Genomic DNA, 53,025 nt, shown 5'->3' with positions numbered 1-53,025 from the left:
ATTGTGCGGCCCTTGCGTACCTCCTCGGTGACGAAATCCTCGTAGGCGGTCATCTCCACGGCCTCGTCGGCGACCGCGTCAGCGAGGTGGGCCGGGATCACCGCCACCCCGTCGCCGTCGCCGACGATCACGTCGCCGGGGAAGACGGGCGCGTCGCCGCAGCCGATCGGCACGTTGATGTCGATCGCCTGGTGGACCGTGAGATTCGTCGGCGCCGACGGGCGCGCGTGGTAGCTCGGCATCTCCAGCCGGGCGATCTCGTCGGCATCGCGGAAGCCGCCGTCGGTGACGAGCCCGGCGCAGCCGCGCACCATCAGCCGGGTCGCCAGGATCGAGCCCGCGGAGGCGGCCCGGGCGTCCTTCCGGCTGTCGATCACCATCACGGCGCCGGGCGGGCACTCCTCCACGGCCTTGCGCTGCGGGTGCGCGCGGTCGCGGAACACCGTGATCGGGTTCAGGTCCTCCCGGGCCGGGATGTAGCGCAGGGTGTAGGCCTCGCCGACCATCGTCGGGCCGCCGGCCTTCAGGGGCAGCACGCCCTGGATCATCTGGTTGCGGAAGCCGCGCTTGTAGAGGGCGGTCATCAGCGTGGCCGTGCTGACGGTCTTCAGCTTGGCGCGCGTCTCAGGGGACAACCCGGACATTCGCTTCTCCTCCCCGGGCCTCGGTCTCGGCACCCGCGGACGGTGACAATCACGCGTCGCTTGCGCCGGCCTTGGCTCCCGTCCGCGCTGGGCGCAGACTGATATCCCAGCTCTTGAGTAACACGGGGCGCCGCGCCATTGTCAACCGGCGCGGGTCGCGACCGACCCGAGCGGAGATCGACGGGGAAGCCCTTGGCCGAATTGGACTTTGCGGGCGGCAGCGCCTCGGCGGCGGAGGCGCGCAGGCCGCGCTCGCTCGCCGAGACCGCCTACGATGCCATCGAGCAGATGATCATCAGCCGCCGCCTCGCGCCGGGCGCGATGGTCTCCGAAGGCGAACTCGGCGCGGAGCTGGGCCTCGGCCGGACCCCGGTCCGCGAGGCCCTGGCACGGCTGAAGACGATCGGGTTCGTGGAGGTCCACCCGCGCCGCGGCGTCCTCGTCACCCAGGTCGACATCATCAGGCACCTCGAGCTGCTGGAGGTGCGGCGGCCCCTCGACGAGACCGTGGCCCGCTGCGCCATCGCGCGGGGCACCGAGGACGACATGGCGCGGCTGCTGGATCGCGTCGGCGGGCTGCGCCGCACCGCCGAGGCCCGCGACCGGGAAGCGTATTTCCGGCACAAGCGCGCCCTGCACGAGGGGCTAGTCGGCGCCGCCTACAACCCGACGCTCGCCGGCACCATGGCGGCGCTGCACGCGCAGTCGCGACGGTTCTGGTACACCTACGAGCCGACCGCGAGCTTCCCGGACTGCGCGGCGATCCACGCGGCGATCGTGTCGGGCATCGCGGCGCGCGACGCGGGGGCGGCCCTTGCCGGGATCGGGACGCTGTTCGACTTTCTCGACCGGATGACACGCCGGGCCCTCGACCGGCGCCCCCTGGTCTGACAGGTTGACCGCCCCGAACCCGCCCCTATTCTGAGACTGGGATATCAGACGCATCTCAGCGGCGGGCGGATCCACGGCCGATCCCGGCGCCATGTCCCGGACGCGGCCCGAGCGCCAGGGAGGAACGGCTTGAGCGGATTGCCCCCACGCACCGGCGCGCAGGTGCTCGTCGACCAGCTCCGCGCGCAGGGCGTCGAGCGCGTGACCTGCGTCCCCGGCGAGAGCTATCTCGCGGTGCTCGACGCCCTGCGCGACAGCGGCATCGACGTGCTGGTCTGCCGGCAGGAGGGCGGCGCGGCGATCATGGCCGAGGCCGCCGGCAAGCTCGCGGGCCGCCCTGGCATCTGCTTCGTGACCCGGGGGCCCGGCGCCACCAACGCCTCCGCCGGCGTGCACATTGCCCGCCAGGATTCGACGCCGATGATCCTGTTCGTCGGCCAGATCGCCCGGCGCATGCGCGACCGCGAGGCCTTCCAGGAGGTCGACTACCGCCAGATGTTCGGCGGCGTCGCCAAGTGGGCGGTGGAGATCGACGACGCGGCGCGCATCCCGGAGATCCTCGCCCGGGCCTTCCGGGTCGCGCTGCAGGGCCGCCCGGGCCCCGTCGTGGTCGCCCTGCCGGAGGACATGCTCGACGACGTCGTGGCCGTGCCGGACGCGCCGCGCGTCGTCCCGGCCGCGCCGGCCCCGTCGGGGGACGATCTCGCGCGCCTGCGGGCCATGCTGGCGGAGGCGCGGCGGCCGGTGGTGCTGCTCGGCGGCTCCCGCTGGACGGAAGGCGCCGTCGCCGCCCTGGCCGCCTGGGCCGAGCGCCACGACCTGCCGGTGGCGGTCTCGTTCCGGCGGGCCCAGCTCTTCCCCGCCGACCACCCGAACTTCGCGGGCGAGCTCGGGATCGGGCCGAACCCGGCGCTGCTCGCCCGGATCCGAGAGGCCGACCTGCTGCTGATGGTGGGCGGGCGCCTCTCCGAGATGCCGGCGCAATCCTACGGCCTTCTCGGCATCCCCGATCCCGGCCTGCCGCTGGTCCACGTCCACGCCGACGCGGCGGAACTCGGCCGGGTCTACCAGCCGGCGCTGGCGATCGAGGCGGCGCCCGAGACCTTCTGCGCGGTCCTGCCGGAGTTCGAGGCCACCGGCACCGGCCGCGCCGCCGAGGCCCATGCCGCCTACCGCGCGTGGTCCGAGACGCCTGAGCCGAAGCCCGGCGCGTTCCAGTACGGCGCGGCGATCGCGTGGCTGCGCCAGCGGCTGCCGCCGGACGCGGTGATCTGCAACGGCGCCGGCAACTTCGCCACCTGGGTCCACCGCTATTACCGGTTCCGCGCCTTCGGCACGCAGCTCGCACCGACCTCCGGCTCGATGGGCTACGGCCTGCCCGCCGCCGTGATGGCGAAGCGCAGCCGCCCGGAGCGGATCGTCGTGGCGCTGGCCGGCGACGGCGACGTGATGATGACCGTGCAGGAATTCGCGACCGCGGTTCAGTACGGGATCGCCGTCGTGGTGGTGGTGCTCGACAACGGCATGTACGGCACGATCCGGATGCACCAGGAGCGCGAGTATCCCGGCCGCGTCTCGGCGACCGAGCTGCGCAACCCCGACTTCGCGGCGCTGGCCCGCGCCTTCGGCGGCCACGGCGAACGGGTGGAGCGCACCGAGGAGTTCGCCCCCGCCTTCGAGCGCGGCATCGCCTCCGGGCTGCCGGCCATGATCCACTGCCTCGTCGATCCCGAGGCGCTCACCCCGACCATGACCCTCGCGGCCATCCGCGAGAAGGCCCTGGCGGCGCAGCGGGGCTGACCGCCCGCGCGCGCCGTCCCGGTGCGGCCCGCCCGCACCCCCACCGAGAGGAGCAGCTCATGACCCTGCGCGGCGAGAACCTGATCGGCGCCGAGGCGCGGCGCGGCACCGAGGCGGCCTTCCGGGCCGTCGAGGCGGCCACCGGACAGGCCCTGGAGCCGGATTTCCCGGGCGCGAGCCGGGGCGACCTCGACCGGGCCTGCGCGCTCGCCGAGGCCGCCTTCGACACCTTCCGCGAGACCGACCCGGAGGCGCGGGCCGGCTTCCTGGAAGCGATCGCCGCGAACATCCTGGAGATCGGGGACGACCTCGTCACTCGCTGCATGGCCGAGACGGGGCTGCCCCGGCCGCGGATCGAGGGCGAGCGCGCCCGGACGGTCGGCCAGCTGCGCCTGTTCGCCGGCGTCGTCCGCGAGGGCAGCTACGTCGAGGCGCGGATCGACCCGGCCCTTCCGGACCGCAAGCCGCTGCCCCGTCCGGACCTGCGCCTGCGCCGGATCGCCGTCGGCCCGGTGGCGGTGTTCGGCGCCTCGAACTTCCCGCTGGCCTTCTCGGTGGCGGGGGGCGACACCGCCTCGGCCCTGGCGGCGGGTTGCCCGGTGGTGGTCAAGGCCCATCCCGCCCATCCCGGCACCTCGGAACTGGTCGGCCGCGCCGTCCAGAAGGCGGTTGCGTCCTGCGGCCTGCCGGAGGGGACCTTCTCGCTGCTGTTCGATGCCGGCCAGTCGATCGGGCAGGGGCTGGTGGCCGATCCCCGGATCGCGGCCGTCGGCTTCACGGGCTCGCGCCGGGGCGGCACCGCCCTGATGGCGATCGCGGCCGGGCGCCCGTCGCCGATCCCGGTCTACGCCGAGATGAGCAGCATCAACCCGGTGCTGCTGTTCCCCGGCGCGCTCGCCGCGCGGGGTGCCGCGATCGGCAAGGCCTTCGCGGCCTCGCTGACGCTCGGCGCCGGACAGTTCTGCACCAATCCCGGCCTGATCCTGGCGCTGCCGGGTCCGGGTCTCGACGCCTTCCTCGAGGCGGCCGGCGCGGCCCTGCGCGAGAGCCCGGCCGCGACCATGCTGACGCCCGGCATCCAGCGCGCGTACCGCGAGGCCGTGGCGCGGGTGGCCGGCCACGCCGCCGTCACCCGCATCGCCGAGGGCACGGAGGGCGGGGCGACCCAGGGCCGGGCGACCCTGTTCGCCGCGGACTCGGACGTGTTCCTGGCGGATCCCGAGCTGCAGGAGGAGATGTTCGGCGCCTCGGGGCTCGTGGTGCGCTGCGCGGACTTCGCCGCGATGCGGGCGGTCCTGGAGCGTCTGGAGGGTCAGCTCACGGCCTCGCTGCACCTCGCGCCGGAGGATCACGCGGCCGCCCGGGACCTGCTGCCGCTCTTGGAGCGCCGCGTCGGCCGGATCCTGGTGGACGGGTTCGGAACCGGTGTCGAGGTGGCGCACGCCATGGTGCATGGCGGGCCTTACCCGGCAACCTCGGACGGGCGCACGACCTCGGTGGGCAGCCTCGCAATCGACCGATTCCTGCGGCCTGTCAGCTATCAGGACGTCCCCGACGCCCTGCTGCCGGCGGCGCTCCAGGCCGCCAACCCGCTGGGCCTGCCCCGCCGGATCGACGGCACGCCCGAGCGCCGCTGAGCCGCTTCGGGCAGGGGCCGGACGGCCGCGATCCGCCGCTTGCCAGGGGCGGGCGCGGCGTCTAGACAGCCTCCGCTCACCTTGGGGCGTCGCCAAGTGGTAAGGCAGCGGTTTTTGGTACCGCCATTCCCAGGTTCGAATCCTGGCGCCCCAGCCAAAAACCTGAGGAAAAACAAAGCCCTCAGGACCGGGACATAACGGACACCCCGGAACAGAAGGTGTTTTTCCGGCGCACATACCCCGGCACAAGTTGGCATGCCAGTTCGGCCAGCTCTCGATAGGTGGGTGATGGCAACGATCTATCAGCGCGGACGCACTTGGTGGGGACGGGTGACCGTCAACGGTCGAGAGCACCGAGGATCGCTCGGCACGCATCACGAGGCGATCGCTCGCGAACGGTTCCGGGACTGGGCTTTGTCGGTCGGCTCACGCAGCCATGAGCACGCTGTTCGCGGCAGCCTCGGACCGATGTCTTCCACCCCGAGCAGGCCGCGCGGCTCGATCTACGCCATCGGGTACGGCGATAAGGTCAAGATCGGATGGGCCGTCTCGTCGCCTCTGGAGCGGCTTGCCGCCCTGCAGATTAGGTGTCCAGAAGATCTAACGCTGTTCGGCAGCTGCCCTGGCTCGATCAGCGAGGAGCGCGCCCTCCATCGCAAATTCGCTCAGCATCGCATCAGGGGCGAGTGGTTTTGGATGAGGGACGAAGTCGCCGAGTGGGTCGAGCAGCACCGCACAGCCGGCCTCCGCGCAGCTTGATAGGCACAGTCCCGAATGGCCAAGGAACCGCCGACCGTCTCCGAGCTTCGCAAGGCCGCCGAGGTCACCGACCAGGAGATCGACGCCGCGGTCGACGCGGTGCTCGCGGATCTGTCGACCGAAGCCTACCCGCTCGCGAAGGGCTGGACCCTCGACCTCGTCGAGACGATCCGCACGAACGCCCGCGCGGCCGAGGCGCTGACCACCGACAAGCCGGCCTGGAAGCGCAACATGGTCCGGACCGCGATCTTGCTGGCGCATCCGGTGAAGGGATGAGCGAGGATGAACCCAACTGCTCTCGGATGGATGATCGCGATCCTGGTGGCCGGACTGGCGCTCGGCTTCGAGGCCTTCAGGCTCGGAGCATGGGCTGGGCTTGGCCTGTACATCCTGGCGCTGGTTGTCCTCGTTAACCCGCGCTTCTGGTGGCCGAGCCGGCGTCGCCTCAGTCGGTGAAGGGATGAGCGAGACCGATCCGATCACGAAGGCCGCAGAGGCGCTGATCGCTGCCGGTCACTCGGTCGAGCCGATGGGCGCTGGCTTCGCGTTCTGGATCGTCGATGGCAAGGGATTGAGCGGCAGGGAGCTGCTCGCGATGGCAGCGCGGCTCGGCCTCATCGACTCGCCGAGCGACCGGCAATAGGTCTGCTCGATGTCAGCAGAGACCGATCCCCCGCCGCCGATAGATCCGGTCGAGGCGCTCAAGCACATCAGGGCGCTCATCGAGGGCTCGTGCGAGACGACTTACGGGACACGGGCCGAGCCGATCATCCAGATGATCCAACAAATCGTCGATAAGGCCCTGCCGCCGAAGCGGCGACGCCGGGTGACAAAGCCTTGAGCGACGAAGCCGAGCTTCTACGTCATCAGGCCACTACCCAGCGCATGATGCGCCGGCTCGGCGGGTTCGCCCGTGGGCTCGGCCTCGACGAGGCCGCCACGTGGGAGATCGTCGAGCAGATCGCTGCTGATCTGCCGGACCAGGACGATGGGGACCGGCTCGACGCGGCCCGCCAGCGCATGATCGTAGCATCAGCGTAGCCCAGCCGGTGCCGAAAGCCCCATCGCCTCGAGGCGCCCGGCCTCGTCACGACATTCGCCGTCGCGTCTTGGCGGCGCTGACGTCCGAGCCGTCGACCGCCACCGAACTCGCCGAGCGCGCCGGAATCCCCGGCCGGGAGCGCGCCATGCGCGCCGCTGGCGCACTGGTGCGCCTGGAGGCTGAAGGCCTTGCGGTCAGCGAGTTGCGCCGGAACGTCACGCGGTGGCGCTCCGCGGCGGCCGCTCCCGCCTCTCGATGATCCGCGCTCGATCTCGCAGGGTGACCTCGTGCATCGGCCATTCCAGGCATGCGGCATCGAACGCCGCCTTGGCCATCGACAGCGGGTAGATGGTCGCGAGGTGAAGCTCGACGTTGCCGCCGGTCTCGCGCCAGATCTCGACCGTGTAGGGTACGCCGGGCGGCACCGGCGGGATCTGCTTGGCGGCCGGCGGCAGCGTGATCGCGGCGAGGCAGAGGCGCTCGTACTTCCGCGCGGGTGGCGCCCCGGGCGCGCGCTGGAAGCGGCACGAGGCCGTGAGGTGCCGGAGCAGGTCGAGCGACGAGATGTCTGCCCCGTAGCGATCGATCAGGCTGGCGACGGTGTAGCGGCCCGAGCGCTTGCAGGTCGCGCAGTCGACGTACACCCGACCGGGCCCCGCATCCCCCAGGCGCCCCATTCTGGTGGCCCTCCGCTCGCGAACGAATACGGAACAAGCCCGAGGCGGCGGCGCGCTTCAACCGGCGGCGGCCGAGGCGCACGAGATCATGGTGGAGCGGTGTGGATGACGTTCGGAAAGCCGAGACCGGTCAGGCGCTTCGGCTGACCCGCGCCGCGAACTCCCAGACCGGCGGCCCCCAGGTCTGACCGGGCTTCGTGCGGTAACCGGAGAAGCGGTCGAACACGATCCGGTCCGGCTCGACGCCGACGACCTTGCTGTCGTTGACCATCAGCGCGCCGGCATACTCCACGCGCAGGAAGCCGTGCTGCGGATGGACGCCGAAGAGCTGCGGCGCGGTCCAGCCGAGCCGGTGCGCCTCGGCGCCGTGCTCGTCGATGAAGGCCAGAGCGTTCGCCCGCATCGCCGCCCATCGTGTCGGGGTGAGGTATCGGCACGGCGAGGCGTGCTCGGACAAGCGCTCGATCTGGTCGCGCCAGGAGGCGACGGCGGGCGGGAGGCCAGACATGGCGGGGGCGTAGGCCCGTTGCCTTAACGAGGCGTCACCCTACCGGGCTACGAGCGACGAGGGCGCACGAACAGGCGCTCGACGGCATTGTCGGCAAGCGCATCGCGTATCAGACTGTGAGATGCAAAGAGCTAGTGTTCGGTCGCCCAACGAGCAAGTCGTGCTTTTTGGAAATCTAACCAAGCCTCGATGTCTTTGAGGCTGGCTTGACTAAATCGTTCTGGAAAACTCAGAACTACTTCGCCTTCCGGAATGTTACATATATCGGCGCGTGATCCTGCGGCCGCGACATGCGCGCCCGGTCGCTGCGCCATGTGAGCCTGTTGCGGTTCCTGCATCGCCGCCTCCATTCGTGGGGCTGAGCCGCCTCCGCTTGGCTGAGCCTGATCCCACTCTGCATCTTCGTCGGCCTCGCCTGCCGACCGCGAAGAAACGCTATCAGAAGCAGCTAGGTCGGCAAACAGGAGATTGTCGGAATAGATAGCAAGCAACTCATTTGCTGCATTCTCGGAGTACCCAAAATCGAGCTTGAGCGTGCTCCGCGCGATAGGCTCAGAAGGAGGCTTCGCCTTCCAGTGCGCCCAAAGCGCCGCAAGTGCCTTGGGTTTCAAGGCAAAGTATCGATGCGCTTCTGCGTGCTTCTCCGGGCGCTCATCGAGGAAGTAACGTCTAGTTTCTTCGGTGAGCCTGATCTTTCTCGCCTCGTTTGCGCCAATATCCTGCACAATTCCATAATATTTTAGGGCAGCAACAGTCTGGGACCCGCCACTAGCTTTTGGGCTATAGCCCCAAACGGCAAATGCATCGGTGGTCACTACTGGATGATCGCCAGCCTTATCCCATAGTTGCTTCGCTCGATCCAAAGCTTTCCGCAAGGGAATAAACGGGTAGCGTTCTGGTCCGGCCGCCATCGTTTTTCTCCGTCAGTTCTCCCGCAGGATACCGTCCGCGGGAGAAAGGGCAAGAGAAATAACAGGAGAAGCGATGGAGAAGTGTTGACGGCGGCGCCTTGGGCGTTATCATCAACGGCGGGAGGTCGCGATGACCACACCTGTCTGGCCCCTAGTGCTCCGATCCTCGGTGCGATGGGGCTGAAACGACGAAGGCCGGCCCCGCGCCAACGGGAAACCGGCCTTCTAGAGGACCAGCAACCGGGCGGTCGGCCCGACTCCTAGGTGCTCGTACAGTTCCTAGAGTCGCACGTCGGCCGCCCACCCCGCAAGCCTTTTCAGATGGAAAGGTAACGGCCGTGGTGTGGGTTCAGCCCTACGTCCGCTGGCGGTTCGGTCAGATCGAACACGTCTGCGGCCACTTCCGCTCGCTGCCGCAATAGGCGCAGCACAGCTGCGTGCAGGCGAGCGTGATGCGGTCTGTGAGTAGCACTTGATCACCGTGTGATCCTGGCCGTCGGAATGTCTCCGGCGGTCACACGTGTAGTGGCTCTAGGAATGACTATGGATCTCTCACTCTTGGTGGCGAACGCGCTACCGATCATCTGCATCGTCTGCGCGACGGTGCTCGCACTTCGTACCCGCGAAGGTTGGGGCTGGATGGTGCTCCTCGCCTTCATCACCGCAGCGGTGCCAAAGGCCCCCGATAAGGCGTCGACCTCCGTGCCACACGTGGTCACGCCGGATCAGCCTCCGGCCGCAACTCCGTGAACTGGCAAGGGCGTCTCAGCGAGAACTGGGACGCTCTTTGACTTCGGGCGCAGATCACCCGCTCGGCCCCGCCCCGATCTGCTCAGGGGGCGGGGGAGCGTCCGATCTCACCAGCGTGTGAGCCGAGCCGGTACGCAACTTGGCTGGGCGTCAGGATGGCCGGCAGCGGTTACCGCGCCGTGCGGGCGCCGGCCGCGCGAGCGTCCCGCGCCGGGATTCTGCGCATGAAAAAGCCCGCGCCGGCGGCAGGCCGGGCGGGCGGTGATCGTCGTGGGGCCGGCCTCAGATCAGGTACATGGTGCCGGTGGTCTTGAAGGCCTTCGGGCAGTTGCTTTCGTCGACCAGCTTCTGGGCCTCAGCGAGGGTCAGGTGCCGATCGGCGGCTACTTCAGCCAGAGTCATCCACCTGCTCTGCATCGTGCGCTCCTGCTTTCGCGGTCAACGCGAAGGTCGACGGATCGTTCACCCGCACGAAAAAGCCCGCGCCGGCGAACCGGGCGGGCTGATCCAGATCCAGGCCAGTGGGGGCAAGGGCTTGGATCCAACGCTAGGATGCCGGCCTCAAGTTAACGAAAAAGCCCCGCGTGAAGATCTGCGTCCCATGTCGGTTGCGGTCCGTATGAGAAGCCATTTCGGACTGGTATGCCGGCGGAATGGCAAAGCCGCTTTCGTCTACGCCGCCGCTCCTCTCATTGCGTCCGATCCCCGCGGTTCGGCGGCGCCTTCTCTTCTACTTTCCTGGCTACGACCCCGATGCGGAGCGGCGCTATCGGACGCTTTTTGTGCGCGAGTTTCGGCGGTACGCGAGGCTTTTCAAAGTTGGCCGACCCCACGTCTCTACTGCGAGTTCAAGTATAGATAAGCAGGTGCAAACCTGGACCGTCAGAGTAGGCGAAAGTAAACAGACCGAAACAATCTATGCGGTGATGCTTTGGGACGACATCGTGCGTGCAGACATGGATCGCTCGCTATTCATCAGCGCCCTCTTCAATGCATTTGCGCTCCTGCGCGTCGTTGCCAACGGGACCTTCTTCCGTATCTTCAAGGCAAGTTGGAAGTGCGGGTGCCTCATTCTGTACCCGTTCGTAATGACGCTCCTTCTCGCCGGCGTTGTGCTCCTACTGGCGGCACTGAGTTACCGGGTGCTGACCACCGCTTTCGGCTGGCCTTCATGGATATCACTGGCCCTCGGGGCCGCGGCTGGATTTGCGACACTGCACCGGATGATGCCTTGGCTTGAGCGCGCATTCCTGTGGCAGCTGATGAATGACTGGGTCTTTAATTGGCAGCACGCCAATGGCCGCCGTCCGGACTACACTGCGAGGCTGGAGGCATTCACCGATCACATTCAATCGCAGATTTCCGGAGCTGAAATCGACGAGATCCTGCTGGTCGGTCATTCGACAGGCGCGCTCACGGCTGCGGAAGTTGCGGCGCGCCTCTTGGCTAGAGATAAGCAACTCGGTCGTGATGGGCCAGCTCTGTCTCTTCTAACCCTCGGTTCGAGCTTGCCGATCGTAGCGATGCAGCCAGGCGCACATCCAATACGCGCTGAGATCGAGAGCTTAGTGGCATCCAACTCCCTTGTTTGGGCCGATTACCAAGCGCCGCAGGATTGGATGAATTTTCCTGGTTTCAATCCGTCGAGGGATCTACATCTTCGCGTGTCGCAAGCGGAGGCCGCTAATCCCGTTATACGCTCTGCTGAATTCCGCCGGATCATGTCGCCGCAGGTCTACCGTAGAGTCAACACAAGCCCGTTCAAGACGCACTTTCAGTTTCTTATGGCCAATCATACGCCGGGGATTTACGACGTTTTTGCCTTAACTCTCGGCCCGCTATGCCTCCGCGATCGGGTGCTCGACGAGAACGCGAGCACGCTCGGCAATTCGTATTCCATACAGGGATACATAGATGAAGTAAGCCACACTTCTATCCGCGGCTGGGGTTATGATTCCAGCGCCGGAAGCTCGGGAATAGAAATTGGGATTTTCGTGAATGATTGCCCGGCCCAAATTGCTGTCGCGGACCAATTCCGTCAAGATCTCATGACTGCCAGAATTGGAAATTCACACCATGGGTTTGAGTGTAAATTCGATCCACCCCTAAGCACAGCCGAAGATCAGAACATTTTAGTCCGAAGATTGGCCGACAATTTCGTAATTGGGGCCGTGGTCTTACGTGCGACCGGCTGAAAGTAGGGAGATCGCCCTGACAGAGAAAAACCCCGCGCGGCGGTGCCGGCGGGGCTAAAACGACGAAAGGCGCCCTGGCCGAAGCCAGGGCGCCACGTCGAGATGATCGGCGCGCTCTGCGCCGGTGTTGCAAAACTCAGCGCCGAGCGGGAGCCCGTGCATCCCGCTCCAGCTCGTCGATCCGGCGCTGCATGCCCTGGATGGTGTCGCGCGGTGTGTTGAGGTCGTAGAGCCCCTGCCGGTTCTGGTCGGACTGGCGCTGCAAATCCGCATCGCGGGCGCGTTGGGCGGCCCACATCTGCTCGTGCTCGCCGCGCGGGACAAGCTGCTTGGTGATCGTGTCGAGGTCGCGCTCAACCCGCTCGACCCGGGCATCGGTCAGGCGCTGGAGATCGTCCCGGCGCTGCGACACCACGGCGAAGCGGGTGTCGAGGTCCTGGCGCGGCACGTAAGCCTCGGTACGCGCCTCCACCTTGGCGATCGCGCCCTCGAGGCGGCCGTTGTTCGAATTGACCCAAGTGAAGAACATGCCGCCGGCGACTGTGCACACGGCGAGCATGATGTTCACCGGCGCCCAGTTGATCGAGCTGCGGGTCTTCAGATCGCTCCGGATGTCCTGCATCACCGAGCGGATGTCGGAGACGGCAGTCTCCAGGATGCCGAGCCGCGTATCCGTGTCCCGCGGCTGCATCTGCATCTGCTGGGTCTGCTGGAGCTGCTGCGTCATGATCCTGGCCCCCAAGGCCGGAGTGCCGCGCGCCGGTGCTCCGGTCGTGCGGAGAGAGGCTTGTCCCGCGAGCGCGAGGGGCCGGATGTCGGGTGGGGAAGCCCGTGAAACTTTCACGGGCTTGAAGGGCTACGGCGCGGCTGTTTCCGGCGCTGGCGCGGGATGCTTCATCGCGTCGGCGAGCGTTCCGTACCGGTCCGCGGCATCGGCGAGGCCGTCCGCGTTGGCGTCGCCGTAGTCCAGGGCGCGGCGCGCGTAGAGACGCGCATCCTCGCCGCGTTTCGGCACCGGCCGCGGCGTCGGCGCCGGGACGATGTCAGCGACCGGGGGCAGCGTGCGAACGCCGGGCGCCGCGCTGGACAGCCCACGCGTTGTCCCGCAGGCGGCCGATGTCAGCGTCAGACAGCCCGCAAGCGCCCATCGGGCCGAGCGAGCGCAGAAGCTTCGCGTATTCAACATTGCGTTTCTCCGCCGCCGCCTGGGCGCTCGCGTTGCGGGCCTCGCCGGCCCGGGCGGCCTGTTCGGCGGCCCGGGCGGCAGCCGCGTCGACGCGCGCCTCGGCGGCGTCGCGGGCGAGGCGGTTGATCTCGGCCTGCCGGTCGGCTTGCCGGTAGCCGGCCGCCTTGCCGATGAGGAAGGACAGCCCGGCGCTGGGGAGCGAGCCCAGCGTCAGGCCGGAGAGCAGGGCGAAGGCGACGGCGCCGACGCCCAGGAGGGCGGCCCCGCGCTCGGCGAGGCCCTTGATGCGATCCAGGAGGGCGCGCATGTCAGGCCGCCTCCGACGCGATCGCAGGCGGCGCGGCGGCGGTCACCTCCGGAGCGACGGGATCGTCGACCGCGACCGCGGGCAGGTCCTCGTCGGCGTTCATGTCCACCACCAGGGTGGCGGAACCCGCCTGCACCTTGTCGGCCGCCGTGTGCCCGTACTTCACGATGATGCCGGCGACGCCGGCGACGACCGCGAGTCCGCCGAGGACGTAGGGCATCCACGCGAACCAATCGCGCATCACCTCGAGCTGCTGCCCGAGCTCGGACACGGGTGCGGCGACCGCGGAGGCCGAGGTCACCACCGTGGTCGAGGCCGTCGAGATCAGCGGCCGGGCTATCGTCTCCGGGGACACCACCGCCTTGCGATGGCCGCCGACCTGGTCGACGGCGACCGGCGCGGGCCCGACGCTGCCCGAGGCCCAGCCCTGGCCGATCTTCTGCGCGTTGGCGATCCGGGCCGACCAGCCCTTGCCGTAGGTCCGCCAGGTCTTGAGGCCCCGCAGGGTCCCGAGGCGGGCCGCGCAGTAGCGCGCGATCAGGGCGTCGTTGTCCTCATCCTGGCCGACCGCGTGCAGCGTGACGTCGCCGATCGCGCCGTCGACCGCGCCCGGGTAGCCGACGAGGCTGCGCTGCAGCCAGCGGATCGACTGCCCGACACCGCTGTTCACCCCTCCGTCGAAGACGACGAAGTCGACGCCGGCCGGCAGCTCGTCGCAGGCCGCCTTGTCCCAGTAGAGCGCGCGGTAGATCGCGGCGATCTGCGCGTCGGTCGCGGTCCAGACGTCCGCGTTCGGCAGGCCCTGGCGGCGCAGCCACGCGGTGTAGACGCGCTGCGTGACGCCGCGCGAGGTACGGCCGCCGGGATCTCGCGGATCGTCGACGTTGCCGCCCTCGTAGACGCGCACGCGCGCATAGGCTCGTGCGAAACCGTCCTTCGCCATCGGTCAGGTCCTCAGAAGGGGATGGAGAGGCGCAGGCGCAGCGGCGCGAGCTCGTCGAGCTCAAGGGTGCGCAGACGGCCGGCATCGTGGATGAGCAGGCCGTTCGGCGCGATCGGCGCCGCGGCCAGGAGGCTCGCGGCGCCCGGCCGGGCCGGCAGGTGCGGGCGGGCGGTGGCTGCGGCCGGCACGCCGAAGACTAGGACGGCGGCGATCGCCGCCAGGACCTGAGCCCGCATCAGCGCGCGTCCGCCACGCGCCGTCCGGACGACACGACCTCGACCCGCACCCGGGCGAGGCCGCACGCGCCCAGCGCCCGGCAGGAGCCGGTCGACAGGTCGATCAGCCGGCGGAGCCGACGATGCGGGCCGCGGTCGTTGATCCGGACGACGATGCTCCGGCCGGTCGCGAGGTGCGTCACCCGAAGGCGGGTGTTGAACGGGACGTCCCACATCGCCGCCGTCAGCCCCATCGGCCTGAACCGCTCGCCGTTGGCCGTCAGCCCCTTTGGGTTGATGCGGAAGACCTCGTGCCCGTAGGTCGACGCGATGCCTTCCATGGCTCGGACGTGGCCGGGCACGAGCAGCAGCGCGCAGGCGATCGCCGCCCGCAGCGCGAGGCGCTGGAGGATCATGGTGGTCTCCGGAGATGTGGTGGGACCTGCGGGCGGCCCGTCAGGGGCATCCGGTCCCCGCGCGCGGGGCGGCTCCGATCCGAAAGGGCGGAGGTCGGCGGCCCGCCACCGTTCCCGAAGATTTCGGGAACGGTCGGGGCTCAGTCGCTCTCTTCGGCGGACAGGTGCAGCGTGACGCCTGTGGTCGCGGCCTGGAACGGGTCGTAGTTCGCGAGGCTGCTCAGGAGCGAGATAACCGCCGGCATGGTGCGGGACTCGCGGATCACGCCGGCGATGGCCACCGACTTGTCGGCGTTGAGCGTCAGGGCGGAGCAGCGGAACACGTAATCCCGCGCGCCTGTGGCCTGGATCGTGTGGCGCAGGACCGGAAGCGCCGTGAAGATCCCGGCCGGGATGGTGACCGACACCGCGCCGCCGACGGCGACCGGGACAGCCTTGGCCCAGGTGGCGACGGGCTGTTCGCTCAGCCCGGACGAGCCGAGCCCGAGAGGCTTGCGGCGGGGCATGGCGCCGGCCTCCTCAGGCGCGGACGACCGGGACCTGCGGTGCGAACTGCAGGTGCCCGGCCTGGGTGGCGACGCCGACCTGCTGGAAAGTGCGCCCGGCCGCGGTGGCGCCTGCCGCTGCGACGCCGCCGAGCGCGGTATCGGACAGGAAGGCGAGGCCCGGGCTCAGGCCCTGGACCGCGGTGTTGAGCCCGGACAGGTAGACCGTGGCCTGCCCGCCAGCCGCGACAGCCGCGAGCACGAAGCCGTCGGCCTGCTTGCCGGTGGTCGAGCCGTCGGCGTTCCGCGCGGTCGGCGCGCCGCTGTTCGCATAGACGTTGACCAGGGCGCCGGCCGAGAGCGCCTCGGAGGCGACCATCTGCTCCGTGTCCGGACCGACGCCGGTCGGCATCATGGTCACGTCGAGTTGGCCGGCCGCGTTGAGCGCCACAACCTGGAAGGCGTTGGCGACACCGCCCACGATCACGGGCACGTATTCGACGAGCGACTTCACGCCCTGCGCCAGAAGGCGCTGGACGGCGGTCAGAGCAGCCATGGGGATCTCTCAGGGTGCGAGGAGGACGGCGGGCCCGATCGCGAGCACGAGGCGCGTGGGCGTGACGAAGCGGCCGATCGGCAGAAGCAGGCCGCCCGAGGGCGGCACCTGGGTGATGGTACCGTCGATCCCGAGGAAGGCCGGGCCTGGCTCGAACGCCCAGGACGGCTCCTCGACCGGACCGCGGGTGACGACGTCAACCAGCGCGCCGGCTGCGGCCGCCCCAAGGGTCAGGCCGAGCGTCGCCGCCGCGCCATCGGGATCGTCGCAGGAGGCGTAGGCGACGGAGCCGTCGCCCAACGGGCGCACGAGGCGCTGGCCGCCGAGATCGGTCGCGGCGATCGGCGTCTCGACCGCGTCGCCGGCGGGGCGCTGCGCCAGCGTCCGGACGAGGTAGGCGAGGCAGGAGGCAGCGTCCGCGAAGGTCGTCCCGTCGAGGCCGGCGATCGCCGTGTAGGGCGCGCACACCAATGCCTCACCGGTGGTTGCTCGGGCCACGGTGATCATCGGCCCGGCGGCGGTCGCGACCAGGGCTCGGGGCTGAAACAGCTCCGCGACGCCCTCAACACGAACCCGCGCGAGGATGGCGTCGAAGCCCAGCGCGTTCACGGCGTCCTCGGCACGAAGGTGCTCTGCGGGGCCACCACCACGCTCTCCTTAAAGATCGAGGCCGGGACGTCCGAGGTCAGCATCAGCTTGGCGCCGTTGGCCTGGACGTAGGTCAGCGTCTCGAACTTCACCGTCAGGGTGACCCGCTCATTCACGCCGGCCGGCTTCAGGAGGTCGGCGTTGTCCGACGTGATCGGCCCGAACGGCGAGCCGGCGTCGACCTCGAGGCTGATCGTGCCGCCCGCGCGCTGGGAACGGACGATCAGGTTGACCTGGACCTCGAGGCGGTCTGCCGATGGCCGCCCGACCACCTTGGTGCCGTCCCAGAAGCTCTGCCCGATGAAGGGCGGGTTGAGATGGTCGAGGGTCAGGTTCGGATCCGGCGCGAACACGAGCTGCAGCGGCACGTTCGCGTCGAGCGGGCTGCCCATTACGGCCGGGTCGACGCTGTTCGGGTCGGCCACCTGATGCGAATAGGTGATGACGCCGAGGCCCGTGGTGATGCCGGTCGGACCCGTGGCGCCGGCCGGCCCCGCCGGCCCCGGGATGCCCGGGGTCTCCAGGCGCACGACGCTGGGTGCTGCTGGCGCAGGGATCCGGACGATGCTGGGTCCCGTCGAAGGCGCTGGCACGCGCACGACGCTCGGGTAGGCGAGGCCGCCGCTCACGCCGCGCCCCGCACCTTCAGCGGCCCGTAGACCCAGACCTGCGTATGGCCACCGGCGAGGCACCGGAGCGCGTACCGGGCGACGGCGCCGAGCGGGATGCCGGCGCTCTGGTCGACCGTGTAGGACCAGGTCACGGTGCCGCTCGGCTGATCGACCGCGAGCCCGCCATCCGGCGAGGTCGCGGTGATCGAGCCGTCGGCCGCTAGGCCGGCGAAGGCTGGGCCCGGGCCCAGCACGCGCCAGGTGATCTCCAGACGGAACTCGGCGCCAGCCGGGATCTCGGAGGCACCGATCGCACCGAAGCCCCAAACAAGCGGGGGTGTATCGTCACCGCGCCAGATCGCCTGCGGGACTTGCGCGGGTCCGGACATGGCCGCTCCGATGTGTTTGCGCTTGACGAAGGGGCGCTGGGCTGGCCAGCCGCCCGGCATCGGGTCGGCACCCCGCGGGTGAGATCCGCAGGGCGCCGTGGGCGTCAGGTCAGCGAGGGTCGACCCAGCCGTAGGTCTGGATGCCGAAGGAGGCGGTCGCCGCCCCGCGAGCCCGAACCCGACCGCTCGTGTCGGTTCGGACGCGTGCCTCAACGCCAGCGTTGATCCCGCTCGCGTTCATCAGTGAGATGTTCGGGAACGTGGGAGCCAGATCCGCTTCATCCGGGGACGAGATGACGGTCGCAACCGCGTTGGAAGCGGATCCGACAGATGCCCGGAACGTCGCTTCGACCTGCACGCCAGTCGGAACCGTGAGCGGGATCAGCGCGGCCGTCGTCGTCACCGACCCATTCAGATCCGTAACGCTCGTGCCCCAGATGAACCGGTCACCGAGTTGCTTGAAGGCTCGGACGTTGCTGCTCGCATCTGTGCGGATGGCGCCGATGCGACGGGTCAGAGAGTAGCCGGACGGCAGCGCCGGAGCGGTCGCCGAAGTCGACACGATCACATCGGTCGCCCCGGTCGCCGGGTTGCCGATCAGATAGACGTGATACCACGTCGAGGCGGCGAGCGTGCCCGTGTCGAGAGCGCCGCCGCCCGAGCCCGCCGACCAAGCCGAGCCGACCGACTTGCTCAAGGCAGTCTTGAGAACAATAGGAGCAGCGCCGTTCGACGAGGTCGCGGACCCAGGCGCGATGCCGATGACGCTGGCGGGCGTCGTCGCATCGTTCGACAGCGTCAGCCCGGAGATCGCGCTGGGCGCGACAAGCACGGCACCGGTGGCACCGGCAGGGATCGACCCGCCGCCCGTATTGTTCCCCGCGATCAGCCAGTTCGCCCACGCGCGCCCCGGCGGGTCCGAGATAGCCACGCCCGAAGCCCAGCGGATCAGGTTGTCTTGGACGGAGAAATTGCCGTTGGCCGCACCGATCACGACACCCGCAGTCGGGGTCCCGGGAGAACCGACAGAGGTCATCATATTGCCGTTGACCTGAAAATTACCACCTGATCCGCCAACTGTGACGCCGGCATACAGAATGGTGATCAGGTTGTTCCCGGTGATCGATGCCACGTAATCAGCCGTCGCCGATTGATCGAGCTTGATCCCGTTCAAGGCGCCATTGACGATATTTGCGCTGACCGTTGAGAACTGTGTGTCATACAGAAAAATGCCGGTGTCGTACTGATTGGCCCCAGATTGAGCGATGGCGTTGCCAGTGATGGCGATATTAGGCGACCCCTGCGCGTAGATCGCCGCCGCGCGCGCCACGCCCAGGCTATCGCGAAGCGTGTTTGCGGCAACCGTAACACCACCCGCATTCACGAGACGGATATCGATCGGGGTCGCCCCCTTGCTTCCATCGAAGGTCGCAGAGCCCGTCCGCCAGATCACATTTCCGGTGATTGCACCGTTCGCAACAAACCCCGGAGCGTGCCCATCGTAGTTGATCGCGACGTTCTTTGTGTTGCGAAACACGTTGTTAGCAATCGCCCAGTTGACCGGGCCGGCTCGCCCCGCATAGGCAAACCAACCCATGTTTACGCCATAGCTGCAACCCTCCAGCGTGTTGTTGGCGAAGATCATTGATTGGATCTGATCGGCGTCTCCGCTTCCTCCCTCGGGTCCGGCGCCGAAGCCGAGCGTGCAACGGACGAGCGTATTTCCGACCACGACGCCGCGCGCGCCATTGTTAAAGGCAATGCCTCCATCGCCAGAGTATCCGACGAAGTTAGACGTAACGTGGGCGTACCCGCCATTGAAATTGTACGTGTCGCCGCCCGTGCCCTCGGCATAGTTGCCGGAAACGACGGCCGTCGCGCCGTTCAAAATGAGAGCGTGATTATTGGCCGGATAGACGGCCAGCGCCTTGAAGCGGTTGTTCCGGATCACGACCCGGCCGCCGCCGCCGCCCACCGCCTGCGCGATGGCCGAAGTCGCCGCGTCGCCCGACGCCGTCCCAATGGACGTGTGGTCGAACAGCAATCCCTCGATCAGAACGTTGTCGGCCCCAGCGGCGAGCGACAGGATCGGGCCGACAGCGCCGGCGAGCTTGAACCCGCCGGACTGGACGGCGTCGATCTGAGCGGAACTCGGCACGCTGAGCGTCCGCGTCGAGCATGTCCCGGTGAGCCGCAGCCGCAGGCCAGCCGCCGTCGCACCCGTGATCGCGGCCTGACAGGCGCCCGTGTCGTCGGTGACGCCGTCGCACGCCGCCCCCCACCACTGCGGCCGGGCCGGCGCGTCGAGCCACTTCGCCAGCGTGAGCTTTGCGGAGAGCGTCGGGACATAGGTCAGCGCGCCGGACAGATCGCCGAGCCAATCGGCCAACGACTTGGACTGCGCGCCGCCGCTCGGCGTGACGTGGCCCGGCGAGAAATCGCCGTCCTTTGCCTGCGCCCCGATGTCGTCGAGGCTCAAGGCGCCAACTCTGCCGGCGAGCGTCGTGACGCCGCCCGGCTCGCCCTTCTGCGCGGCGATGAAGTCGGCGAGCTGCTTGCCAGCGTTGCCCGGCAGCGTGAGCCACGCCGAGAACGTGCTCTGCCCAGGTAGGCCGGCCGGTCCGCCGACCGGCACGTAGGCCCGGGCGAGCGAAGAGCTTCGGATCGCCATGGTCTCAGGCTCCCTGTCCGATCTGCGCGGGGACGGCGGTGTGGTGGATGAGGCCATAGAAGGCAGGGACCCGGAGGCCCGTGGCCGGGTCGGTCGCGGTGATGCCGTAGGGGTAGCCCTCGGCCTTCACCGGCAGCCGGGCCATGGTCGCGCGGGCGACTGCCATGGCGATCACGCCGAGCGGTCCGCCATTGGCGATGGCCGGGCTCAGGCCGCCGGAGGTCGCCTGGAGCGCGATCGTCGCCTCACCGACAGACTGGCGGGCATCGAGGTCGAACACGAGGCCGGTGAGGTCGACCGGCTGCGGCACGACCGCGATCGCGAAGCTGTCGCCGACTGCGAAGGCCGTCGCGCCCGGCGTGAGCAGCAGGTTGATGCCGGCCGCGTAGAGCGGCACGCCGACCACGCCCTGCCCGGTGGCGATCCCGTTCGGGTCGGTCGCGCTGATGTACGCGAGACCCCCCGCGACCGCGGTCACCGCGACGACGTGGGCCCCGTAGGTCGTGCCGGCGGCAATGCTCGCCACCGTCAGGGCGCCGTTGCCGATGTTGGCCGCCCCCGCCACCATGCCGCCGAGCCCGGGCGTGCCGATCATCGGCAGGCCGTCGAGCCAGTCGGTCGCCTGGGTCGTGTCGAAATCGACGCGCTGCGGCTGGATCAGGGCGAGGTTCGACATGGCAGCGAGCCTCAGGCGGGCATGAAAAAGCCGCCCGGAGGCGGCGCGGGGCGGTCAGGCGCAGGCGGGCGCGATCAGGCGGCAGCGAGGCTCGCGAACGCGGCGTCGACTTCGGCGAAGCTCGTGATCGTGGGCGGGCTGGCGTTGATGCCGGCATCGCACCCGTCCTCGGCGGCAAAGCACGCCTGGACGTGGGCGAACACGGCGAGCGCGATCGCCTTGATCTGGTCGGCGGAGAGCTCGATCCAGCCCGAGGTCGCCTTGAACTTGACGCTCGCCGCGCCGGACGCCTGCATGCCGGCATAGGCGTTGGCGATCATCGACTGGCTGTCGCGGTCGGTCGCGATCGTCAGGCCGTTGACCGAGAGGCCGCCGGTCTCGACCGCGAAGCGCCGCGCGGCCGCGTAGGCCACGAGCTGCGCCGCGGTGATCGCCGGCTCGGGCGGCGGCGCGAAGTTGCCCGCCGCGTCCTGGACGTAGCCGACCTGGACGCCGGCCACGAACGGCACCAGCGTCTTCGCGAAGGCCTCCGTGAAGATGTGCTCGCCCGGGACGAGGTCGTCCGGCACCTCGACGAGTTCGCGCACGACGGCACCGGCCCCTGTGCCGGTGAGGCTCATGAACTGCTGCATGGCGAACGCCTCAGTAATCGATGATGATCAGGCCGGCCGCACCGGCGCCGCCGTTGGCGTTGGCCGACGAGCCGTTGCCGCCGGAGCCGGGATAGATGCCGGGAATGCCACCGGCCTGGACGTTCGGGCCCGAGTTCGACACGCCGAACGCTGGGGCGCCCAGGCCGCCGCCGAAGCCGCTGCCGACCGGGTACCCGATGCCGGCGCCCGCGATCGGAGCGATGAACCCGCTGAGCGAGGCCGACTGCGTCGCCGGCGACCCGAGACCGGGGTTCGGATTGACACCGCCGTTGGCGGCGTTGCCGCCGCTCGCCCCCGGGCAGGTGACGTAGGAGCCGAAGGCCGTCGTGCCGCCGGGGCCGCCATTCGTCGGGCTCGTGCCGCCGAGTCCGGCCGCACCGGCGGCGCCGATCGTGTAGGCGATCTGCTGGCCCGGCGTGACCGGGATCGCGCCCTCCCAGTAGGCGCCAGGGCCGCCAGCGGCACCAGCGGAACTCGTGCTCGAGGCGCCGCCGCCGCCTCCGCCGCCGCCCCACATCCGCACGCGGCGAAGGAGGTAGACGCCAGCCGGGACAGGCCACAAGCCGGATCCGACCGTGCTGAGGATCTTGGTCTGCGCCGCCGGGATCGCGCCGGTCTGGTTGATGGCCGCGACCGTCTCGCTGGTCACCGGGCCGACCATGCGGAAGGCGTTACCGTCCCACCGGAACTCGAACAGCTGGTTCACCGGCAGGTCGCCGGGCTGCAGGGCGTTGCCGCTTCGGGTCAACAGCGCGGCCTGGACCGATCCGGATGGGAGGCCGATCCCGGTGATCGCGAAGGTCGCGCCCGCCGTGTTCGTGGTCGCGACGAGACCGGTGAAACGCGTCCCGGCCAGGAGCGCAGAGAAGACGACGTTGTTCGGGATCGCGGCCGCCAGCGCGTTGGCCGAACCGGTGAGCTGCCCCAGGAAGATCCCGCGGGCGATCGCCTGGACGAGCTGCGCGAGATCGGTGCCGCTTCGGCTCTGGCCCGAGGCGTCGATCGCCGCGAGGATCTCGGCCTCCGCATCCGTGACGATGGCGTGCCCCGGATAGGAGCCTTGGACGCCGGTCGAGGGCACGCCGTCGAGCCAGGGCAGCTGCCCCGCATCCTCGGCGCCGTTGCTGTTGAGCGGATAGTGCTGGCGCACGGGATCTCTCTCCGGTGGAGGGCCGGTGGGCGGGCCGCGCGAGCGGCCGGTTCGGGGCGGGCGATGGACGAGCGGGGCCGTCAGGCCTGGGTCAGGCGCAGCAGCGGGTCGTGGCCGAAGGAGGAGGCGCCGAAATCGAAGCGGCGCTGGACGAGCGGCGCGGCCGGCGGCGCGTAGTTGAAGAACAGCTGGGTGTGGGCGGGCTTGATGCGCCCGAAGATGCACTCCAGGTCCTCGGCCCGACGGATGTCGAGGAACGGGTCGCGCCCGAAGGACGACACGCCGAACTGGAACCGGGTCAGGCGCCGGTTGGCGACATTGACCGTCCAGCAGTAGCGGAAGCCCGGCGGGTTGAAGCGGCCGTGGCCGCCCCCAAAGGACGAGAGCCCGAACTGGAACGGCACGTACTCGGTGATCGTGATCGCGTAGCCGAGCGAGGCCGCGATCCCGATGAAGAAGGCCCGGGACTGGCCGCCCTGCATGGCGATCTTCTGGGCGAGCCGCTGGCGGCGCTCCGGCAGCGTCTGCACCACGGGCACGCACGGATCCGGCAGGCCGTAGGCCCGCTCCCAGTCCGTGAGCAGCTCCAGGGTGAAGCGCGGATCCGTCTCGATCTCCAGGAGGTCGGCCGCGCGCGGGTCGACCACCGCGCCCCAGATCTCGGCCTGCCCGCGCACGAGCTGCATCAGGGTCGAGGCGGGATCGCGCGACCACGCCTCGCCCGTCGGCAACAGCCGCGCGAAGGCCTCGGCGTAGTCCTCGCCGTCGCGCCGGATGAAGGCGTCGCTCATGTGAACGCGATCCCGCCGTCGAACTGCGGCCGGAGCGACGCGATCGAGCCGGCGTTAGCCATCACGAAGTCCCCGGTGGCGAGGTCGAAGGTCGCGTCGCCGACGGCTTCCGTGATCGCGTCCGAGATCCAGCAGGCGAAGATCGTCTGCCCGGGCGCGGCCTTCTCCAGGAGCATCTGCTGGAGCGCCGCCGCGATCGCGAGCCGGGTCGAGGGCGTGTCGTTCGACAGGTTCAGGATCCGCGGCACGATCCCCTGGGGGATCGCGGCGAGCACGAACAGGTCGGCCACCGTCACAGGCCGGACCGTGTCGAGGTAGGCCTTGGCCAGCGCGCAATCGTCGGGCGTCGGCAGCCCGTCGTTGGAGGCGCGGAGCTGATCGCAGGCGAAGCGCACCGTGACGGTGCCGATGCCCATCTCCATGGGCGCGACCCAGACGCGGGACACGCCGGGCAGGGACAGGGTCCACTGCTCGTAATCGGGGCCGCTCCCGCCCATCGGCGGGTTGCGGATCCGCAGGAGGATGCGGACGCGCAGATCGTCGTCGCTCTCGGTGTCGGCACCGCCGTCGATCAGGACGACGGTCGCCTGCGCGTTGACGCTGGAGACCGCGACCGTGAGCGAAAGCAGCGCGCCCGGGTCGCGGTTGCCGATCGCGCCGGCGGTGAGGCAGGTCACAGCGACCGGCGTGGCGGCGGCCGAGAGGATGACGTCGGCCGCGGTCTGGTACTGGATGCCGTCCGAGGTCGCCAGGATCGAGCCGGCCGGGAGCTTCACCCCTTGCGTGCCGGTGACCGTGATCGTGCCGGAGGCGAAGGTCGCCGCCTTCCGGCCGCCGAACAGGATGTTGGCCCAGCGATCGAGCCAGCCCTTCTCCGCCAAGTCCGGCAGGAAGTTCTTGGCGAGCCACTGGAGGTATTTCAGGTTCAGGAAAGCGCCGCCGGCGTTCTGGTCCGAGAGCACGCGCAGCGCGCTGTTCGGGACGCTCGCGTCGGCGCCCTCCAGGAAGGCGGCCAAGAAATCGCGGTTCTGCCGCCTGACGGTCGGCAGGTCCGGCAGGGCGAAGGGCATGGGACAGCCTCAGGCGCGCCGCGGCGGCGGCTTCCAGCGGGTCGGCTCGGGCGGTGGCGTTGGGCGGACGGTCAGCCGGTCGGCGCGGAGACGACGATCCCGCGCCAGAGGTTGGCGAATTGCAGCGATAGGAGCAGCTCGTCACCGCGGTACATCACGATGCGCGCCTCGATCCGCTCGACGCCGGCGCGCACCACAGTGACGTCGAGGCGGGTCGCGATCTTCCGGTCGAGGAAGGGCTGGAGGGCCTCGCGGATGTAGTCCTCGACCTGGACGGTGGTGGCGCCCTTTCGGGCGGCCGCCCCGGTGATCGTGGTCCGGGACAGGAGCCAGAGCTTCGAGCCGATCGGCCAGCCGTCCCAGATCTCTTCCGCGTCGACGTCGCCCCACCAGCCGCGGCGGTCGGTGTCGCGCGAGTCCGGCAGCGCGTCGTCCGCGCCGGCGAGCGCATCCGTCATCAGGGCCACGACGACGGCCGTGGCCAGCTCGTCCGAGGTGTCGAGCTGGCCCGCCGGCGTGAGCAGCAGATCGAGGTCGACGGCCTGGAAGGGTTGGCCCGCGGGCGACCCGCGCTGTCCGATCCGGACGTCGGTCACGCGCGGCTCTCGCCGACCGCGTATTCGCCGGCGCGGGCGCAGTCGAACTCGTACTCGCCGCAGCGGTCGGTACCAATCACGCCCGGCCAGATCGCAGCCTTCACCTTCTTGCCGTCGGCCGGGCGCGGGGCGTGGCGGCGGCAGGCGCCGAACTCGGCCGGGTGCGGGTTGAGCGCGAAGTGGCGGCAGCTCGCGCACGAGGGCGCGGGCGGGGTGTAGCGCAGGCCCATGGTCGGCTCCGATGTTCTGGGTGTCAGCCCGGGCCGCCGAAGCGCATCGACTTCGTCTGGCCCTGCACGAGCCGCTTCTGCGGCTCCAGGAAGTTCATGGCCGGCCCGGCCTGGTCGGCGAGCTGCTGGAGGCGGCCGCGCAGGTTCGCGATCTGGCCGATCACCGGGTTGGCACCGGTCAGCTGCTCGATCCGGCCGGTCAGTTCGGCGGCCTTCGCGGCGATTGCCGCCTCGGGGCCGCCGCTGGCGTTCAACGCCGCGAGCTCGTCGACGAGGTCGTCCACCATCCCGATCACCGGGTTGTTGGCGATCAGGCCGGCGACCTGCGCCTCGAGGCCCGAGATCAGGCCCTCGAGGTTGCCCGAGAGCAGGCTCGTCATGCCCATCAGCCGGCCCGGGTCCAGGAAGGCCTTCAGGCCGCGCTGGAGCGCGTTCTGGAGGTAGCCGGTGAGCTTTCCCTCCGCGAGCGCCTTCATGGCGTCCAGGCCCGTCGGCGCGCCGCTGAGTGCGTTCGTGACCTGTGTGGTGGCGTTGACCGGGATGAGAGCCGGGACGACCTGCTCTGCGTTCTGGCGGAACTTGGACACCACGTCGAAGAGAGCGTGATGCGAGTCCTCGACCTGTGACAGGCGGGCAGCCAGGCCCTTGAGCTGCTCGTTGAGCTCGAAATTCTCGGTGGCGGGTTTCACCGCCCGGCCAGAGCCGTCGTCTCCGCCCGTAATCGTGACCTTCTTGCCGGTCTGGTTGACGCCGTCCCGGGTCAGGTGCGTGTGCTGGCGCTGATCGTCGTGGTGCGAGCTCTCGCCGGGCTTGAGGTTCTTCGGGCGGTGGCGGCGGTCGGCGGTGGCGATCACGACCGGGTGGTCGGGGTTGCCGCCCACTGCGGCGACCAGGACCTCGGCCTGCCTCTGCTGCTGGTCGGTCGGCTTCAGCGGGACGCTGCTGAAGCCGTATGGGTGCCAGTGCTCGACGTTGGTGTAGAGGTCACCGAACCATGCCCGGACCGTGTGCTCCTGCAGCTTGGTCGAGTCGTCGACTGCAACGAGGGTCCCGCGGGCGATACCGAGGTAGGCGCGGCGATCGTCATCCTCTCCTTCAGCGCGCAAGGTGCTCATGCGGCGCCTCCAGTTATGTGCGCGCCTCGGGCTGCGCCTGCGTCACGGGTTGGTTGTAGAAGCCGTCGGAGGCCTGCCCGTCGGGGTTCTTCTGCTGGAACGCCTTGGCGTTCACGAGCTCGATGGCCGTCGTGGTCTGACCCTCCGGCGTCTGGCCATGGGTGTAGGCCCAGAGCTTCAGGTCCATCTGTGGGTCGGCCAGCGGGAACAGAATGCCCGAGCGGACGGACACGAAGTCGGACAGCGCCCAGAGCTCGCCGTTCGGGTTGAGCCAGCCCTGGTAGGCCAGCGTCACCCGCAGGAGGTCGGCCTCGATCGCCTGCGCCTCCATGTTGGTGCGCAGCTGAAGCTCCTTCTGGCCGAGCGGCATCTCGGCCAGGACCTTGCGAGCAAGGCCGGGCACGCCGTTGCTCATCTGGGCCTTGGCGGAGATCTCCGCGGCTTGGCGCCCGAACAGGCTGTCGGAGCCGGCGACCTGCGAGCGCGCGACGATCTCCTGAACCGACGGCATGTCGATCGAGCAGTTGGCCGAGAGGATGTTGACCCCCTGCTCGAACATCGCCCCTTTGCCGTCCTGGCGCGCGCCGGCGACGAAGTCCCCGTTGGCGTCGGCCCGCAGCCAGAGGCCGCGCTGCCGGCATCCGCGCGAGATCGCGTCGAAGGGCGTCTCGCCGTGCCGGATCGTGAAATTCGGGAACGGGGTGTCCCAACCGTCCGGACCGCCCTCGACCCGAAACTTGAGCCCGTGCGGCTTCAGCAGCCGGTTGGCGATCGCGTCGAGCTTGTAGCCGCGGAACTGCCCCGTGCCGCCGTCGGCCGACGCCTTGCGGGTGAGCTCGGCCTTCGAGAAGCCCGACACCTGGACGCCGTGCCGATTGGCGTCGAAGGCGGTCTGCCGGTTGCCGATGTAGCCCTCTTGGATCACGACCTCGCCCGCGAGCGCGATGTCCACGCGCATGCCGGGCAGGAGGCGCTGGGCCGCGATCTGAGCGGCCTCGCCCCACGAGGAGCCCGAGGTCGTCTGGCGGCGGCTGTTGGGATCCTCCGGCTCGGCGCAGGTGAGGCGGAAGGTGCGCTGCCACGCGGCGTCGAAGGACTGAGACACTTGGACGGTCAGCCAGTCCTGATAGACGCCGCCCTCGGTGCGGACTTCGCAGATCAGGTCGGGGTTGGGCACCGGTCGCTCTCAGCCAGAGAAGGCGTTGCCGGAGGCCGGCATGAACAGGGGATGGACCACGTCGCGGTTCTCCGTGAGCAGCTGCTCGGCGCGGCTCGCATCGCCGAACAGCCGGTTGGCGAGTGTGAGGAGCGGCATGCGGGTGCCGAAGCTATAGGACACGAGCCGCGGCAGCGGCCTGCCCCGGGCGGTGAGATCTCGAACGCAGGCCGCGTGCAACGCGGTGAGCGCGCGCCACGCGGTGTTGTCGAAGCGACCGGCCGCGAAGTCCTCGGCCGGGGCGAACGCGAGGTTCACCCGCGCCAGCGCCGCATCAACGTCCTGCCGGGACGTGAAGACGGTCCCGGCCAGGATGTTCACCATCTCGGTGAGCGCGATGCGCGCCGCGATCTGGGCGACGCGCTGCACCGGCAGATCCGGAGCCGAGACGGCCTGTGCCGTCTGCCGCACCTGATCCATGCCCACGAAGGTGGCGCCGGCCGCGGTGGCGGCCGAGAAGCACGCGCGCAGCGGCGGCCCGAAGGTGCCGGCCTGGACCTGGCCGACGGCGTCGGCTGCGAGCGCACCGCAGAGCTGCCGGAGCGTCGCCCCATCCTGGCTCGCGGCATCGACGCCGGAGACGAGCAGCGCGTCGAGGACGGCCTTCAGCGCCGCGACGGCGACGCGGCGCTGGGCGAAGGTCATCCGGTCCTAGCTCCAGTCGTCGTCGCTGCCGGCGGACAGTTCGGCCGCGGTCGCGTTCTGCGCGGCCGCCGCACGCGCGGCGGCTTGAGTGTTCTCTCGCCCGGACGGGGCGGCGACCCCGACCTGAGAGCGCACGAAGGCCATCTCGAAGCGGGCCAAGCCGCCCTGGTCCTTCGTCTCGATCCGCTGGTAGGTCTCGCAGCGCATCGTCGCCTGTCCCATCGTGGACAGGACGAGGAGGCCCGCACCTTCCCGCTGAAGCGCCGCTTCCAGGTCGTCGGCCTGATCGAGGTAATCCGGGCCGATGACGTAGGCGGAGATCGCCACACGCGTGACGCGGCGCCCGAGGTCCTCGTCCGAGCTGCGCTCGGACTTGGCGAACTCGTAGGTGAAGCCGCGTCGCCCACCGAAGCGGGTGTTCGCCTCGATGTGGAACAGCACGCCGCGGAACGACGGCGGGCGAAGCTCGTCGCGCCAGGACATGCAATTGACCTCGGATTGTCGCTCGGCCCTACGCCCGGCTCACCATGTCCATCTGCCGCGCCTTGGAGACGGTCGTCTCGCGGAACAGGCCGCCCGTATCGGCCCGGTGCGTCATCCCGGGAGGGGCGTTGTCGAACTTGATGTGCAGGGTGCCCTTGGGGTCGACCGGCGCACCCGGCATCTGCATGCCCGGACCGCCGCCCGGGGTGCCCCGCCCGTAAAAACGGTCCATCAAAGCGTCCCCGACCGGGGCCTTCGCAGGGGCGGTGCTCGCCTCCCTGGCTGCGTTGGCCCGATCGAGCGTGCCGTCGCGGTGGGCGCGCCGCACCCAATCGGGTGCATTCGCGGATCGCCCGCCGGCGCCCCACGCCATCGACGGACCGCCGCCAATGTGGATGCCGTGCTCGCCCATGTAGCCCGGGCCCGCCCCGACGCCGGTCGCGCCGTTGCGGACAGTCCCGCGGATGAAGCCTTCCATGACCTTGCGGTCGGCGGGATCGTTCATCGAGAGGTAGCGCCGCTGGCCGTCAGGCCCGGTGGTGTAGAGCCGGACGTCCGCCGAGCGGCCGCCGTCGTGGCGGTGGCTGCCTATCCGATGCCGCCCGTGCTCATCCTGGCCGCCAGAGTAGATCTCCGCGTTCACGGCCGCATCCTTGGCGGCCTTGGCCAGCTGGTCGCGCAACTCGTCCGTGATGGCCTGACGGCGGATGCCGCCACCTTGGCGCTGGTCGACGCCGCCGACACCGTCGACCGGCGCCACGTCCGCACCGCTGCGCGACATCGGGCCAGAGCCCGCCCCGCCGCCGCGGCCGAGCGCAGCCTCGGCCGCCCTCTGCAGCGTGTCGTCCCGGTAGAGCAGGTTCGACGGTCCGTGCTCCTGCCACAGGAGGCCGCGGAGGAACTTCTGCATCTGCGCCGGGTCGCGCAGATCGAGCCTGTCGTTCGGGCCGATCCCCATCGTCTTCGCGATGTTGGCCGGTGCGGTCGGGTGTCCCGGCGTCCAGCCGTTGGCGCCGGCGATGATCTTCTGGAGCGTGTCGGCCCCGCCGTCGAACTTCGATAGGGCGAGGCGGGCCGCGGCGCGCATGCCGGCCTCGGGACTGTTGAACACGATCTGGGGCGAGCCCTGGTCCGTGTTCTGCGACGGCCCGACCATGCCCGGGAAGTTGCGGCGCTGCCAGTCCGAGCCCGAGTACTTCAGGTTCCCGGGGTTGTTGTTGCGCATGCCGGCCGGCAGGCGAGAAACGTCGACGTCCTGCCCGAAGTATTCCTTCGGCTCCTGCGCCTGCGGAGCTTCGCCCATCGGCCCGGTACCGGGCGTGATCGGGCCGCTTCCGCGCTGGATGGCTCCCGTGTGCGGGACGGGAGCGCGTGGCGAGGCCCCGCCTGAGAAGCCGCCGCCCCCAGCGCCGGATCCGCCACCACCGAAACCACCACCTCCGCCGCCGCCGAGACCGCCGCCGAGACCGCCGCCGCCCCAGCTGGCCTTCTGGATCAGCGAGCCGCCGCCGCCCAAGGAGCCACCGAAGCTCGACGGGCTGACGCTCGCCCCGCCGTTCTCCCGGACCTTCTGCAACTCGTCGGCGACGCGCTTCAGCTCCTCGATCATGCGATCGTGCTTGCGCTGGTAGTCCGCCCCTCGCGGGCCGGCCTCCAGGAGCTTGAGTTGGCTCTCGACCTGCGCGCGGCGGCCCTCCAGCTTCTCCCGCGGGGTCGCCTCGGGCCCTCCGAACGGGGAGATCTGATTGCGGAGCGCCTGCTCGCCCTCGTTGCCGCGCAGGCCGTTCTTTTCGGCGTCCTCGATGAGGTCGGCCGTGCCCTTGAGCATCGGGCCCAGGACCTTCAGCTTCAGCCGCTCGGCCGCGGCGCCGATGCGGCCCATGCTCTGCTCGAAGCGGGCCGCGGCCTCCTCGGTCTGCTTGTCGAGGTGCCCGACTTCCTTCTGGACCTGCGCCAGCGCCTCGCTGGCTTTGCCCGATATGGAGCCTACCACCCGCGCGATGTCGTCGGTCCCGAAGAACAATCGGGATACACGGCGGCGCACCTCCGGCTCCGGGATCGCCTGGACGCCGTCGATCGCGCGCTTGAGCGCCTCGTCCATGTTGGGCGCGCCGATGACATCCTCGGCGAGCTTGCCGAGGTTCATCGCCTGGAGGCTGGAGTAGGCCTCGCCCCAGCGCCGACGCAGGTCGAACATCACGGTCGCGAAGGATCCGACCGAGCTCTTCATGCTGTCGGCCGACACGCCGAACCGCTCACCGAGCGCTCCGAACGCGCGCAGCTTGTCGACCGCCACGCCCGTCTCGCGGGACAGCATCGACAGCTGCTGCGTCGAGCCAGAGAAGCCGCGCAGCGCCGAGACCATGCCGGTGATCGACATGGCCGCGCCGAAGCCCGTCACACCGACGGCCGCGAAGATCGGGTCGAAGCCGCGCAGGACGCCCTGGAACTTGGTGGCCTCCTCGCGGACGCCGGCCCAATCCTTCTTCCAGGTCGCCCCCTGCTTGGACGTCTCGTCGCCGACACCCTTCAGCCCCTTCTGGAGCTTGGTCAGCGGCCCCGTGAACTGATCCTCGACGGTGGCGACGATCCTGAGCTTGTCGTCAGCCATCCTGGTCCTCGCGTGGAGCGTGCCGCGGCATCAGCGCCAGGGTGTGGGCCATCAGGTGAGCCACGGTCGCCGGCGGATAGGTGCCGATCGGCCGCGAGAACGGCCACGCGTGGAAAGCGAGGCCTAGGCGGAGGCTGTCGTGGACGGCGCCGGCGGCAGGGCCGCCCACACGAAAAAACGGCTGAGGACGGTCCCCAGCGAGAGGATGTCGCGCGCGCCGATCTTCTTCAGCGTCGACGTCGGCACGCTCGCGAGCTTGCTCACCAGCGGGAAGAACTGGTCGGCCGACAGGCCCTCGAGGAGCCCAAATTCCAGGACCTCCTCACCGGTCGGCTCGCGCAGCACGAGCACCTTGACCATCTCGTCGTGCGCGCGCACCGCTGCCGCCAGCGGGTGCTCGTACGGCCACGTGATCTCGCGCGGGTCCCGTGCCGGGGCCTCGTTGGTCTCAGCCATGATCAGATCTCGTCGCAGGTGAGGCCCATCCAGTTCACCGAAACCTTGCCGGCGCCGGTGTCGATCTCGTGGGCGGACTCGGTCCAAGCGCCCGACAGGACGTAGGTCTTGCCGTTCGCGAGCTCGGCGGTGACGGTGATGTCCGTCATCGCGTCGAGCTCAGCGATGGTCAGGCCGGCCGTGGTCGAGAGGTCGCCCTTGATGAAGGGCACGCGCGGCGTCTCGATGTAGCCGTGCACGCCGTCCTGGCCAGCGACGCCCTCGCGCTTCGACGGCGAGGGCGACACGACGAACGAGCCGCGCAGGTCGTACTGCTTATTGCCGGCCTTCACGAAGGCGGTGCCGGCGATCCTCTGGCCCATGGCCGGTGCTCCAAAGAAAAACCCGCCTCAGAGGGCGGGTTGGATTGCGGAAAGGCGTGGAGGACCGATCAGGTGCCGGAGGCGCTGAGCGGGAACTGCAGGCGGAACTGCGCCAGGATGTTCAGCCGGCGCAGCTGATTGACGATGTCAGGCGGGTCGAGGATCTCGACGGTGTTCGGCTCCGTATTGGAGCGCGTCACCGAGAGGTTCGCGATGTAGAGCGCGGCGTTCTCGACGAGACCGTCGTACTCCATGTCCCGGTACTCCGAGACCATCTCCGCCTTGATCATAAGCGGCGTGACAATCGGCTTGCCGGTGGCGAACTTGGTCCCGTCGTTGGCGAGCGCCATCCGCGGGAAGGCGTTGGTGAGCCGCTGCCGCACCCGGGTGTAACGCTCGTCGAGGGTGGCGAGCGTGGTCACCAGCTCGAAGGCGTTGTCGGCCTGCCCGTAGGCGTTCTTCTGGTAAGAGGTCTGCTCGCGCAGGATGATCGGCTGGTTCGTCGTGCCGCCGTAGAGGTCCGTGCCCTGGATCGCGAGGCCGACCTGCGCGAGGGCGTTCAGCTGGGTCTTGTTCCAGCGGTAGGCCTTCTGCGCCGGCAGCACACCGACCAGCGGCAGCGTCTGCAGCGGCTGGGCCGCGTAGGCGTTGATCGAGAACGCGGCGGCCGCGGTGTAGGCGGCGGCCCACTCCCAGACCGGCGACGGGCTCTGCGGCTCGAAGGCCATCGGAGAGATGACCGGCGAGTTGTTCGACGGGCCCCAGGTGGCCTGATCGGCGTAAGCGCCGCGGCGGGCCGAGAAGATCTGGCCGTAGCTCTGGCGGTACGGACCCCAGCGACCGCTGTCCGTAAAGCCGTACTCGGCGTCCCAGACGCTGTAGGAGCCCGAGTCGTTCACCGGCAGGGCGACGAACTTGTAGGGCGCGTCGCCCAGGCCTGCGATCGCCGAGGTGAAGTCCGGCGTGCCGGTGCCGCCCGAGAGCTGATTGCCGGTCGGGTAGGTGACCGCGAGGCCCGCCGGCAGCTGCTCGCCGCCGTAGCGGCCGAGGTAGCAGTCCTGGACGTTGATGTCGTTGCCGGTCAGCCCCTTCCACTTGGCCGTCAGGGTGACGACGGCGGCCGCCGCGGAGGCGGTGACCGGCAGGTCGGGTGTCGCGGTGATCGCGGCCGCGATCTTGGCAGCGACCGTCGACGTGGTGTCCGCCGAGACGATGGCGATCGGCACGAGCTGGCCCGCGATGTAGAGCGGATAGGTGCCCGCGACGGTCGGGGCAGCCGTCACGGTGATCGCGCCGGTCGCCGCGACGCCGGCGGCTGGCTCCGGCACCGGCAGGCAGTAGATCGGCACGCTGGTGACGCCCTTGAAGAACGTCTTGAACATGCGCGCGAGCATCGAGCCCGGGCCGAACAGGGCGTCGGCGTCCGCGTTCGTGCCGCAGGCGACGACCTGGTTCGGCGTGGCCGAGCCGGCCGACGTCAGGATGCCGGCGAGCAGCGCCCACTTCAGCGAGGTCGGGGTGCCGGCCTGCGAGGGGTCGATCTGGGTGTTGGGGCCCGGGATCTTGTAGTTGTCCGGAACGCGCGTGATGCCCATCGCGGCTTACTCCTGCGAGGCGGCGGCGGGCGCGACGGCGCTCGCGCGGGTGGCGGGCTGGGCGGAGGTCGGCGCGGTGGCGGGGCCGCCGGCGTCGTGCAGATCCTCCAGGAGCTCGATGGCGCCCTCGTCCCGCAGGCGGAACGTGAACTGGTCGGCCGGCCAGCGGGCGGTGCCGTCCGCCTCGAAGCCGGTCTGCGACGGCATGTGCTTGAGCGCGCGATAGCGCTCCTCGGTCACCTTGACGGCGACCGTGGCTGATCCGGCCATAGCGATGTCCTCTGGATGGGAGCGGCGCGGGCCGGCTCAGGTCGTGGGAAGGTCGATCGTGAGCCCGATCGGGGGCGTGCCCGGGCCGGCGCCGGCCGGGCGGGCGGTGATGACGACGTGCTCGAGGACGTCCGGGATCACCGGGTCGTAGTTCGTGCGCGCCAGGAAGGTGATCTCCAGTCGCCCTTCCGCGAAGTAGGTCTCCCCCTCCTGCGGGAAGAGGCGGCCGCGACGGACCTTGCTCACCGCCTCGAACAGCGGGTAGCGCTCCGGATCGTCCTCGTCCTTGGCCGGGTCGACCCCGCGCACGAAGGTCGGGTCGGTCAGGAGATGCGAGCGGATCCGGTCGACGATGTCGTCGAGATCGGCGTCGAGCTGCTCGGGCGGCTGCTGGCCGATCACCACCGAGATACCGACCGTCACCTCGCTGATGAAGCGCGGCGGCCCAGTGTTGGCCTCGTCCTCTGGCGTCTCCAACTCGTCGACGAGGATGACCAGGAGCGCGGGCAGGTTGTTGGGCTGGATCTGCGGCCGCGGCTGCCGGCGAACGGCCTTCACCGGGAGCCAGTCCTGACCCTGGAGGCGCTCGATGATCGCCTCGCGGATCAGCGTCGACGATGACGGCATCACAGCTCCGGCGGCTTCCCGCGCTTCAGGGTCAGGGTGGCACCGCCCTGGCCGTCCGGATCGATGTCGTCGATCCAGAGCGAGCCCTCGTCCGGGTAGAAGCCGGCGGCCGGGATGCGCACGACCGAGAACTGCTCGGGGCGGTACTTCCAGTCCGCAAGGCGGATCCCGAGCGTGAGCACCGTGGTGTTCATGCTCTGGTCGCCCTCGAGCTGGATGCTGGTGTTCTTCACCGTCCAGACGCCGGTGGCAGCGAACGGCAGGCGGACCGGCGACGAGGCCAGCGGCGTCACTGTGACCGGGCGCCCGAATGCGGCGATGCCGGGCCCGAGCGCCAGGGCGGCGAAGTCGATCACAGCCGGCTACTTGGCCTTGCCGTCGCCGGCGGGCGCCTGGATCTCGGGGGCCTTCTTCTCCTCGAAGAGGGTGGCGCGACCGAGCGCGATCAGGGCGTCGGCCTCGTCGGCATCGAGGTCGAGGACGTCGCCGGGGGCGAACTCGACGATCTTGTAGTTCCCGCCGGAGCGGTTCCCCATCGTGTCGAAGTCGTACGGCTTGAAGTCCTTGTGGGGGACATGCAGCGTCGCGCCGGCGACGATCTTCTTAGTGGCCATAGTCGGGCCCTCGCATTCTAGGATTGGCGGAAGCGGCGCCGCGCGGGCGCCGCGGGATCAGCGGCGCGAAGGCGTCAGGCGACGATCGCGGAGAAGGTCGCGTCGACCCAGCCGAGCAGCGGCAGGGGGGCCGACTGCATCATGGAGAACCACGCGGAGGGGTTGTTCTCCTTCCAGACCTTCGGGAAGCGCGCCAGCGGCGCGAGGCCGGCATCGGCGTCCTGCACGGCGCCGTAGGTGCGGATGCCCTGGCAGCCGACCGGGTTGCCCATGATGACCGAGTTGTCGGGCATGAACTGCTGCACGACGCCGTTGTCGTCCATGTACAGCTGCTGGTACTGGAAGACGTCGAACTCGCCGATGTTGCCGAGGTACTTCACTTCCTCGCCCAGTCCGCCGCCGGTGACCTTGCCGGCCAGATCGACGTTGCCTGAGGTCTGGCGGTAGGTGTTCATCACACGGGTGACGCCGGGCGACTGCAGGAACGCGTCGGCGGCCAGCGGATCGAACACGATGGTGCCCGGGTGGAAGCCCGAGTTGCGCTGCACCGTCTTCGCCCAGGTCCGGACGTTCTGGTACGGGTCGACGCCGGTCTGACCCCAGCGCAGGGCGCCGGTCAGCGCGACGGTGTGGTTCGGGTTCCGGTTCAGATCGACCAGCACCGGCGGGTGATCGTCGCCCTGGCAGGTCATGGCACCCGTCAGCAGCAGCTGGGAGGCCATCCACTCCTCACGGCGGGTGATCTGGTCGTCCTCCAGGACCATGTTGTCGAACAGCGCGAGGTTGAAGCGCTGCATCGGGGTCATGGTGCCGAGCAGCTGCTCGCCGACCCGGCGCTTCAGCATCTTCTGCGGCTCGATGCTGTGCATCGGCTTCACGTACGGAGGCCGGAAGCCCATCGTGGTGTAGCCGCGCGAGCGCTGCGGCTTGCCCTCGACGGTCGGCACCACGAAGGGCGCCAGCTTCCGGGCGCGCTGCACGCGGTCGAAGTAGACCTCCTCGGTGTCGAACACCTGCTCCATGGGGAAGAACAGGTTCAGGAGGACGGGCTTGGCCTTGTCGAGGACGCCGAAGGCGCCGAGCAGCTGGGCGGTGGAATTGTAGTCGATCGCCATGATCGCGGGCTCCAAAAGAAAAGGGCCCGCGACGGGGCCCTGCGATCTACCGGGATGGGTGGAAGCCGATCAGCCGAGGGTGCCGACCGAGCGCACGTACAGGTGCGAGTTGGCCTGACGCAGAGCGGCCTGCACGGCGGCGATGCTCCAGGAGGCGTCGATCTGCATGATCTCGCCCGCGAACTCGCCCTCGAAGTAGGCCGGCGTCTTCACGTCGGCCGCGCTTGCATCGGTGTCGGCGGCGAGGATCGCGGCCGGGACCTGCGAGCCGTCCGACGCGGTGGCGACGGACAGGATGTACTTGTCGGTCGCGGTGACGCGTCCGAGGAGCGCTCCGCGCTTCAGCGGCGCGCCGGCGAGGTTGGCGCCGGAGGCCAGCGTGACCACGCGCTGGCGGACCGGGAATGCGCCCGCGAAGAGCGCGGTCGGGTCGTAGGACGCGACGACGTTGTTGGTGCCCATCGTGAGGGAATCCTTGGCTGTGCGCTGCGGCGCCGATTACTTCTTGCCGAGCAGGGCGCGCGCCTCGGCGGCACCCTTCTCGACGTCACGGGCCGGCGGGGTCGCGCCACGGTACTCCTCGCCGACGCCCGCGGTGGACGCCGCTGCGAAGGTGGTGGAGCCGCGCTTGGCCTGGCGCGCGGCGAGGCGCTCGAGGACGAGGTCCTTGAATGCCCGGACCGAGGTCTCGCCGTTGGCGTGGCGCTCGCCGAGGTTCGGGAAGCCGAACTGCTTGGCGATCTCGCGGATCTTGGCGCCGCGGACTCGATCGGCACGCACCGCGGCCTCGGCGGCCCTGCGGACCTCCGCCGGGGTCAGGGCCTTGCGCTTGGCCGGCTTCGGGGCGGCGCGCTCGCCTTCTCCATCGTCCTCGTCGTCGCCGTCACGATCCTCGTCGTCCTCGGCATCGTCGTCGCCGTCACGCTCGTCGTCCGAGCCGACGTCGCCATCCTCGGCATCGTCGCCATCGCGCTCCTCGTCCTGATCCTCGTCGCGCTCGGCGTCGCCATCCGCGTCCTCGTCGGTGTCGGACTCGTCCTCGCGCGCGGCGCGCTGCTCGGCGGCGCGGCGGCGGGCCTCGGCGAGGCGCTTCTTCTCGGCTTCGAGCTCGGCCGGGGACTTGGCGCGCTGGGACTTCGGCTTGGCGGGCTTGGTGGCCATGGGGCTTTCTCCTCGGGCCTTCGGGGACGGCCCGGAGGCCGGGGTGCGGGTGACGACCAGGCAAGCGCGGAGCTTCGGGCCGTCGCCTTCGGCCTGGTCGGAACGGATCTGAGAGGCGGCGTCGGCCGGGATCGGGACCGCCGAGATCTCCAGCGGCTCCCAGTCGACCACGTCCCAGCGGGCGACCGTGCCGTCGTCAGCCTCGGTCTTCTCCACCTTGTGGACCCAGTAGCCCACGCTGACGTTGCGGATGACGCCTTCGCGGATCTTCTGGACCGTGTCGGCGACGCCCGGCGCCTTCGAGAGCTGGATGCGGGCGAGCCCGCGACCGTCCTCGATCTTGGCCGAGCCGGGCACGACCGCGCCGATGACGTTGTCGCAGCCGTAGGAGCAGTGGCTGTCGAGGAAGGGAGCGCCGAGGTTGAGGCGCTCCAGCCGGATCGCCTTAGGGTCGACCGACAGGACCTCGTCGTACTCGGTCCCGTCCCACCAATCGTAGCGCCGGACGCTCGCGCCCGTCGTCCAGACGATCTCGATGGTGTTGCTGTCCGCGTCGAAGCTCTCCGCGCGCACGGCCGCCAGGCGGTCGAACTGCGGGAGTTGCACGACCCCTTCGGCCGCGGGCGGCGCTCCGGTTCGGGCGGGAGAGCTCGGGCTCCTCGCCGCCGTCCTCCTCCTGCTCCGGTTGCTGGACGCCCTTGGCGTTGGTGCGCCGCGGGTCCGAGTCGAGGATGATCTCAAGGTCGTCGACCTTCACGTTGAAGGCGCGGATGCCATCGAGCACGTCGTCGGGGTTGCGCCCCTTCTCGGCCACGACGTCCTGCCAGGTGCGGAAACCGTTGCGGACTTCGAGCGCAGCGGTCTGGGCATCGGCCAGCGGGTCGACCCAAGCGAACTCGGGCGGCGACCACTCGACCGGGATGTACGGGGCGTCGATCACGCCCGCGAGGTAGGCGGCCTCGCACCACCATTCCCAGATCGGCTGGAGGGCCATCTGGATCAGGATCTGCCATTGGATCGTGCCGACGAGGCGCCGGAACTCGACCAAGCCGCCGCGCATCGAGGAGAAGTTCACCTCGGACAGGTCGTTGGAGATCAGCTCGGCCGGCATCCGCCAGCCGGCCGCTATCTCCTGCAGCTTCTTGATCTTGTACTCGCCGTAGCCGCCCACGGCCGAGGGCGCATTGAAACGGACGTCCTTCGCGCCGTGGAGGCGCGGGATCATGCCGGGCTCGAAGCGCTCGACCTCGTTGCCGTCGGCGTCCTGGACCTTGATGCCGACCGAGTCCTCGTCGGCGTTCTCGGCACCGACCACGAAGCCGACGATGCACGCCTCGGTCTTCTTCCGGACGATCTCCGCGAGCTCGTAGTCCGCCTGCAGGTTCGTCGGCTCAATCGCCGGCGTACCCCACGGGACGCCGCGCGTCTGGGTCCGCTGCATCTCGAAGACGTGCAGGACCTCGTCGGCCGGCACCGGCGCCGACACCATCGGCTCGCCGCCGTAGAAGTACGGCAGGTTGCCGGGGTGGTAGGGGTAGAGCCAGTAGGCGCGCCGCTTCTGGCTCGCCATGTCGATCTCGACGCCCTGGATCGTCAGCGCGCCTTCGTTCAGCACGCCGTTGCGCATCGGGTCGAGGAAGTCGGCCTCGAGGAGCTGCAGCTCCAGCGGCACGTCGCCCTTGCCGCGCTTCTTGACGTACCGGCGTCGGATCAGGGCGTCGCCGCCCTCGACCATCTCTCGGAACATCAGCGCCTGAAGGCCGTAGAAATCGAGCCGCCCGGCGTGGTCGCAGCGGAATGACCAGCGCTGGAACGCCTCCCAGATCTTGCGATCCTTCGAGGGAGAGCCGGTCACTGGCCGGGGGACGATGCCTTCGCCGACCACATTCGACACGAGGCTCGCCGTCGCCTTCGCGGCGAAGGGGTTGTTGCGCACGAGCCAGCGCGACTTGTCGCGCAGGGTACGGGCCTCGTTGTAGATCTCCGCGTCTGCCGACCGGACCGGGCCGAGCCAGGCGTCGCCATTCCGGCTGCGCTGGGCCGCTTCGTAGGAGCGCTTGCGCGGTCGAGCGGCGGCGGCCTCCGCGCCCTCGATCTTGACCTCGCCGGCCATCAGCAGCCGTGCCCGCGGCGATGGTAGCCGCGATCGAAGCTCGCCAGGCCGACGGTCGGCACGCGCTGGCCGTTCGCCCGAGCCTGCTGTCGCTCCAGGTAGGCGATGATCTGGATCATCTCTTGGAAGGAGCGATACGAAGCCGATTTTCCCTCATAGGAAACCGACATCACACCCTGCGCGAGGGCAGCCTGCATCGCGGCAATCTGGGCGCTGTAGTCTACAGCCATTTCGATTGCCTCTTTCGGGGTGGCTCCCAATCGGGTGCCTTGGCGGGCTGGGCGCGCGTGGCTACGACCTGGCGCTCGACCGCTTGCGGTTTCGCATCGGCCTCAGAGGCCGCTTGAGCTTCCGAGGGCTCGGCCGGATCGTCGGGCCCATCCTCGCGCTCGGGCAGCTTGCCCAGCGCCACGTATCGGCCGCTCATCGCCTGCAGGCCGCAGACGGCGACGTAGGCGTAGACGAAGCACACGCCGGCCTCGTGGGCCGCCTTGGGTTTCTGCCACTCGGTGAAGCCGAGCCGCTGGTGCACCACCAGCTTCTCGCGGGTGAGCTGCTCGAAGTACTCGGCGTCGATCGAGCGCGATCCGCGGGCCGGCTCGATCGGAAAGCGCACGTGACGTGGGCCCGGGTCGGTGACCGTGAGCGAGCCGTAGGCGAAGTCGCGGGCGGCGTTGCCGCCGATCATGTACCAGGACGCGCCGAGCTTCGAGGACGGCAGCCGCGGCCACACCTTGGTGCGGGAGCCCCGCGCCTCGGACTTACCCTTGATCGCCCAGACCCGCCGCTTCCGGCGCTCGGTGCAGAAGGCATAGGTCTCGGCCGTGTGGTGGCCGCCGGAGTCGATGGCGGCCGCCCTCACGCGCAGCTCGGTCCCGTCGCCCTTCTTGAAGGTGCGCTTCAGCAGGGCGTCGAGGTCGCGCCAGACTTCCGGCTGTGCCGGATCGCCTGGGATGACGAAGTGGCCAATCAGGGCGCATTCGAGCCCGGGTCCCCAACCCCAGACCGCCCCCTCGATGCGGGCGTTGGTGCCGGACTGGACGTCGCCGCCCAGCGTCAGGAAGGACACGAAGTCCGGCACCTCGGCGCCGTACTCCTCGCGCCGCTCCAGGAAGACGCCGGGCTTGATCTCCTGGCCGAAGGTCTGCCGGTGCGGCCGGCCGAGGCGAAGGTTGTTGAACGGCTGAACGAGGTTCGCCGGATCGTCCTGGGCCTCCAGCCACTCCTGAACGATCACCGGCCACGCGGCGTTCGCGTTGAGCGACATGCCGGTCCAGAGATGGAAGCCGGCGTGCCCGGGCGTCTTCGGCGTCGCGGTCGCCCGCCACTCGCCGTGGGCGTCCATCCAGGCCTTGCTGCCCTCGTCAATGATGCAGCCGCAGGTGCCCTGGTACCAGACTGACTTGAGCGAGCGGTCCTCGTTCAGGTCCCACTTCAGACCGTGCGGCGTGTCTTTGCCGCCCCAGTCCAGGTACTGCCAGCCGGCGAGCTCGCCGGCGTGCTCCGAGCATTGCGGGCAAGGCACGAAGTAGCGCCGCTGGTCCGAGGCCAGCCAGAGTTTCCAGACCCGGCTCGTCTCCTCGAGGAGCGGGGTCGAGCCTCGGACCTGCTTGCGGTTGTAGAAAGTCTCGCCGCGGGTCCAGAACAGCTTGAGCTTGTCGCCCTGCGTCTTGGCGCCGGGCGTCCAGCCGTCGCCGTCGATCTCGTCGGCGAACAGGAACCGGGCAGAGTAGCGCCGGAAGGCGTCGTCCGAAGCGGCGCCGACGACGCGCACGAGGGCGCCGTTCGACAGCTGGTAGAAGGTCGCCGAGTCCTGTTTCTCGCCCTTCCGGACGGGCCGCAGCATCTTCGCGAGCACCGGGGTCTCGCGCAGCATCGGCGCGATCTCGGTGGCGCCGAACTCCTCCGCGTCATCCTCGACCGGCTGCGCGACCGCGCAGAGCGTCGGGTCCTGATGGAGGTGGTAGCCGATCGCCAGCGTGGCGAGCCGGGTGTAGCCGACGCGGGCCGCCTTCAGCACCGTCACCAGCGGCAGCGTCGGATCGCACATCGCGTCCATGAGGCCGCGCTGGTACCCGTAGAGGGTCACCGGCCCGCTCTCGGATCCGGTGCTCTTCGGGATCCGGCCGTGCTCTTCGGCCCACTCCGAGCCGGACATGTGCGGCTTGAAGACGAGGGCCTCGTCGAACAGCCGGTCGAGGTCGGTGCGCGTCGCGGCGCGGCCAGCCGGGTACTCACCCTGCCGGTGGGTTCCGATCCGCTCCGCCAGCGTCATGGTCGGGGTCGCGTCCTGCAAACCACCGCTGCGCGATCTCCTCGCGGGCGGCCGTGAAGGCTCGGTTCATCTCGGCCTTGGCCATCGCCTCGATCTCGGGGGCGCTGGTCATCGTCGCCGCCCGTCCGGCGACCTTGGAGGCCATGTTCGACAGCCCGGTCCGGAGGACCTGGCAGAAGGTCGCCATGTCGGCGACGACGTCGTGCCGGGACACGACCGCCTTCAGCGCCTCGTCGGCGTCGATCTCGGCGACGATCGCGTTGGCCACCGCGCGCCGGCAGTCAGCGTCCTCACGCCGGGCCTTGCTGCTGTCTTTGCCGCCTTCGTCGCCGGCGCTCATCGCCACGTTCTCGACGGCGCGCTGGATCTTCCAGTCGATCACGGCGGCCGTGTCGAACTGCCACTCGACGCCATTGCTGCCGCGCTCGACGTAGGGGCAGCCCTTCTCGATCCAGTTCGTGACCGTGTTGACGCTGACGCCGAAGATCCCGGCGAGGTCGGCGCGGTTGACGAGCCGGCCGTCGATGGAGCCGGACATCAACAACAACCCCTGTTCTCAAAATTTCTTAGAGGGTGAACCGATGGGGTCCGAATTCCCCTCACCGGCACCCCCTCCCGGGAAGGACCCTGGATTTGGCCGGGGGGGTGGGGGCCTGGTCGGCCCCGCCCGTGCCCTGCGCGGGCCGCTGGCGGCCTCGGCGCGGTCAGCCCTTCCGGCGCACGTCGTTGACGACGAAGCGCTCCCAGGCCGCCCGGAAATGCTTCCGATAGGCGACCGGCACCACTGTGCGCCCCTTCTCGTAATAGGGGAAGCGCTTGGTGTAGCTCGTCCCCTTCACGAAGATCAGGATCGGTACCGCGGCGCGCCCCTCGCGCAGGTAGACGCCGTCGGGCGCCCGCGTCCCGCGCAGGACGAAGTAGTCCAGGTTGCGCCTGCGGGTCGACCGCTTCGGCCGGCGGATCGTGTTCTGCGCCGCGTCGGACGCGGCCCCGAGGGCGGACAGGATGCGGACGATCTGCCCGCGGTTCATGTTGCCATAACCGTCGAGCTGGGCGCCGCGGCCGGGCACGCAGCACTCGTTCGAGCGCAGGATGCCGGCCCTGGTCAGCGCGATCTCGAAGCGCTTCCGCTTCCGCTCGCCGCCGGCGACCTGGGGCCCGAGGTACTTCCAGGCGGGCGTGCCGCCGAAGCCTTCCTTGAAGCCGAGCTCCGCTTGGAGCCGTTGCTTCGTGGCCGGCCGCACCTGCAGCGCGTTGAGCGTGTAGGGCGTGGGCCGCTCGAACACGGACCGCATGGTCTCGCGTTCGGTCTCCCGGGCATCCTTGATCGCGTTGGTCAGCGCGACGGCCGTGACGAACGGGACCTGCTTGGCGGCGCGCCCGACGGCCTCGGCCTTCAGCCCGAACTCGCTGGCGTCGAGGACCAGCATGGGATCAGCGCCCGACGGTGATGGTCTTCAGCTCGCCCGAGACCGGATCGAGGATCGTCAGCGTCTGCGCGGCCATGGTCAGCGTCCCTTGAACCGGCCGGCCGCATCGCGCGGAGGCTTTACGCCCGAGGCGGCGCTCGGCGGCGCCGGCCGGCCGCGCGGGCAGGTCAGCGATACGCGCCGGGCCGGCTTCGGCTCTCGACAGAGCATCACGAACAGCCAGAGCAGGCCGGCGACGACCGAGACCAGTCCAACCGCGACCAGCTCGGGCCGCGGCAGCAGCGCGTCGGCACAGGCAACTTCGACCGGACGCACGGCGATCGCGCCCATCGCGGCGGCGAGCACCGCGGCCAGCGTCGAACGGAACATCGGATCAGTCCTTCAGCGCGCGGATCAGCGCCCGGGCGAGCCGCACGAAGCCGGCGCGAAACACGTTCAGGCCCTCGACCAGCGCGCCGCCTCGGCGGCCACCGCGAAGGGCCACTGAAGCGCGGCTTCGTGCAAGACCTCGAACGTGCAGCGGTAGACGTCGAGAAGCGCCCAGAGGTCGAGCCGGTGACGCGGCATCACTGCACCTGCTGCGGTTGGGGCAGGGGCCGCGGTGCCTGCTGCTGCATGCGCTCGGCCATCAGGAAGCCTTCCGGCGCTCGCAGCGCACGACGGCGAAGCGGCCATCGCCCGGGAGCCCGGCGTGGGCCGCCGAGGCCTGCCCGGTCATCATGCAGGTGAAGGGCGTCGAGGCCGGCGCGACGACGATGTCGAGCGCGGTCTCGCGGGTGCAGGCGTCGGGCGCGGTGTTCAGCGCGCAGACGAGGACGACGGCGAGCAGCGGATTCATCGGCGCGGGCCCTTGGCCGGCGCCAGCGCGTCGAACGCGAGAACGACGGCCAGGATGCCGAGCGCCATCAGGATCAGCGTCGCGGTGGGCGGCGAGATCAGCACTGGCGCGACGGCGCGTGCGGTCGCGGCGACCTGGGTGTCGATGTCGCCGAGGAACAGCTCGTCCATGTCAGGGAGCCTCCCCGCGAGACAACGGAGCGCCGAGCACGAGCGGCGCGCCGACTAGGACCGGCCGGGCATCGCGCCAAGACGGTGTCGGGGCCGATGCGGCGAGCCGCAGCAGCACGGCGAGGCGCTTCACCACCTGCTTCACAGCCGGAACCTCTGCATGACGGCGCGGCGGATCTCGCGCTCAGCGTCGACGACTTCCTCGGTCGGCGTCGCTTCGAGGATGTCGGCGCGGGCGGCCTGGATGCGTTCGATGAGGCGCTCCGATCGCGCGTCGGCGCGCGGCCGGACAGTGCGCTCGGGCGAAACGGCGCGCGCGGCAGCGATCATGCGGTCAGGTCTCAGCGGGTGACGCGGACGGATTCGGCGAGCTGCTCGGCGTGGACGAGATCCCACGCGGCGCTCGATGTCTCGAAGCGGCTCGCCTCGCCGACGGCATGACCCCAGCAGATGCGGGCGCCGTCGGTGGCGAGGTAAAGAGGCGCATCGTGGGCGCTGGAGTCCAACTCAATGCGCCAGGGTCCGAAGCTGTGCGCCCAGGCGGTCAGGCCCGAGCGGAAAGCGATCGGCGGCGGAACGGAGGTCATCACAGGAAGTCCGCGCCGGCGTTCTTTCGGAACAGGTCGCCGTCCTCGATGTACCCGGCGGTCGTCTCGAGCTTCACGTGGCGCATGTGCTTGGCGGTGAGCCTGAGGTCCGCGCCCTCGTCGCCGGCCGTCGTCGCGAACCCGCGCCGCGGCGAGTGGCCGCCGAACGCATCGGGGTCGAGGCCGGCGGCGGCGCAGCGCGCCTTCAGGATGCGGGCGAACTGGCCAGCGCTCAGCCGCTCGGCCGAGAGCTTGCCGCGGTCGCACCCGCGAAAGAGGGGGCCGTCCGCGATGCCGGCAGCTTCGAGCCAGGCCTGAATGGCGGCGGGGATCTTCAGCTTGCCGTCGAGGACCGCGATGGAGCGGCCTTCGCCTGTCTGGTCGGTCTTCGAGCGCCGGAGCCGGACCATCAGGCCGCGGCGGTGTCGCTCGACATCCGAGACGTCCAGCCCGACCAGTTCGGACCGGCGGAGCGCCGCGCCGAAGCACAGCAGGATCAGAGCCCGATCGCGGACCGCAGCGAGGTCTTTGCCGCGGATCTTGCGGATCACCTGGCCGACGAGGTCGACCGTGAGCGCCTTCTTCTTCGCCGGCGCCCGGCCGAGTGTGGCGCGGATCCCGGCGAGGATCTGCCGGACCTCCTCACGAACGGTGGGGCTGTCATGCCCCGCCGCGCGGTGGATGCAGGCGATCGCGGCGGCGCGCCGGTCGATCGTCGAGACCGACCGGGCGAGGCCGGCGAGATGTGTCAGATAGCGGCCGACCGTGCGGCCCGAGGCCGGCAGGGGCTCGGCGCCCTGTTCCCCGCACCAGGCCGTGAAGTCGCGCCAGTCGGCGGCGTACGCGCGCCGGGTCGCGGTCGATCGGCTCGCGGCAGCGAACCGGGCGGCGGCCGCGTCGAGCGCGTCTGGCTCGGCCAGGACGAGCGCCGTCGTCGGCGCCAGGACGAGGGCGTTATCGTGCATCCGATCCGACCCCGTTCGGGTGCACGGGAAGGGCAGTTATCGTGCGCCCGAAAAGAGCGCTCGGATTTGAGGATCAGGCCGCGCGGGCCGGTTTCGAACGACCTCGGCGAGCGACCGTGAAAGGTACGCCCTTCGTGCTCGTGCCGGAGGTGCCGAACGAGCGCTTCTCGACGGTGCCGAGCTGCGGGCGGAGCTGGCGCACGAGCGCGGCGATGCGCTTGCAGTGCGAGTCCTTCGCCTCGAGGTACTCCGCCTGATCGCGGAAGCGCCGCCGGCAGAAGGCAGCGGCCTCCTGCTCGATCGCGGTCACTGTCGCATGCGCGCTCACGCAGGTGCGCCCGGCTGGATCATCACGGGGACCGATAGTGTCAGAAAACCGTGGCCGTGTCGCGGGTTACAACGAACGGGGCACGAGGGGAGTTCGGGGGGAGGTACGGGCCGGGGCTACAGCTTCAACCACCGTCCGTGAGGACAGCTGTGGGTCTTTCGGGCGTCCTGGCTGGCCGGCTTACTGCGATGCCTTTTTCACGCGCTCGGGCGCGCCGCACCTTCTCGCTCGGGCGGGGCCCGAAACGACGAAGGCCCCGCGCGTTTCCGCCGGGGCCTTCTAAAATTCTGCAGGATCCAAACTACCGCAAGCCGTTCTCCCGGTCAAGCCTGTCGGTGTTAGAGGTGACCGCCTTCTTTAGCCTTATCCTGGAGATCTCGCAGCGCTTCAGCAATGAAGGCTTCCCCTTCCTGCAGCGAAGCCACTGGCATCTCTGCCATAACCGAGCCGTCGTCGTGACGCATGACAACCTTGAAAGGCATATCGCCGCCCGGCGTCGGTATCACTTCACCTGTGGCCATGATCTTGCTCCAGCGTTTCGCCGAACATACGACAGCGGGAGCCGACGCGCGAGTGTGCGGGACGTGATCGCCCAGTGTAATGAGGCGAGCTTAGTTTCCGGCAGAAGACCTACTCAGAGGTGCGCTCAGAGGACTCGGGTACCCCGGCAAAGCCTTCGTTCGTGTAGCCGCCCGGCTGCACGTTCTTGAAGGGGAGCTGTCGGATCGCGTTCTCGCGCACCGTGACGTTGCGGAAGATGGTGCCGAACACCTCGCCATAGGCGGTCGCGCGAGCCGTGGCCGATGCTTCCTTCAGCTCCAGATCGCGCGTCTTCGCCTCGCGGGCAGACATCTCGGCTTCGCGCGCCTTCATGGCGTCGAGCGCCGCCTGGACCTGCGCCTTCTCGTGGCGCAGTCCCCCAATAACCTGATCGCGCTCCTCGACGCGCGCCAGAAGCTCGTCGATCCGCGCATCTTGCTCGATCGCCTTGTCGCGCAGACCCTTAATGGCGCCGAGCGCATCCAGGCCGAATGTGCGCTTCTCGACGAGCTCGTCGATCGCGGTGGCAAGCTTGCTATCCATCAGTCTTCTCTTCGATCGCGGGTCAGGCAGTGCGTTGGCTGGGGGGCGTCCAGTCCCGCGGGTCGATCCTCCGGACCGGCGAGGCCCGCATCGGCGCTGCGCGACGACCGGCCACCCGGCGATCGCTCTCGATGTGGCGGCGGGGCCGTAGGTTCGGCAGCGGGGCGCGGACTTCTTCCGCCGGCTCCAGCCACGGCGCGATCGGCGACTTCGGCGGCAGTACCTCGATGCTGGTCAGGTACTGGAGCGCTGGCACGAGGTAGACCAGCGCAGCGTGCCAGTAGGCGTACCGTAGCTGCTCCTCGACGACCTCGAAGCCCACCCGGGTGTAGTTGAGCTTGCAGAACAGGCCGGTGTCCCGGCTGTCGCCCTTGGACACGGCGACCTCGTCGTGGCTCGTGAACCACGGGGTACCGTCCTCGCCCTGGCCGCAGGGAACCTGCACCGTCCGCCACAGCGTGATCTTGCCGTTCGTCGACTTCACCGGCTCGATCGCGATCCCGTCGCCGACCTCCGGCCGGCTGCGGATGGCGCTGGTCACCAGCCAGGACGGCGTGGCGTCGATCGCGGCGGCGGTCATCACCTCAAGGCTGGCCTTGCCGCGCAGCTCGACCTGGACGGGATAGGGCGAGAGATCGAGCGGGCAGACCGCGGATCCGACGGCCACCCGCTTCAGCGTCTCGCTCAGGACCTGGAGGTGCGCCTCGATCGTGATGGCGTCCGGATGAGGATCGCCCATCGCCGGCGGCATCCCGGGCTCACGCGACCAGTTGTCGACCCGGCCGCCCATGGCGACCATCCGCCAGACCGGGTCGGAAGCACATTGCGGCCCGCGGATCGGCGCGTCGGCGCGGCGCTTCGGGAGCTCATCGCGGATCGCCCAGCGCAGCGCCTCCTCGATCGTCATCTTGCGGCGCTTGGGTGCGCTCTGGGTGGTGCTCTGCGTCGTTGCCGGCACGGTGGGTCCCCAATGCTGTGCCGGTTCGAAACGAAGCAGCAACGCACCGTTGATCCGGCGCCAGTTTTCTCACTGTCAACCCCAATTCTATTTGCGCATGCTGCGCAGGATCGCCGCGTTGATACCGGCGGCGATTTGCCCCGCCGCTTCATCTCGTAGCCGGTACGCTGTTGCTGACTTCCAGCCCATGCCCCGGCAGAACTCCTGGAAGCTCTCGCGCTGGGCACGGCACCGCGCCCAGGCGATGAGCACGTCGCGCTTGGCGGTGAAGTCGGGCGCTGCGATGTTGAGGTAGTCGTTCGGCCAGTTCACGGGCCGGATCTCGGCCGGACCGCGCACACGTGGGTCTGTGTGCATCGCCCGCTTCATCCAGAGCAGCACGTCGCCGCTCGTCCAGCTGGGAGTGTGGCCGAGGGCGGAGTGGAGCGGTGGACCTTCCTGGCGGAGCGGCATCTTACGCGACGAGGCGGTCCAGATCGCCGCTCGTCGTTCGTAGCATGTTCCCTGGTACGGAACCGTGGCAGCTCGGCAATGATGGGCCTGCGTGCTGTCGGATGAAGCGAAGGAAGATCTCAGCTTTGATCCGGCGGCCGTTGGCCCTGCCGACACGCCAAGCGCGCGTCCTTCATCGCGATCAGGCCCTCGAGGAAGCGGATCGTCTCGCGGTGCGTGCGGGCATCCTCGGACCCGGCTCCGTCGTCGATCTTCTGCTGGTGGTAGGCCTTCAGGTCGCCAAGGGCGTTGCGGTAGCCGAGAACGTAGGAGGGCGCGTGGGTGTCGTCGTCATCCATGGATCTTGCCCCTTTGCCATCGTTTCAGGGCGCCACGCGGTGCCGGCAGATGGCCTCACCCCACACCATACCCCACATTCTGCGGCCTAGGCGGATGTCATCGGCCGGCCCCTCGCGCTGTGCCGCCCCGTCAGGTTTGTGGGCGGCGATGTGGAGCGCTGAAGGCTCACATTTCAGCGCTCGCTCGCCATCCAGAGCCGGCTGCTATCGACCCATGCCGCCCGTGCGAACGGCCATCAGTGCTTCCCGAAAGCGTCCATGCGTTGGCCACTCGGCAACCTCGGCCCAGGGTAGATCTTTGACGGTCCGCTGCCAAAAGGGGCGGCAACACTTCAGGAAGGTTTGTTGGCTGTCGCAGACGCCTTACTGCGCGGTACCGATAAGCTTATCCCGCAGGTACCGACGGCCGCGATCGAGGTGGCAAAGCGCTGGTGCAGGGCCGCGTGGGATCCCGATAACTGGACAGGTGCATTTAAATTACTAGACAAATTTCTTATTTAGCGATATGAAATCAGGATTGAATCAAATATACAATACATTAGGGAGTAAGGTTATGAGGAGTATAGACATCGGGGCGCGGGCTTTCGTAGTTTTAGCTATTTCAAATGGTTCAACTTACGCGAATGAACTTTCTTTGTTGAATGAAACTATTCGAGCCGCCGGTCCAGGAGCGGGTATTAGCAATGTAATTGCCGGCCTCGGCGTAGCGTCCTCATTCCCGCCCGATGGAACGCCAGCGTTGCTAGGTTCAGGTTGGGATAGTGTCGGATCGACAGTGATGGGAGATTGCGTCGATAGGAGCGGAAAGACTGAAACAATCCTTCCTCCAGGTACCAACGCAGAAGGTCAGTCAGTTGTTTTCGACGCCGCCTACATAGATAGTGTATCTAAGATGAGAAGCGTACTTAATGTGTCGGCTTCTGCATCATTCTCTTACGGTATTTACTCAGGCGGCGGTCGATATCAATTATTCCAGGATGATACGATAAATTCGTTTAGCAGTTATATGTATGTTTCGGTCACTGTACTAAATCAAACTCAGATACTTTCCCAGAAAAATCTCAATGCTGGGCGAGTAAAACAAATATCAAGCAACAAAGATGATTTTAGGAAAGCCTGTGGAGACCAATTTGTCAGCGCCTTATCCACCGGCGGCACCTTTTCTGCTGTTGTACGGATCGAGTCCATGACCGAGGCGCATCAAAAAGCTGTCTCGGCTGCAATAAACGGCGCGATCGCAGGTTTCGGAAAGGCGTCCGGTTCGGTGGACAGTCAATTCTCTTCTTTGCAAAGCATGGGAAAAGTTACAATCAAGGTGATCAGGAAAGGAGCGACAGGAGATGTTCCGGAACTAAAGGATTTTAATAAGTACGCTGTTTCGTTCCCCGCCAAAGTTTCATCGACAATGGGCAAGCCATGGCCATTTAATGCGATTGTCTCATCATACGATACCGTAGATAATTTGCCAACGAACACCAGTCCATATACATACGATCAGCAGAATATCTACCTTGAAGGTCTAGCATCCCTGCGCGATGTTGCCTTACAAATACGGAATGATCTGCTTTATGCCTATGCAAATCCCGATCAATTTGGGATCGACGATCGATCTGACATCCAGAAAAATCTTGATAATGTCAACTCGCATATCAGTGCGGTGCTTCGCGCTGCGAATTCCTGCAAGGTGGATCCAGTCAGCAAATGCACTGAAGCTTATCCAGAGCTTAAGAAAATCGATGCACCAAAGCGGAAATATTCACCCGCGTCGGAGAAAATAAGGCAGGCACGAGAGCTTTACGAGCTACGAGGCGACCCACTCAAGCTTGATGCAGCCCTCATGATACTTTCGACCATAGACGATGGTACGGCCACCCAGGATGAGCGATACGACGCAGCGCTCTTGACATCCGAAGCCTTGGATTGGAAAGCCGCACGTTCAGGTTTCGCGCCGATAACTTACAAAGATGAAATTCTTCCAACTTACAAGGACGCGCTTGCCAAAGCTGTAGGCCTCGCAGCTGCGATGCCGAACAAGCCCTGCGAAGCCGATTATCTCAAGACAACACTCGATTTCCTCACCGGATCTACGAACTATACGCTTGGAACTGCGGAGAACGTCATGGCATCCTTGTCTGGTCGTTCTACGCGCACCGGTACAACGTGCCAGAAGTACGTCTGGAGTGGCACGAATAGATGGCGTGCCTGGATCCGCATAAGAGAGGCTAATACAAATACGACGCCTCCCGCCGAAAAAGCCCGTCTTCTCAGCGAGGCCGCCCCTTTCGCGGAGGCCGCATATAATGATGAGCCCGATTATTTTCCAAATGTTTATGTATTGATGCTGGTCAATTATGACGATCAAACGAAGTTCTGCAAAATATTCAATGATTTTCTGCAAAGATCCACCCCCGCCAGATTTAGCGGTTTAGAGCCTCTTTATACGTCATTCAAGAACAGTCTCAAGAAAAATGATAATGGACCTATAAAACCTTTCGGTAATTGCACCGCCGGGCTATACAACTGAGATCAACAATGTTTTTAGGTGTAAAATACCAACAGACATAATTCAGACAAGGCACCATCATGGCACTCCATAGATGCCATTTTAAGGAAAGTAATTAGATATGTCTGTGTTTGCACGAGCTCCGTCGAGAGTGCAATCCTGGGCGAGGCAGGTAGCGGTTTCGGAACGCGCGGTGTCGCTGACGCCTGCGATACGCCCTCGTACAGGGGCCTTGTGATGGAGTCGGTGCCTGCCGTAGTGACCTTCCAGCCCCCGCCTCCCCGCGGCCCGGGCAACTCATCCGCGGGCCCGCCCCAACGAGCATGCCATCTTTCCGCGGACAATTCCGGATGTGTAGGCCGCCCGCTCCTGTCGCCGTAATAGGCCGTTAGCCGCTTCGGTTGCTGAGATCCGCTCGCCGGCCTCGCGCCCGAAGAGGTGGCGCAGCGTGCCAGCTCGACTGATGCGCTTGCCCATCCTCGCTCCTGTGTTCGACGGGGTTCCCGACTGCCCTATTCGGCAGGATCGTCGCGGTAGTCGCGTTGTGCTCCGCGACCGGCTGATACTCATCACCATTCGCGAAAATCACGATGCCATCCGCACCGACGTCTGGGCGCGCACGTCTGTCACGGCCGCGGTGGATGAAGCGTGGTCCGCCGAAGATCTGAAAAGCGTTCCAGTATCGGTCGTCTCGGAAGCCGACGTACTGGACTCAGCGGGGTGGGTCGGCCGCCATGGTTGGCTCTAACCTTCCGCACCAGCCGGCGCGTCAGGCCCGTCGGCGTGCCTCCGGCGGCGAGATCCCGGCGGAAGGCGTTGCCCTTGGCCTGCTCGACGATGCCGACCAGCATGGCGCCGTTGACGATGTCGGACAGGCGGATGAAGCGCGGGCTCGGTCGGTATCGAGCCCGGTGATGACTGGTGCGGTAGGCTCTTCAGCGAAAACTTGGCTGCTGATCCGTTCTCTCCGCCCGACCGGTCCGCTCGGGCGGCGCCCCTCACCACGCGGCCTGGAGGCCGGCGGAGAACACCTGCGCGGTGGCGCCTGGACGAACGTCGCCGGTGTAGCTCACCGACAGCTGGACGCCTTCGGCGACCGCCCCCGTCAGGCTCACGCCCAGGACCGCACCGTCCCGGCCCAGCGCGCTCGTGCGGGCCGTGAACGCCGCCCCGAACAGGTTGGACCGGATCACCGCCGCCGTGTCGGCCAGTTCGTGCGCCCAGTACGCCCGGCCCTCCAGGCGCAGGTCCGGAATGCCCGCCACCGCCCAGCTCGTCACCCGCCCGCCGACCAGGCTGCGCGCCGC

Annotated in this window: 70 protein-coding genes and 1 tRNA gene (1 of these 71 only partly in view); 13 read left to right on the top strand and 58 right to left on the bottom strand. The window is 68.6% G+C overall.

Annotated elements, in window-relative coordinates:
• Positions 1-644 carry the 5' portion of a ribonuclease activity regulator RraA gene (locus BM419_RS20270; RefSeq protein WP_012319094.1) on the bottom strand. It extends 76 nt beyond the left edge of the window, so 644 of the gene's 720 nt are visible here — the first part of the coding sequence; it begins with the start codon at positions 642-644; the stop codon falls past the left edge of the window.
• A gap of 192 nt (positions 645-836) precedes the next feature.
• Between BM419_RS20270 and BM419_RS20265 the strand changes: the two genes are divergently transcribed.
• The 10 genes from BM419_RS20265 (at position 837) to BM419_RS20225 (ending at position 6,772) form a co-directional block, all read left to right on the top strand.
• The gene (locus BM419_RS20265; RefSeq protein ID WP_244540811.1) at positions 837-1,535 is read left to right on the top strand and encodes a GntR family transcriptional regulator; all 699 of its coding nucleotides are present in this window, start codon (positions 837-839) and stop codon (positions 1,533-1,535) included.
• 129 nt (positions 1,536-1,664) lie between these two features.
• On the top strand, positions 1,665-3,335 hold the full coding sequence (locus BM419_RS20260; RefSeq protein WP_091927519.1) for a thiamine pyrophosphate-binding protein: 1,671 nt from the start codon (positions 1,665-1,667) through the stop codon (positions 3,333-3,335).
• Between the two features lie 59 nt (positions 3,336-3,394).
• A complete protein-coding gene (locus tag BM419_RS20255) occupies positions 3,395-4,972 on the top strand; it encodes an aldehyde dehydrogenase (NADP(+)) (RefSeq protein ID WP_091927518.1) in 1,578 nt (525 codons plus the stop codon).
• 82 nt (positions 4,973-5,054) lie between these two features.
• Positions 5,055-5,129, top strand: a tRNA-Gln gene (locus BM419_RS20250).
• Positions 5,130-5,260: 131 nt separating this feature from the next.
• The gene (locus BM419_RS20245) at positions 5,261-5,731 is read left to right on the top strand and encodes a GIY-YIG nuclease family protein (RefSeq protein ID WP_175556339.1); all 471 of its coding nucleotides are present in this window, start codon (positions 5,261-5,263) and stop codon (positions 5,729-5,731) included.
• A 15-nt stretch (positions 5,732-5,746) separates the two neighbouring features.
• On the top strand, positions 5,747-6,007 hold the full coding sequence (locus BM419_RS20240) for a hypothetical protein (protein ID WP_091927516.1): 261 nt from the start codon (positions 5,747-5,749) through the stop codon (positions 6,005-6,007).
• A gap of 6 nt (positions 6,008-6,013) precedes the next feature.
• Entirely contained in the window at positions 6,014-6,187 is a 174-nt protein-coding gene (locus BM419_RS32485; protein ID WP_175556338.1) for a hypothetical protein, read from the top strand.
• Between the two features lie 4 nt (positions 6,188-6,191).
• Entirely contained in the window at positions 6,192-6,374 is a 183-nt protein-coding gene (locus BM419_RS20235; protein WP_091927515.1) for a hypothetical protein, read from the top strand.
• A gap of 9 nt (positions 6,375-6,383) precedes the next feature.
• Entirely contained in the window at positions 6,384-6,572 is a 189-nt protein-coding gene (locus BM419_RS20230) for a hypothetical protein (RefSeq protein ID WP_091927514.1), read from the top strand.
• Complete coding sequence (locus BM419_RS20225; RefSeq protein ID WP_091927513.1) at positions 6,569-6,772, top strand: hypothetical protein; 204 nt, start codon at positions 6,569-6,571, stop codon at positions 6,770-6,772. The genes BM419_RS20230 and BM419_RS20225 overlap by 4 nt, the downstream gene beginning before the upstream one ends.
• 216 nt (positions 6,773-6,988) lie before the next feature.
• On the opposite strand, the gene BM419_RS20220 is transcribed toward BM419_RS20225, so the two are convergent.
• The 3 genes from BM419_RS20220 to BM419_RS31995 form a co-directional block, all read right to left on the bottom strand.
• A complete protein-coding gene (locus BM419_RS20220) occupies positions 6,989-7,450 on the bottom strand; it encodes a hypothetical protein (RefSeq protein ID WP_091927512.1) in 462 nt (153 codons plus the stop codon).
• A gap of 130 nt (positions 7,451-7,580) precedes the next feature.
• Entirely contained in the window at positions 7,581-7,853 is a 273-nt protein-coding gene (locus tag BM419_RS20215; protein WP_244540810.1) for a hypothetical protein, read from the bottom strand.
• A gap of 236 nt (positions 7,854-8,089) precedes the next feature.
• Positions 8,090-8,869, bottom strand: coding sequence for a hypothetical protein (locus BM419_RS31995; protein ID WP_139257093.1), 780 nt, complete (start codon positions 8,867-8,869; stop codon positions 8,090-8,092).
• Positions 8,870-9,412: 543 nt separating this feature from the next.
• Here BM419_RS31995 and BM419_RS31990 point away from each other — a divergent pair.
• Positions 9,413-9,619 carry a hypothetical protein gene (locus BM419_RS31990; RefSeq protein WP_139257092.1) on the top strand — a complete coding sequence of 69 codons (207 nt, stop codon included), beginning with the start codon at positions 9,413-9,415 and terminating at the stop codon, positions 9,617-9,619.
• 282 nt (positions 9,620-9,901) lie between these two features.
• Here the strand turns inward: BM419_RS31990 and BM419_RS33260 are convergent, their stop codons facing one another.
• Positions 9,902-10,036, bottom strand: coding sequence for a hypothetical protein (locus BM419_RS33260; protein ID WP_280141968.1), 135 nt, complete (start codon positions 10,034-10,036; stop codon positions 9,902-9,904).
• A gap of 449 nt (positions 10,037-10,485) precedes the next feature.
• Here BM419_RS33260 and BM419_RS20210 point away from each other — a divergent pair, with 449 nt between their 5' ends.
• Entirely contained in the window at positions 10,486-11,814 is a 1,329-nt protein-coding gene (locus BM419_RS20210) for a lipase family protein (protein WP_175556336.1), read from the top strand.
• 136 nt (positions 11,815-11,950) lie between these two features.
• Here the strand turns inward: BM419_RS20210 and BM419_RS20205 are convergent, their stop codons facing one another.
• From BM419_RS20205 to BM419_RS19970, 52 genes are all read right to left on the bottom strand, one after another.
• Entirely contained in the window at positions 11,951-12,511 is a 561-nt protein-coding gene (locus tag BM419_RS20205; protein ID WP_139257091.1) for a hypothetical protein, read from the bottom strand.
• Between the two features lie 159 nt (positions 12,512-12,670).
• Entirely contained in the window at positions 12,671-12,829 is a 159-nt protein-coding gene (locus tag BM419_RS32475; protein WP_175556335.1) for a hypothetical protein, read from the bottom strand.
• Positions 12,830-12,857: 28 nt separating this feature from the next.
• Complete coding sequence (locus tag BM419_RS20200) at positions 12,858-13,307, bottom strand: hypothetical protein (protein WP_091927509.1); 450 nt, start codon at positions 13,305-13,307, stop codon at positions 12,858-12,860.
• Between the two features lies 1 nt (position 13,308).
• Positions 13,309-14,250, bottom strand: a complete 942-nt coding sequence (locus BM419_RS32725) for a glycoside hydrolase family 108 protein (RefSeq protein ID WP_091927508.1) — start codon at positions 14,248-14,250, stop codon at positions 13,309-13,311.
• Between the two features lie 11 nt (positions 14,251-14,261).
• On the bottom strand, positions 14,262-14,486 hold the full coding sequence (locus BM419_RS20190) for a hypothetical protein (protein WP_091927507.1): 225 nt from the start codon (positions 14,484-14,486) through the stop codon (positions 14,262-14,264).
• On the bottom strand, positions 14,486-14,881 hold the full coding sequence (locus BM419_RS20185; RefSeq protein WP_091927506.1) for a septal ring lytic transglycosylase RlpA family protein: 396 nt from the start codon (positions 14,879-14,881) through the stop codon (positions 14,486-14,488). The genes BM419_RS20190 and BM419_RS20185 overlap by 1 nt, the downstream gene beginning before the upstream one ends.
• A 140-nt stretch (positions 14,882-15,021) precedes the next feature.
• Positions 15,022-15,387, bottom strand: coding sequence for a hypothetical protein (locus BM419_RS20180; RefSeq protein WP_091927505.1), 366 nt, complete (start codon positions 15,385-15,387; stop codon positions 15,022-15,024).
• 13 nt (positions 15,388-15,400) lie between these two features.
• On the bottom strand, positions 15,401-15,922 hold the full coding sequence (locus BM419_RS20175; protein ID WP_091927504.1) for a hypothetical protein: 522 nt from the start codon (positions 15,920-15,922) through the stop codon (positions 15,401-15,403).
• A gap of 9 nt (positions 15,923-15,931) precedes the next feature.
• Positions 15,932-16,531: a hypothetical protein gene (locus BM419_RS20170; protein ID WP_091927503.1), complete on the bottom strand. Its 600-nt coding sequence runs from the start codon at positions 16,529-16,531 to the stop codon at positions 15,932-15,934.
• Entirely contained in the window at positions 16,528-17,100 is a 573-nt protein-coding gene (locus tag BM419_RS20165) for a hypothetical protein (RefSeq protein WP_091927502.1), read from the bottom strand. Before BM419_RS20165 ends, BM419_RS20170 begins: the two co-directional genes overlap by 4 nt.
• Positions 17,101-17,195: 95 nt before the next feature.
• The gene (locus BM419_RS20160; RefSeq protein WP_139257090.1) at positions 17,196-17,570 is read right to left on the bottom strand and encodes a hypothetical protein; all 375 of its coding nucleotides are present in this window, start codon (positions 17,568-17,570) and stop codon (positions 17,196-17,198) included.
• A gap of 109 nt (positions 17,571-17,679) precedes the next feature.
• A complete protein-coding gene (locus tag BM419_RS20155) occupies positions 17,680-20,241 on the bottom strand; it encodes a right-handed parallel beta-helix repeat-containing protein (RefSeq protein ID WP_091927500.1) in 2,562 nt (853 codons plus the stop codon).
• 4 nt (positions 20,242-20,245) lie between these two features.
• Complete coding sequence (locus BM419_RS20150) at positions 20,246-20,917, bottom strand: hypothetical protein (RefSeq protein WP_091927499.1); 672 nt, start codon at positions 20,915-20,917, stop codon at positions 20,246-20,248.
• A 74-nt stretch (positions 20,918-20,991) separates the two neighbouring features.
• Complete coding sequence (locus tag BM419_RS20145; protein ID WP_091927498.1) at positions 20,992-21,549, bottom strand: DUF4376 domain-containing protein; 558 nt, start codon at positions 21,547-21,549, stop codon at positions 20,992-20,994.
• Positions 21,550-21,559: 10 nt separating this feature from the next.
• Complete coding sequence (locus BM419_RS20140; protein WP_091927497.1) at positions 21,560-22,720, bottom strand: glycine-rich domain-containing protein; 1,161 nt, start codon at positions 22,718-22,720, stop codon at positions 21,560-21,562.
• 80 nt (positions 22,721-22,800) lie between these two features.
• On the bottom strand, positions 22,801-23,511 hold the full coding sequence (locus tag BM419_RS20135; RefSeq protein WP_091927496.1) for a YmfQ family protein: 711 nt from the start codon (positions 23,509-23,511) through the stop codon (positions 22,801-22,803).
• Entirely contained in the window at positions 23,508-24,581 is a 1,074-nt protein-coding gene (locus tag BM419_RS20130; protein WP_091927495.1) for a baseplate J/gp47 family protein, read from the bottom strand. The genes BM419_RS20135 and BM419_RS20130 overlap by 4 nt, the downstream gene beginning before the upstream one ends.
• A gap of 71 nt (positions 24,582-24,652) precedes the next feature.
• Positions 24,653-25,177 (bottom strand): phage GP46 family protein, encoded by a 525-nt coding sequence (locus BM419_RS20125; protein ID WP_210188179.1) that lies wholly within the window; start codon positions 25,175-25,177, stop codon positions 24,653-24,655.
• Complete coding sequence (locus BM419_RS20120; RefSeq protein ID WP_091927494.1) at positions 25,174-25,407, bottom strand: hypothetical protein; 234 nt, start codon at positions 25,405-25,407, stop codon at positions 25,174-25,176. The genes BM419_RS20125 and BM419_RS20120 overlap by 4 nt, the downstream gene beginning before the upstream one ends.
• A gap of 23 nt (positions 25,408-25,430) precedes the next feature.
• Complete coding sequence (locus BM419_RS20115; protein WP_091927493.1) at positions 25,431-26,522, bottom strand: phage baseplate assembly protein; 1,092 nt, start codon at positions 26,520-26,522, stop codon at positions 25,431-25,433.
• A 13-nt stretch (positions 26,523-26,535) separates the two neighbouring features.
• Positions 26,536-27,699 (bottom strand): phage baseplate assembly protein, encoded by a 1,164-nt coding sequence (locus BM419_RS20110; RefSeq protein WP_091927492.1) that lies wholly within the window; start codon positions 27,697-27,699, stop codon positions 26,536-26,538.
• A gap of 9 nt (positions 27,700-27,708) precedes the next feature.
• On the bottom strand, positions 27,709-28,383 hold the full coding sequence (locus tag BM419_RS20105; RefSeq protein WP_091927491.1) for a hypothetical protein: 675 nt from the start codon (positions 28,381-28,383) through the stop codon (positions 27,709-27,711).
• Between the two features lie 6 nt (positions 28,384-28,389).
• Positions 28,390-28,866 carry a DNA circularization N-terminal domain-containing protein gene (locus BM419_RS20100; protein ID WP_091927490.1) on the bottom strand — a complete coding sequence of 159 codons (477 nt, stop codon included), beginning with the start codon at positions 28,864-28,866 and terminating at the stop codon, positions 28,390-28,392.
• A gap of 28 nt (positions 28,867-28,894) precedes the next feature.
• Complete coding sequence (locus BM419_RS32470; RefSeq protein ID WP_091927489.1) at positions 28,895-31,477, bottom strand: hypothetical protein; 2,583 nt, start codon at positions 31,475-31,477, stop codon at positions 28,895-28,897.
• A gap of 123 nt (positions 31,478-31,600) precedes the next feature.
• Positions 31,601-31,933 (bottom strand): phage tail assembly protein, encoded by a 333-nt coding sequence (locus BM419_RS20090; protein WP_091927488.1) that lies wholly within the window; start codon positions 31,931-31,933, stop codon positions 31,601-31,603.
• Between the two features lie 2 nt (positions 31,934-31,935).
• The gene (locus BM419_RS20085) at positions 31,936-32,295 is read right to left on the bottom strand and encodes a phage tail tube protein (RefSeq protein WP_091927487.1); all 360 of its coding nucleotides are present in this window, start codon (positions 32,293-32,295) and stop codon (positions 31,936-31,938) included.
• 68 nt (positions 32,296-32,363) lie between these two features.
• The gene (locus BM419_RS20080) at positions 32,364-33,890 is read right to left on the bottom strand and encodes a phage tail sheath subtilisin-like domain-containing protein (RefSeq protein ID WP_091927486.1); all 1,527 of its coding nucleotides are present in this window, start codon (positions 33,888-33,890) and stop codon (positions 32,364-32,366) included.
• 6 nt (positions 33,891-33,896) lie between these two features.
• On the bottom strand, positions 33,897-34,160 hold the full coding sequence (locus tag BM419_RS20075) for a hypothetical protein (RefSeq protein WP_091927485.1): 264 nt from the start codon (positions 34,158-34,160) through the stop codon (positions 33,897-33,899).
• 36 nt (positions 34,161-34,196) lie between these two features.
• Positions 34,197-34,787, bottom strand: coding sequence for a hypothetical protein (locus BM419_RS20070; protein WP_091927484.1), 591 nt, complete (start codon positions 34,785-34,787; stop codon positions 34,197-34,199).
• Positions 34,787-35,143: a head-tail joining protein gene (locus tag BM419_RS20065; RefSeq protein ID WP_091927483.1), complete on the bottom strand. Its 357-nt coding sequence runs from the start codon at positions 35,141-35,143 to the stop codon at positions 34,787-34,789. The genes BM419_RS20070 and BM419_RS20065 overlap by 1 nt, the downstream gene beginning before the upstream one ends.
• 6 nt (positions 35,144-35,149) lie before the next feature.
• Positions 35,150-35,401 (bottom strand): hypothetical protein, encoded by a 252-nt coding sequence (locus BM419_RS20060; protein WP_091927482.1) that lies wholly within the window; start codon positions 35,399-35,401, stop codon positions 35,150-35,152.
• 74 nt (positions 35,402-35,475) lie between these two features.
• The gene (locus BM419_RS20055) at positions 35,476-36,516 is read right to left on the bottom strand and encodes a major capsid protein (RefSeq protein WP_091776851.1); all 1,041 of its coding nucleotides are present in this window, start codon (positions 36,514-36,516) and stop codon (positions 35,476-35,478) included.
• A 69-nt stretch (positions 36,517-36,585) separates the two neighbouring features.
• Positions 36,586-36,978: a head decoration protein gene (locus tag BM419_RS20050; RefSeq protein WP_091927480.1), complete on the bottom strand. Its 393-nt coding sequence runs from the start codon at positions 36,976-36,978 to the stop codon at positions 36,586-36,588.
• 36 nt (positions 36,979-37,014) lie between these two features.
• Entirely contained in the window at positions 37,015-38,046 is a 1,032-nt protein-coding gene (locus BM419_RS32465) for an HK97 family phage prohead protease (RefSeq protein ID WP_280141969.1), read from the bottom strand.
• Between the two features lie 76 nt (positions 38,047-38,122).
• Positions 38,123-39,790, bottom strand: coding sequence for a phage portal protein (locus BM419_RS32925; protein WP_091927479.1), 1,668 nt, complete (start codon positions 39,788-39,790; stop codon positions 38,123-38,125).
• Positions 39,790-40,020 carry a phage head-tail joining protein gene (locus BM419_RS20035; protein WP_091927478.1) on the bottom strand — a complete coding sequence of 77 codons (231 nt, stop codon included), beginning with the start codon at positions 40,018-40,020 and terminating at the stop codon, positions 39,790-39,792. Before BM419_RS20035 ends, BM419_RS32925 begins: the two co-directional genes overlap by 1 nt.
• A complete protein-coding gene (locus BM419_RS20030) occupies positions 40,011-42,086 on the bottom strand; it encodes a phage terminase large subunit family protein (RefSeq protein ID WP_210188178.1) in 2,076 nt (691 codons plus the stop codon). Before BM419_RS20030 ends, BM419_RS20035 begins: the two co-directional genes overlap by 10 nt.
• Positions 42,025-42,603: a terminase small subunit gene (locus BM419_RS20025; protein ID WP_091927476.1), complete on the bottom strand. Its 579-nt coding sequence runs from the start codon at positions 42,601-42,603 to the stop codon at positions 42,025-42,027. Before BM419_RS20025 ends, BM419_RS20030 begins: the two co-directional genes overlap by 62 nt.
• Before the next feature lie 166 nt (positions 42,604-42,769).
• Positions 42,770-43,495, bottom strand: a complete 726-nt coding sequence (locus BM419_RS20020) for a hypothetical protein (protein ID WP_091927475.1) — start codon at positions 43,493-43,495, stop codon at positions 42,770-42,772.
• 78 nt (positions 43,496-43,573) lie between these two features.
• The gene (locus BM419_RS20015) at positions 43,574-43,864 is read right to left on the bottom strand and encodes a hypothetical protein (RefSeq protein ID WP_091927474.1); all 291 of its coding nucleotides are present in this window, start codon (positions 43,862-43,864) and stop codon (positions 43,574-43,576) included.
• Between the two features lie 66 nt (positions 43,865-43,930).
• A complete protein-coding gene (locus tag BM419_RS33255; protein WP_280141967.1) occupies positions 43,931-44,062 on the bottom strand; it encodes a hypothetical protein in 132 nt (43 codons plus the stop codon).
• Between the two features lie 61 nt (positions 44,063-44,123).
• On the bottom strand, positions 44,124-44,333 hold the full coding sequence (locus tag BM419_RS20010) for a hypothetical protein (RefSeq protein WP_091927473.1): 210 nt from the start codon (positions 44,331-44,333) through the stop codon (positions 44,124-44,126).
• Positions 44,330-44,503, bottom strand: a complete 174-nt coding sequence (locus BM419_RS32460) for a hypothetical protein (RefSeq protein WP_175556333.1) — start codon at positions 44,501-44,503, stop codon at positions 44,330-44,332. Before BM419_RS32460 ends, BM419_RS20010 begins: the two co-directional genes overlap by 4 nt.
• A gap of 141 nt (positions 44,504-44,644) precedes the next feature.
• Positions 44,645-44,833, bottom strand: coding sequence for a hypothetical protein (locus tag BM419_RS20005; RefSeq protein WP_091927472.1), 189 nt, complete (start codon positions 44,831-44,833; stop codon positions 44,645-44,647).
• Between the two features lie 11 nt (positions 44,834-44,844).
• Positions 44,845-45,090 (bottom strand): hypothetical protein, encoded by a 246-nt coding sequence (locus tag BM419_RS20000; RefSeq protein ID WP_091927471.1) that lies wholly within the window; start codon positions 45,088-45,090, stop codon positions 44,845-44,847.
• Positions 45,090-46,055, bottom strand: a complete 966-nt coding sequence (locus BM419_RS19995) for a site-specific integrase (RefSeq protein ID WP_091927470.1) — start codon at positions 46,053-46,055, stop codon at positions 45,090-45,092. The genes BM419_RS20000 and BM419_RS19995 overlap by 1 nt, the downstream gene beginning before the upstream one ends.
• A 73-nt stretch (positions 46,056-46,128) precedes the next feature.
• On the bottom strand, positions 46,129-46,365 hold the full coding sequence (locus BM419_RS19990) for a hypothetical protein (protein ID WP_244540809.1): 237 nt from the start codon (positions 46,363-46,365) through the stop codon (positions 46,129-46,131).
• A 356-nt stretch (positions 46,366-46,721) separates the two neighbouring features.
• Positions 46,722-46,904: a hypothetical protein gene (locus tag BM419_RS31985; RefSeq protein WP_139257089.1), complete on the bottom strand. Its 183-nt coding sequence runs from the start codon at positions 46,902-46,904 to the stop codon at positions 46,722-46,724.
• Positions 46,905-47,013: 109 nt separating this feature from the next.
• On the bottom strand, positions 47,014-47,466 hold the full coding sequence (locus BM419_RS19985) for a hypothetical protein (RefSeq protein WP_091927468.1): 453 nt from the start codon (positions 47,464-47,466) through the stop codon (positions 47,014-47,016).
• A gap of 22 nt (positions 47,467-47,488) precedes the next feature.
• On the bottom strand, positions 47,489-48,424 hold the full coding sequence (locus BM419_RS19980) for a hypothetical protein (RefSeq protein WP_139257088.1): 936 nt from the start codon (positions 48,422-48,424) through the stop codon (positions 47,489-47,491).
• 87 nt (positions 48,425-48,511) lie between these two features.
• Positions 48,512-48,805: a hypothetical protein gene (locus BM419_RS19975; RefSeq protein ID WP_139257087.1), complete on the bottom strand. Its 294-nt coding sequence runs from the start codon at positions 48,803-48,805 to the stop codon at positions 48,512-48,514.
• Positions 48,806-48,996: 191 nt separating this feature from the next.
• On the bottom strand, positions 48,997-49,215 hold the full coding sequence (locus tag BM419_RS19970) for a hypothetical protein (RefSeq protein ID WP_091927465.1): 219 nt from the start codon (positions 49,213-49,215) through the stop codon (positions 48,997-48,999).
• Between the two features lie 553 nt (positions 49,216-49,768).
• Between BM419_RS19970 and BM419_RS31980 the strand changes: the two genes are divergently transcribed.
• A complete protein-coding gene (locus BM419_RS31980; RefSeq protein WP_139257086.1) occupies positions 49,769-51,739 on the top strand; it encodes a hypothetical protein in 1,971 nt (656 codons plus the stop codon).
• A gap of 977 nt (positions 51,740-52,716) precedes the next feature.
• Here the strand turns inward: BM419_RS31980 and BM419_RS19960 are convergent.
• The coding region (locus tag BM419_RS19960) for an autotransporter domain-containing protein (protein ID WP_139257085.1) at positions 52,717-53,025 on the bottom strand (309 nt) is incomplete at its 5' end.

Source organism: Methylobacterium sp. yr668 (genome assembly GCF_900116245.1).
Taxonomy (GTDB): Bacteria; Pseudomonadota; Alphaproteobacteria; order Rhizobiales; family Beijerinckiaceae; genus Methylobacterium.
The sequence above is the reverse complement of the archived record's forward strand: the minus strand, read 5'-3'. Positions and strand labels throughout refer to the sequence as shown.

What these genes read in the sequence shown, in the direction of transcription:
- BM419_RS20255 (WP_091927518.1), top strand. Translation starts at nt 3,395, where the DNA reads ATGACCCTGCGCGGCGAGAACCTGATCGGCGCCGAGGCGCGGCGCGGC.
- BM419_RS20245 (WP_175556339.1), top strand. Translation starts at nt 5,261, where the DNA reads ATGGCAACGATCTATCAGCGCGGACGCACTTGGTGGGGACGGGTGACC.
- BM419_RS20240 (WP_091927516.1), top strand. Translation starts at nt 5,747, where the DNA reads ATGGCCAAGGAACCGCCGACCGTCTCCGAGCTTCGCAAGGCCGCCGAG.
- BM419_RS32485 (WP_175556338.1), top strand. Translation starts at nt 6,014, where the DNA reads ATGAACCCAACTGCTCTCGGATGGATGATCGCGATCCTGGTGGCCGGA.
- BM419_RS20235 (WP_091927515.1), top strand. Translation starts at nt 6,192, where the DNA reads ATGAGCGAGACCGATCCGATCACGAAGGCCGCAGAGGCGCTGATCGCT.
- BM419_RS20230 (WP_091927514.1), top strand. Translation starts at nt 6,384, where the DNA reads ATGTCAGCAGAGACCGATCCCCCGCCGCCGATAGATCCGGTCGAGGCG.
- BM419_RS20220 (WP_091927512.1), bottom strand. Translation starts at nt 7,450, where the DNA reads ATGGGGCGCCTGGGGGATGCGGGGCCCGGTCGGGTGTACGTCGACTGC.
- BM419_RS20215 (WP_244540810.1), bottom strand. Translation starts at nt 7,853, where the DNA reads ATGCGGGCGAACGCTCTGGCCTTCATCGACGAGCACGGCGCCGAGGCG.
- BM419_RS31995 (WP_139257093.1), bottom strand. Translation starts at nt 8,869, where the DNA reads ATGGCGGCCGGACCAGAACGCTACCCGTTTATTCCCTTGCGGAAAGCT.
- BM419_RS31990 (WP_139257092.1), top strand. Translation starts at nt 9,413, where the DNA reads ATGGATCTCTCACTCTTGGTGGCGAACGCGCTACCGATCATCTGCATC.
- BM419_RS33260 (WP_280141968.1), bottom strand. Translation starts at nt 10,036, where the DNA reads ATGCAGAGCAGGTGGATGACTCTGGCTGAAGTAGCCGCCGATCGGCAC.
- BM419_RS20205 (WP_139257091.1), bottom strand. Translation starts at nt 12,511, where the DNA reads ATGCAGATGCAGCCGCGGGACACGGATACGCGGCTCGGCATCCTGGAG.
- BM419_RS20200 (WP_091927509.1), bottom strand. Translation starts at nt 13,307, where the DNA reads ATGCGCGCCCTCCTGGATCGCATCAAGGGCCTCGCCGAGCGCGGGGCC.
- BM419_RS32725 (WP_091927508.1), bottom strand. Translation starts at nt 14,250, where the DNA reads ATGGCGAAGGACGGTTTCGCACGAGCCTATGCGCGCGTGCGCGTCTAC.
- BM419_RS20190 (WP_091927507.1), bottom strand. Translation starts at nt 14,486, where the DNA reads ATGCGGGCTCAGGTCCTGGCGGCGATCGCCGCCGTCCTAGTCTTCGGC.
- BM419_RS20185 (WP_091927506.1), bottom strand. Translation starts at nt 14,881, where the DNA reads ATGATCCTCCAGCGCCTCGCGCTGCGGGCGGCGATCGCCTGCGCGCTG.
- BM419_RS20180 (WP_091927505.1), bottom strand. Translation starts at nt 15,387, where the DNA reads ATGCCCCGCCGCAAGCCTCTCGGGCTCGGCTCGTCCGGGCTGAGCGAA.
- BM419_RS20175 (WP_091927504.1), bottom strand. Translation starts at nt 15,922, where the DNA reads ATGGCTGCTCTGACCGCCGTCCAGCGCCTTCTGGCGCAGGGCGTGAAG.
- BM419_RS20160 (WP_139257090.1), bottom strand. Translation starts at nt 17,570, where the DNA reads ATGTCCGGACCCGCGCAAGTCCCGCAGGCGATCTGGCGCGGTGACGAT.
- BM419_RS20155 (WP_091927500.1), bottom strand. Translation starts at nt 20,241, where the DNA reads ATGGCGATCCGAAGCTCTTCGCTCGCCCGGGCCTACGTGCCGGTCGGC.
- BM419_RS20150 (WP_091927499.1), bottom strand. Translation starts at nt 20,917, where the DNA reads ATGTCGAACCTCGCCCTGATCCAGCCGCAGCGCGTCGATTTCGACACG.
- BM419_RS20145 (WP_091927498.1), bottom strand. Translation starts at nt 21,549, where the DNA reads ATGCAGCAGTTCATGAGCCTCACCGGCACAGGGGCCGGTGCCGTCGTG.
- BM419_RS20135 (WP_091927496.1), bottom strand. Translation starts at nt 23,511, where the DNA reads ATGAGCGACGCCTTCATCCGGCGCGACGGCGAGGACTACGCCGAGGCC.
- BM419_RS20130 (WP_091927495.1), bottom strand. Translation starts at nt 24,581, where the DNA reads ATGCCCTTCGCCCTGCCGGACCTGCCGACCGTCAGGCGGCAGAACCGC.
- BM419_RS20120 (WP_091927494.1), bottom strand. Translation starts at nt 25,407, where the DNA reads ATGGGCCTGCGCTACACCCCGCCCGCGCCCTCGTGCGCGAGCTGCCGC.
- BM419_RS20115 (WP_091927493.1), bottom strand. Translation starts at nt 26,522, where the DNA reads ATGAGCACCTTGCGCGCTGAAGGAGAGGATGACGATCGCCGCGCCTAC.
- BM419_RS20105 (WP_091927491.1), bottom strand. Translation starts at nt 28,383, where the DNA reads ATGACCTTCGCCCAGCGCCGCGTCGCCGTCGCGGCGCTGAAGGCCGTC.
- BM419_RS20100 (WP_091927490.1), bottom strand. Translation starts at nt 28,866, where the DNA reads ATGTCCTGGCGCGACGAGCTTCGCCCGCCGTCGTTCCGCGGCGTGCTG.
- BM419_RS32470 (WP_091927489.1), bottom strand. Translation starts at nt 31,477, where the DNA reads ATGGCTGACGACAAGCTCAGGATCGTCGCCACCGTCGAGGATCAGTTC.
- BM419_RS20090 (WP_091927488.1), bottom strand. Translation starts at nt 31,933, where the DNA reads ATGGCTGAGACCAACGAGGCCCCGGCACGGGACCCGCGCGAGATCACG.
- BM419_RS20085 (WP_091927487.1), bottom strand. Translation starts at nt 32,295, where the DNA reads ATGGGCCAGAGGATCGCCGGCACCGCCTTCGTGAAGGCCGGCAATAAG.
- BM419_RS20080 (WP_091927486.1), bottom strand. Translation starts at nt 33,890, where the DNA reads ATGGGCATCACGCGCGTTCCGGACAACTACAAGATCCCGGGCCCCAAC.
- BM419_RS20075 (WP_091927485.1), bottom strand. Translation starts at nt 34,160, where the DNA reads ATGGCCGGATCAGCCACGGTCGCCGTCAAGGTGACCGAGGAGCGCTAT.
- BM419_RS20070 (WP_091927484.1), bottom strand. Translation starts at nt 34,787, where the DNA reads ATGCCGTCATCGTCGACGCTGATCCGCGAGGCGATCATCGAGCGCCTC.
- BM419_RS20060 (WP_091927482.1), bottom strand. Translation starts at nt 35,401, where the DNA reads ATGGCCACTAAGAAGATCGTCGCCGGCGCGACGCTGCATGTCCCCCAC.
- BM419_RS20055 (WP_091776851.1), bottom strand. Translation starts at nt 36,516, where the DNA reads ATGGCGATCGACTACAATTCCACCGCCCAGCTGCTCGGCGCCTTCGGC.
- BM419_RS20050 (WP_091927480.1), bottom strand. Translation starts at nt 36,978, where the DNA reads ATGGGCACCAACAACGTCGTCGCGTCCTACGACCCGACCGCGCTCTTC.
- BM419_RS32925 (WP_091927479.1), bottom strand. Translation starts at nt 39,790, where the DNA reads ATGGCCGGCGAGGTCAAGATCGAGGGCGCGGAGGCCGCCGCCGCTCGA.
- BM419_RS20035 (WP_091927478.1), bottom strand. Translation starts at nt 40,020, where the DNA reads ATGGCTGTAGACTACAGCGCCCAGATTGCCGCGATGCAGGCTGCCCTC.
- BM419_RS20025 (WP_091927476.1), bottom strand. Translation starts at nt 42,603, where the DNA reads ATGTCCGGCTCCATCGACGGCCGGCTCGTCAACCGCGCCGACCTCGCC.
- BM419_RS20020 (WP_091927475.1), bottom strand. Translation starts at nt 43,495, where the DNA reads ATGCTGGTCCTCGACGCCAGCGAGTTCGGGCTGAAGGCCGAGGCCGTC.
- BM419_RS20015 (WP_091927474.1), bottom strand. Translation starts at nt 43,864, where the DNA reads ATGTTCCGTTCGACGCTGGCCGCGGTGCTCGCCGCCGCGATGGGCGCG.
- BM419_RS33255 (WP_280141967.1), bottom strand. Translation starts at nt 44,062, where the DNA reads ATGCCGCGTCACCGGCTCGACCTCTGGGCGCTTCTCGACGTCTACCGC.
- BM419_RS20010 (WP_091927473.1), bottom strand. Translation starts at nt 44,333, where the DNA reads ATGAATCCGCTGCTCGCCGTCGTCCTCGTCTGCGCGCTGAACACCGCG.
- BM419_RS32460 (WP_175556333.1), bottom strand. Translation starts at nt 44,503, where the DNA reads ATGGACGAGCTGTTCCTCGGCGACATCGACACCCAGGTCGCCGCGACC.
- BM419_RS20005 (WP_091927472.1), bottom strand. Translation starts at nt 44,833, where the DNA reads ATGATCGCTGCCGCGCGCGCCGTTTCGCCCGAGCGCACTGTCCGGCCG.
- BM419_RS20000 (WP_091927471.1), bottom strand. Translation starts at nt 45,090, where the DNA reads ATGACCTCCGTTCCGCCGCCGATCGCTTTCCGCTCGGGCCTGACCGCC.
- BM419_RS19995 (WP_091927470.1), bottom strand. Translation starts at nt 46,055, where the DNA reads ATGCACGATAACGCCCTCGTCCTGGCGCCGACGACGGCGCTCGTCCTG.
- BM419_RS31985 (WP_139257089.1), bottom strand. Translation starts at nt 46,904, where the DNA reads ATGGCCACAGGTGAAGTGATACCGACGCCGGGCGGCGATATGCCTTTC.
- BM419_RS19985 (WP_091927468.1), bottom strand. Translation starts at nt 47,466, where the DNA reads ATGGATAGCAAGCTTGCCACCGCGATCGACGAGCTCGTCGAGAAGCGC.
- BM419_RS19970 (WP_091927465.1), bottom strand. Translation starts at nt 49,215, where the DNA reads ATGGATGACGACGACACCCACGCGCCCTCCTACGTTCTCGGCTACCGC.
- BM419_RS31980 (WP_139257086.1), top strand. Translation starts at nt 49,769, where the DNA reads ATGAGGAGTATAGACATCGGGGCGCGGGCTTTCGTAGTTTTAGCTATT.